43 protein-coding genes and 1 pseudogene are annotated in these 57,671 nt (G+C 69.7%); 21 read left to right on the forward strand and 23 right to left on the reverse strand.

What is annotated here, in order from left to right; translation table 11 throughout:
- Positions 1 to 314 precede the first annotated feature (314 nt).
- The 3 genes from LXN57_RS42275 to LXN57_RS42285 all read right to left on the reverse strand — a co-directional run bounded on the left by LXN57_RS42275 (position 315) and on the right by LXN57_RS42285 (position 4,308).
- Positions 315 to 1,241 (reverse strand): glycoside hydrolase family protein, encoded by a 927-nt coding sequence (locus LXN57_RS42275; protein ID WP_251803939.1) that lies wholly within the window; start codon positions 1,239 to 1,241, stop codon positions 315 to 317.
- A gap of 230 nt (positions 1,242 to 1,471) precedes the next feature.
- Positions 1,472 to 2,365: an Ig-like domain-containing protein gene (locus tag LXN57_RS42280; protein WP_251803940.1), complete on the reverse strand. Its 894-nt coding sequence runs from the start codon at positions 2,363 to 2,365 to the stop codon at positions 1,472 to 1,474.
- Between the two features lie 317 nt (positions 2,366 to 2,682).
- The gene (locus tag LXN57_RS42285) at positions 2,683 to 4,308 is read right to left on the reverse strand and encodes a phosphodiester glycosidase family protein (protein WP_285904738.1); all 1,626 of its coding nucleotides are present in this window, start codon (positions 4,306 to 4,308) and stop codon (positions 2,683 to 2,685) included.
- Positions 4,309 to 4,735: 427 nt separating this feature from the next.
- Between LXN57_RS42285 and LXN57_RS42290 the strand changes: the two genes are divergently transcribed.
- Together LXN57_RS42290 and LXN57_RS42295 are read left to right on the forward strand one after the other, a co-directional pair.
- Positions 4,736 to 5,950 (forward strand): WD40 repeat domain-containing protein, encoded by a 1,215-nt coding sequence (locus LXN57_RS42290; protein ID WP_251803941.1) that lies wholly within the window; start codon positions 4,736 to 4,738, stop codon positions 5,948 to 5,950.
- 229 nt (positions 5,951 to 6,179) lie between these two features.
- Complete coding sequence (locus LXN57_RS42295; protein WP_251803942.1) at positions 6,180 to 7,250, forward strand: glycoside hydrolase family 19 protein; 1,071 nt, start codon at positions 6,180 to 6,182, stop codon at positions 7,248 to 7,250.
- A gap of 87 nt (positions 7,251 to 7,337) precedes the next feature.
- Here LXN57_RS42295 and LXN57_RS42300 read toward each other — a convergent pair whose 3' ends face one another.
- Both LXN57_RS42300 and LXN57_RS42305 read right to left on the reverse strand, forming a co-directional pair.
- The gene (locus LXN57_RS42300) at positions 7,338 to 8,282 is read right to left on the reverse strand and encodes an aldo/keto reductase (RefSeq protein ID WP_251803943.1); all 945 of its coding nucleotides are present in this window, start codon (positions 8,280 to 8,282) and stop codon (positions 7,338 to 7,340) included.
- Positions 8,283 to 8,310: 28 nt separating this feature from the next.
- Positions 8,311 to 9,177 carry a helix-turn-helix transcriptional regulator gene (locus LXN57_RS42305; protein WP_251803944.1) on the reverse strand — a complete coding sequence of 289 codons (867 nt, stop codon included), beginning with the start codon at positions 9,175 to 9,177 and terminating at the stop codon, positions 8,311 to 8,313.
- A gap of 121 nt (positions 9,178 to 9,298) precedes the next feature.
- Between LXN57_RS42305 and LXN57_RS42310 the strand changes: the two genes are divergently transcribed.
- Entirely contained in the window at positions 9,299 to 10,312 is a 1,014-nt protein-coding gene (locus LXN57_RS42310) for an alcohol dehydrogenase catalytic domain-containing protein (RefSeq protein WP_251803945.1), read from the forward strand.
- A gap of 49 nt (positions 10,313 to 10,361) precedes the next feature.
- On the opposite strand, the gene LXN57_RS42315 is transcribed toward LXN57_RS42310, so the two are convergent.
- The 3 genes from LXN57_RS42315 to LXN57_RS42325 form a co-directional block, all read right to left on the reverse strand.
- Positions 10,362 to 11,318 carry an FAD-dependent oxidoreductase gene (locus tag LXN57_RS42315; RefSeq protein ID WP_251803946.1) on the reverse strand — a complete coding sequence of 319 codons (957 nt, stop codon included), beginning with the start codon at positions 11,316 to 11,318 and terminating at the stop codon, positions 10,362 to 10,364.
- A gap of 92 nt (positions 11,319 to 11,410) precedes the next feature.
- Positions 11,411 to 12,229 (reverse strand): SCO2525 family SAM-dependent methyltransferase, encoded by an 819-nt coding sequence (locus tag LXN57_RS42320; protein WP_251803947.1) that lies wholly within the window; start codon positions 12,227 to 12,229, stop codon positions 11,411 to 11,413.
- 222 nt (positions 12,230 to 12,451) lie between these two features.
- Positions 12,452 to 16,804: a HEAT repeat domain-containing protein gene (locus LXN57_RS42325; RefSeq protein WP_251803948.1), complete on the reverse strand. Its 4,353-nt coding sequence runs from the start codon at positions 16,802 to 16,804 to the stop codon at positions 12,452 to 12,454.
- A 190-nt stretch (positions 16,805 to 16,994) separates the two neighbouring features.
- Between LXN57_RS42325 and LXN57_RS42330 the strand changes: the two genes are divergently transcribed.
- A complete protein-coding gene (locus LXN57_RS42330) occupies positions 16,995 to 18,017 on the forward strand; it encodes an SCO2521 family protein (RefSeq protein ID WP_251803949.1) in 1,023 nt (340 codons plus the stop codon).
- Positions 18,018 to 18,019: 2 nt separating this feature from the next.
- Here the strand turns inward: LXN57_RS42330 and LXN57_RS42335 are convergent, their stop codons facing one another.
- Genes LXN57_RS42335 through LXN57_RS42345 form a run of 3 tightly spaced genes read right to left on the reverse strand, consistent with a single transcriptional unit; the run spans position 18,020 to position 21,767 of the window.
- On the reverse strand, positions 18,020 to 18,991 hold the full coding sequence (locus tag LXN57_RS42335; protein WP_251803950.1) for an SCO2522 family protein: 972 nt from the start codon (positions 18,989 to 18,991) through the stop codon (positions 18,020 to 18,022).
- A complete protein-coding gene (locus LXN57_RS42340) occupies positions 18,988 to 19,905 on the reverse strand; it encodes an SCO2523 family variant P-loop protein (protein WP_221380469.1) in 918 nt (305 codons plus the stop codon). The genes LXN57_RS42335 and LXN57_RS42340 overlap by 4 nt, the downstream gene beginning before the upstream one ends.
- Positions 19,905 to 21,767 carry an SCO2524 family protein gene (locus LXN57_RS42345; protein ID WP_251803951.1) on the reverse strand — a complete coding sequence of 621 codons (1,863 nt, stop codon included), beginning with the start codon at positions 21,765 to 21,767 and terminating at the stop codon, positions 19,905 to 19,907. The genes LXN57_RS42340 and LXN57_RS42345 overlap by 1 nt, the downstream gene beginning before the upstream one ends.
- A 538-nt stretch (positions 21,768 to 22,305) precedes the next feature.
- On the opposite strand from LXN57_RS42345, the gene efeU reads away from it, so the two are divergent.
- The 6 genes from efeU (at position 22,306) to LXN57_RS42375 (ending at position 32,769) form a co-directional block, all read left to right on the forward strand.
- Positions 22,306 to 23,163, forward strand: a complete 858-nt coding sequence (efeU, locus tag LXN57_RS42350; RefSeq protein ID WP_251803952.1) for an iron uptake transporter permease EfeU — start codon at positions 22,306 to 22,308, stop codon at positions 23,161 to 23,163.
- Between the two features lie 51 nt (positions 23,164 to 23,214).
- A complete protein-coding gene (gene efeO, locus LXN57_RS42355; protein ID WP_251803953.1) occupies positions 23,215 to 24,348 on the forward strand; it encodes an iron uptake system protein EfeO in 1,134 nt (377 codons plus the stop codon).
- 59 nt (positions 24,349 to 24,407) lie between these two features.
- Positions 24,408 to 25,646 carry an iron uptake transporter deferrochelatase/peroxidase subunit gene (gene efeB / locus LXN57_RS42360; RefSeq protein ID WP_251803954.1) on the forward strand — a complete coding sequence of 413 codons (1,239 nt, stop codon included), beginning with the start codon at positions 24,408 to 24,410 and terminating at the stop codon, positions 25,644 to 25,646.
- Between the two features lie 31 nt (positions 25,647 to 25,677).
- Entirely contained in the window at positions 25,678 to 26,061 is a 384-nt protein-coding gene (locus LXN57_RS42365) for a BlaI/MecI/CopY family transcriptional regulator (RefSeq protein ID WP_285904739.1), read from the forward strand.
- A gap of 146 nt (positions 26,062 to 26,207) precedes the next feature.
- Entirely contained in the window at positions 26,208 to 27,776 is a 1,569-nt protein-coding gene (locus LXN57_RS42370; protein ID WP_251803956.1) for a DHA2 family efflux MFS transporter permease subunit, read from the forward strand.
- 244 nt (positions 27,777 to 28,020) lie between these two features.
- The gene (locus tag LXN57_RS42375; RefSeq protein ID WP_251803957.1) at positions 28,021 to 32,769 is read left to right on the forward strand and encodes an ExeM/NucH family extracellular endonuclease; all 4,749 of its coding nucleotides are present in this window, start codon (positions 28,021 to 28,023) and stop codon (positions 32,767 to 32,769) included.
- Between the two features lie 48 nt (positions 32,770 to 32,817).
- Here LXN57_RS42375 and LXN57_RS42380 read toward each other — a convergent pair whose 3' ends face one another.
- The 5 genes from LXN57_RS42380 to LXN57_RS42400 all read right to left on the reverse strand — a co-directional run bounded on the left by LXN57_RS42380 (position 32,818) and on the right by LXN57_RS42400 (position 41,328).
- The gene (locus tag LXN57_RS42380) at positions 32,818 to 33,984 is read right to left on the reverse strand and encodes an aminotransferase class V-fold PLP-dependent enzyme (protein ID WP_251803958.1); all 1,167 of its coding nucleotides are present in this window, start codon (positions 33,982 to 33,984) and stop codon (positions 32,818 to 32,820) included.
- On the reverse strand, positions 33,984 to 35,291 hold the full coding sequence (locus LXN57_RS42385; RefSeq protein WP_251803959.1) for a pyridoxal-phosphate dependent enzyme: 1,308 nt from the start codon (positions 35,289 to 35,291) through the stop codon (positions 33,984 to 33,986). Before LXN57_RS42385 ends, LXN57_RS42380 begins: the two co-directional genes overlap by 1 nt.
- The gene (locus tag LXN57_RS42390; protein WP_251803960.1) at positions 35,288 to 36,742 is read right to left on the reverse strand and encodes a type III PLP-dependent enzyme domain-containing protein; all 1,455 of its coding nucleotides are present in this window, start codon (positions 36,740 to 36,742) and stop codon (positions 35,288 to 35,290) included. The genes LXN57_RS42385 and LXN57_RS42390 overlap by 4 nt, the downstream gene beginning before the upstream one ends.
- Positions 36,743 to 37,076: 334 nt before the next feature.
- Complete coding sequence (locus LXN57_RS42395) at positions 37,077 to 39,149, reverse strand: PhoX family protein (RefSeq protein ID WP_251803961.1); 2,073 nt, start codon at positions 39,147 to 39,149, stop codon at positions 37,077 to 37,079.
- Between the two features lie 106 nt (positions 39,150 to 39,255).
- Positions 39,256 to 41,328, reverse strand: coding sequence for a PhoX family protein (locus LXN57_RS42400; RefSeq protein WP_251803962.1), 2,073 nt, complete (start codon positions 41,326 to 41,328; stop codon positions 39,256 to 39,258).
- 194 nt (positions 41,329 to 41,522) lie between these two features.
- Here LXN57_RS42400 and LXN57_RS42405 point away from each other — a divergent pair, with 194 nt between their 5' ends.
- Entirely contained in the window at positions 41,523 to 41,888 is a 366-nt protein-coding gene (locus LXN57_RS42405) for an STAS domain-containing protein (protein WP_251803963.1), read from the forward strand.
- On the opposite strand, the gene LXN57_RS42410 is transcribed toward LXN57_RS42405, so the two are convergent.
- The 3 genes from LXN57_RS42410 to LXN57_RS42420 form a co-directional block, all read right to left on the reverse strand.
- The gene (locus LXN57_RS42410) at positions 41,862 to 42,194 is read right to left on the reverse strand and encodes an STAS domain-containing protein (protein ID WP_251803964.1); all 333 of its coding nucleotides are present in this window, start codon (positions 42,192 to 42,194) and stop codon (positions 41,862 to 41,864) included. The two genes, LXN57_RS42405 and LXN57_RS42410, sit on opposite strands and share 27 nt — an antisense overlap.
- A gap of 111 nt (positions 42,195 to 42,305) precedes the next feature.
- Positions 42,306 to 42,968, reverse strand: coding sequence for a response regulator (locus LXN57_RS42415; RefSeq protein WP_251803965.1), 663 nt, complete (start codon positions 42,966 to 42,968; stop codon positions 42,306 to 42,308).
- Positions 42,965 to 44,068, reverse strand: coding sequence for a sensor histidine kinase (locus LXN57_RS42420; RefSeq protein WP_251803966.1), 1,104 nt, complete (start codon positions 44,066 to 44,068; stop codon positions 42,965 to 42,967). Before LXN57_RS42420 ends, LXN57_RS42415 begins: the two co-directional genes overlap by 4 nt.
- Positions 44,069 to 44,226: 158 nt before the next feature.
- On the opposite strand from LXN57_RS42420, the gene LXN57_RS42425 reads away from it, so the two are divergent.
- Positions 44,227 to 45,474: a hypothetical protein gene (locus LXN57_RS42425; RefSeq protein WP_251803967.1), complete on the forward strand. Its 1,248-nt coding sequence runs from the start codon at positions 44,227 to 44,229 to the stop codon at positions 45,472 to 45,474.
- A 43-nt stretch (positions 45,475 to 45,517) separates the two neighbouring features.
- Positions 45,518 to 47,443 carry a hypothetical protein gene (locus LXN57_RS42430; protein ID WP_251803968.1) on the forward strand — a complete coding sequence of 642 codons (1,926 nt, stop codon included), beginning with the start codon at positions 45,518 to 45,520 and terminating at the stop codon, positions 47,441 to 47,443.
- Between the two features lie 116 nt (positions 47,444 to 47,559).
- Here the strand turns inward: LXN57_RS42430 and LXN57_RS42435 are convergent, their stop codons facing one another.
- Complete coding sequence (locus tag LXN57_RS42435; protein ID WP_251803969.1) at positions 47,560 to 48,561, reverse strand: LacI family DNA-binding transcriptional regulator; 1,002 nt, start codon at positions 48,559 to 48,561, stop codon at positions 47,560 to 47,562.
- A 192-nt stretch (positions 48,562 to 48,753) separates the two neighbouring features.
- Between LXN57_RS42435 and LXN57_RS42440 the strand changes: the two genes are divergently transcribed.
- Together LXN57_RS42440 and LXN57_RS42445 are read left to right on the forward strand one after the other, a co-directional pair.
- The gene (locus tag LXN57_RS42440; protein ID WP_251803970.1) at positions 48,754 to 49,968 is read left to right on the forward strand and encodes an acyltransferase family protein; all 1,215 of its coding nucleotides are present in this window, start codon (positions 48,754 to 48,756) and stop codon (positions 49,966 to 49,968) included.
- Positions 49,961 to 50,941 (forward strand): SGNH hydrolase domain-containing protein, encoded by a 981-nt coding sequence (locus LXN57_RS42445; protein ID WP_251803971.1) that lies wholly within the window; start codon positions 49,961 to 49,963, stop codon positions 50,939 to 50,941. Before LXN57_RS42440 ends, LXN57_RS42445 begins: the two co-directional genes overlap by 8 nt.
- 7 nt (positions 50,942 to 50,948) lie before the next feature.
- Here LXN57_RS42445 and LXN57_RS42450 read toward each other — a convergent pair whose 3' ends face one another.
- The 3 genes from LXN57_RS42450 to LXN57_RS42460 are packed head-to-tail and all read right to left on the reverse strand — an operon-like array spanning position 50,949 to position 52,537.
- Entirely contained in the window at positions 50,949 to 51,473 is a 525-nt protein-coding gene (locus LXN57_RS42450; RefSeq protein WP_251803972.1) for a DUF3618 domain-containing protein, read from the reverse strand.
- A complete protein-coding gene (locus LXN57_RS42455) occupies positions 51,470 to 51,883 on the reverse strand; it encodes a phage holin family protein (protein ID WP_251803973.1) in 414 nt (137 codons plus the stop codon). The genes LXN57_RS42450 and LXN57_RS42455 overlap by 4 nt, the downstream gene beginning before the upstream one ends.
- 51 nt (positions 51,884 to 51,934) lie before the next feature.
- Positions 51,935 to 52,537 (reverse strand): DNA mismatch repair protein MutL, encoded by a 603-nt coding sequence (locus LXN57_RS42460; protein ID WP_251803974.1) that lies wholly within the window; start codon positions 52,535 to 52,537, stop codon positions 51,935 to 51,937.
- Positions 52,538 to 52,573: 36 nt separating this feature from the next.
- Here LXN57_RS42460 and LXN57_RS42465 point away from each other — a divergent pair, with 36 nt between their 5' ends.
- From LXN57_RS42465 to LXN57_RS42490, 6 genes and pseudogenes are all read left to right on the forward strand, one after another.
- On the forward strand, positions 52,574 to 53,260 hold the full coding sequence (locus LXN57_RS42465) for a response regulator transcription factor (RefSeq protein ID WP_251803975.1): 687 nt from the start codon (positions 52,574 to 52,576) through the stop codon (positions 53,258 to 53,260).
- Positions 53,257 to 54,558: a sensor histidine kinase gene (locus LXN57_RS42470; protein WP_251803976.1), complete on the forward strand. Its 1,302-nt coding sequence runs from the start codon at positions 53,257 to 53,259 to the stop codon at positions 54,556 to 54,558. The genes LXN57_RS42465 and LXN57_RS42470 overlap by 4 nt, the downstream gene beginning before the upstream one ends.
- Positions 54,559 to 54,647: 89 nt before the next feature.
- A complete protein-coding gene (locus LXN57_RS42475) occupies positions 54,648 to 55,451 on the forward strand; it encodes a lytic polysaccharide monooxygenase (protein ID WP_251803977.1) in 804 nt (267 codons plus the stop codon).
- Entirely contained in the window at positions 55,436 to 56,044 is a 609-nt protein-coding gene (locus tag LXN57_RS42480) for a DUF305 domain-containing protein (protein ID WP_251803978.1), read from the forward strand. Before LXN57_RS42475 ends, LXN57_RS42480 begins: the two co-directional genes overlap by 16 nt.
- Before the next feature lie 257 nt (positions 56,045 to 56,301).
- Entirely contained in the window at positions 56,302 to 57,015 is a 714-nt protein-coding gene (locus LXN57_RS42485) for an MFS transporter (protein ID WP_251803979.1), read from the forward strand.
- Between the two features lie 17 nt (positions 57,016 to 57,032).
- Positions 57,033 to 57,455 (forward strand): annotated as a pseudogene (locus LXN57_RS42490) (MFS transporter); the annotation flags it as partial.
- Between the last annotated feature and the right edge of the window lie 216 nt (positions 57,456 to 57,671).

Consider the following 57,671-nt stretch of genomic DNA (forward strand, 5'->3'; position numbering starts at 1 on the left):
GGTGACACCCTCGTCAGTCGATGTCGGTACGTCGATCCACGCCTACGGCGGAGGTGCGTACGCGGTCATGGACCGCGGGGGGGGGGGGGGGGGCCCCCCCCCCCCCCCCCCCCCCCACCGCACGCCCGCCCAGACATGGCGAGGCAACGTCTGACCGGCCGGTTCGCGGAGCGCCGCAACCGGCCGGACCCGCGCGAGTACCCGGCACGCACCGCTGAACCTGGAAAAGGCGCCGCCGGACGGCGCCTTCTGCGATCACGGCTCCGGAGATTCCGGCGCCGACTGACGGCGTACCCGGTATTGGACGCGATGGCTCAACTCCGGCAAAAGGTGAATCGCCCGGTCGTCAGGAAGTAGGGCGCGGGCGCCGGCGGGCTCCGTCTGGCGCGCAGCCTGCCGAGCGCAGCCCGCCACCACGGGGTCAAGGCGTGAGTGCCTGTGGCGAATACATGCAGCCTGTCGCTTTCGGTCACGACGGCCGGGCCACAGACCCCGGCGGCGTACCAGTCCTCCGCGCCGGCATCGGTGTCGAGCAGCCGTTGCGGCAACGACCACGAGTCGCGCCCGCCCGGACTCGCGGCTTCGGCGAGCCAGAGACCCTGCCCGGGGAATGGTCTAGTGCCGTACAGGTTCGTGCCCCGCGCGAGCACCATTCGCCAGCCCTCAGCGCCGCTGGTGACCGCGTTGTCGAAGAAGCCCTCCTCGGTGGTCGCGAACGTCTCGGGCTTCTCCCAGCGGATGCCATCGTCACTTTCGGTGTAGCGCAGCTGGTAATCGGGTTGCTCTCCACGGCCGGTCTCGCCGATCGCTGATAGGAACCACATCCGCCACCGCCCGTCCGTGTGAAGGACGAAGGGTTCCAGGGCGCTGGGCCGTGCCGCGTCTCCGGTCAGTACCGGACCCGGGAGACGATGCCAGGAACCATCACGATGTTCGAGACAACCGAGGGCATACCTACTGCCGGGCCCAGTGATCTTCCGCGTGCGCCTTCCCGCGTAGTAGATGCGCTCGACGCCGGGCCCTCTGACGTAGCTCGGCGTGTGCATGCCGGCCGCGTCCCAGGCGTGTCGATCGGGTGGGGCACCCAACTCGGCCGCGCGCTTGCTCCGGTCGAGGACCAGCTTCCATGAGTCATCGGTGATCGCAGCGTCACCGGGCAGCCTGGCCTCGACGATCCGTACCGAGAAGCGGGTGGTGAAGGCGCCGAGAAACATCGTCCAGGTCCCGTCGCGCAGATGCACGTCCGGGTCGCTGACCCCGATGAGCCCGTGACCGGGCCGCGGATCGCCAAGCATGCTGAACAGCGGAGAAGCCTCAGCCAGACACCACTCGCTCCTCATGAGGTGAGACTAGTCAGGTTTCGCTGACCTACGGATCAGATGCTTCAGCCTGTCGGCCACAACCCCAGGGTGCAGGGCTCGACGGGCCGACATCCGATGGCGGTGGGCCGGCGCCGTTTCCGGTACGCCAATCAGCGGTGCCAGGTGCGCGCCGCCGTTGTTGTCACGTTGCCCACCTTGTCGTACGCGCGAAGTTGGATTTTGAAGCTCTTCTTCCCATACTTCTTGGTGCTGAGCGTGAAGCTGTACGCCGCTTTGCTGTCGGTGGCGACCACCTTGCCGTTGACGAGCAGTTGCACCTTGGCGATGCCGTAGCGGTCGGTCGCGGAGGCCTTGACGACTACCGAGTCTTTTACCTTGGCGCCGTTCGCCGGTGCGGAGGCGATCTTCAGAGTTGGCGTGCGGTTGTCGGAAGTGACGGTCTGGGTGACGTAGCCGGCGTTGCCCCAGGCGTCGGTGACATACCAGGTCAGGGTCTGTCTGCCCTCGGTGACGAGCGGGAACCGGCCGGTGAACGGCGCGATCGTGTCGGTCGTGTTCGGGCCGCTGAGCAGCAGCGCGCCGTGCAGCACGCTGCGGTCCTTGAGAGCCACCGTGGCGGTCCTCAGATTGCCGCGCAGCAGCGTATTCGGTGCCGGGCTGAAGGCAGTCGCCTTGGGCGCTTGGGCGTCGACGGTGACCGGGAAGGTGGTCACCGAATGGTTGCCGGCCACATCCCAGGCCCAGACCTCGATGGTCGTGGTGCGTTGGATGGCACCGAAGTCATAGTGCAGGTATTGCTCTTGTGAGCGCAGCGCGCCGTCGACGAACCAGGCGTACCGGTCGACGCCGGATGGGTCGGTCGCGTCCGCGGCGATGCTCTGGGAGCCCTTGCCGATGACGTTCGGCACGGTGGTCAACGGCCACAGCAGAGACACCACCGGTCCCCGGTCGTCAGCGTTCTCGTCGGCGAACGCGGGCGCCACCGAGGCGGCCAGAAGTGAAGTGATGAGCGCCGCGGCGGCGGCAACTCGACGAATACGCAATGTGGAACTCCCCGTCGGAGTGAACGCGGCGGAGCTTACCGTCTTCGATCGATCGCTGGGTGCCGCCGGCGTGCGTGCTGACAGAATCTGTTGGCCTTGCCGACGGGCGAGCGGCGGCCGCTGCGATGGCAGTGACCCACCGGTGATCGAATGTCACTCCGGCGCGGTGGTGCTGCAACGAGGTGATCTCTTCACCATGCCGCCTCCAACCCGGCGTGAAGCGCGGCAGCACGGTCCTCGTGGCTGAGAACCAGCGCCTCGGCCGCTCCGGTTCCGTGCAGAGCCCCGGCGGTACGGGAACCGCCGCAGCGGCTGAGTCACTCCCAGGTGTAATCCTCGAAGCCGCCGAAGCTCATCGAGTCCAGGCCGCTGAACGCGTCGTACTCGCTGAAGTCGTAATTGCCGAAGTCCAGCCCACCGGGGAAGTCGTAGCTGTTGTCGAACTGCAGCTCCGGACTGGAGAAGTCCCAGCTCTCCGGCATCGGGAAGCTGTCGGCTGGCGACCCGCCGTAATACGCGAACGAGTCCCCGCCGCCGGGGAAGCCCATGCTGAGGTCGCTCCAGTCGAGGATCTCCGGCGCGTTGAAGATGTCGTCCGGCACGTCGGTCGGCACCGGGGTGAACCAGTCGTCGAGGTAGTCCCCGGGCGGCGCGGCCGGGCTGTCCGGGAACGCCAGCTGGGTCCCGGCGTACATCTCGTTGCCGTTGACGAAGTTGGTCAGCCCGGCCTCACTCAGCGGCAACCGGAGGCCGAGCCCGGCCGTCATCATGTTGTCCCGGAACTTCGACGGCGCGATCTCGACCTTGCCGTCGACCACCAGCGTCGCCGAGGCCGAGCCGTCGAACGCCACCGCGTCTGTGGCGCCCATCTGCTTCAGCGCGTCGCGCAGCTCCGACACCTTCGGCCCGTCCGTGCCGTCCTCCTGCACCATCACGATGACCGTCCCGTCCGGCCCCAGCGCGGTCACCACCTTGCCGACCGCCGTCCCTCGGTCGTCGTAGTCGCCGAACCCGGCACTGCTGCGCTGCAACAGGTACTGGGTGTTGCCGGTTCCCGGGTCACCGGTCTCCGGGAGGCCCGCCGGCGCCCCATCCCGGTAGACGTTGACCTTGCCGAATGGCAGGCCGTCCATGAGCAGCGGGATCCCGCCGCCGATCCCCAGCCCGGAGGTGGCCGCCGGGTCACCCTTGGCCATGTCCCACACGCCGTCGTTGAGCGAGAGGTGGAACGTCTCCGGCGACGACCGGCCGTTCAGCGTCTTCCCGTTCTCGATGATCAGACCTTCCGCCTCCAGCCGCGACAGCGAGACGTTGCCGTCCGGCAGATAGTCGAGGACGGCGATACTCCCGCCGACCAGATTGCCGAGCTTCGTGGAGATGGCATCGACAATGTTGGGGATGTCGGTGAATTGAGCGTCCACGACGACCTCGAAGCCGTTGGGCGTGTCCCGCTGGCCCGCCGCCCCGGTCAGCGTCCCGCCGTCCTCGCGCAGCACCGGGAACCCCTGCGGACTGGGCATGATGATCACCGAAACGTTCTGGTCGGTGAACCGGATCGGCTCGAACGGGTCCTCCGCCAGCCGCGCCCGGATCTCCTCGATGAACCGCTGCCCGTCCTCCGGCGTCGTCGGCAGCTGCAACCCCGTCCCACCCGCCGCCGTGGTCGTGGCCAACGTCGTGGTCGTAGCCGCCGCCAGAGTGATCGGCTGAGCCGCGAACACCGTCATCTCCGCCTGATCCGCTTTCCCCTCCAGCCCCACCCCGAGCTTGACCAGCCGGTCCTGCACATCCCCCAGCGCCGTCGTGGTCGTCCCGTCAGCCACATCCGCCATGCTCATCGCCGCCAGCACGCTGCGCCGCAACTCGTCCGCCTGCCCGGCCGCATCCCGTACCGACCGCGCCAACTCCCGAACCTCCGGCGTGTTGATCTCCACATTGGCCACCGCCACCCCTCCCTCACCAAATAGACCGGCACCCTGCCTTCGCACTCACCAGCCATGGCGGTTCGATTAGCGTGAACCTGTGCGATTCCGGTATCGGGTCATCACGGCCAGATCCTTCGAGGCGATGCCTGGCGGCCATGCGTGTGCAGCGCGTCGGGCTGCTACAGAGCAGGGAGTAGGGAAGGAGCAGCCCTGGCCGCCGAGGCTGCGCTCGACCGCAGCCTCGGACGCCGCCCGCGCGAAGCAGAGAAATACACAGCGAGCGCGTCCCGTAGAAATCAGTGAACGCACTCAACTGCTTGATATGCACGTCGGGGTCGTCGGCGATCTCGGCTCGCACGGCGGCGATGAAGAGTGAGTGCACCCGGCCGGATGAACCCCGGCAACACCCCCGAAATCCGTCCTTGACCCTGGCTACGGTGCCGTAGTGACTACCAAGAGAGATCGTAAAGACACGACCAGTGACTCTACGGTCGGCGGCCACCGGCGGCGTGCCGGCTGGGCCGCCGGCGTGGCCCTGCTCGGGCTCCTCGCACTCGGTGCCATCACCACGCTGGTGACGCCGCAGCCCGCGCTCGCCGTGAATTCGGCCGCGGATGCCGTCGGCGCCCGCTCCCGGAACGTCGTGCCAGGCTCGGCGGGGCTAGTCGTGCTGCGCCCCGACGGGAAGGTGTTCGCCACCGTGAGTCGCGCGGCAGTTCGGCAGTGGAGCACCGTGACCGGCCGCCGATCCGGCCCCGCGCTGGCCGCCCGGTCCGGGCCCATCAACTCCATCGCGTACAGCTCGGACGGCAAGCTGCTGGCGGTGGCGGGCGACAACCAGGTGACGCTGTGGAACCCCACCACGGGGCAGCAGTCGGGTGCGCCGCTGACCGGCCATGTCGGGCCCGTGCGCTCGGTGACCTTCAGCTCCAGCGGCCAGCTGCTGGCCACGGCCGGTGACGACGGCACGGTACGGCTGTGGAATCTGATCACCGGCAATCTGGTACGCACCATCACCGGCCACACCGGTGCCGTACGCATGGTGGTGTTCAGCCCGGACGCCGAGCGCCTCGCGTCCGCCGGCGCCGACAGCGACAACACCGTACGGCTGTGGCAGACCAGCAACGGCGAGCCGATCGGTGAAGCGCTGACCGTGAGCCCCGGCCCGGTGTACGCGCTGAGCTTCAGCCCCAACGGCAGGCTGGTGGCCGCCTCCGGCGCCGGCCGGATCGTACGGCTGTGGAACTCAGCCACCGGCAAACCCGCCGGCAAACCGCTCACCAGCAGCTCGGCCCCCGTGTACGGCCTGACGTTCAGCCGCAGCGGAAGGCTGCTGGCCACCTCGTCCGGCGGCGACAACGCGGTGCAGCTGTGGAACACCGTGACCCGCCAGCCGGCCACCGAGCCCCTGACCGGTCATGCCGGCCCGGTGCGCGCGATGCGCTTCAACCCGGGCGGAAAGCTGCTGGCCACCGGCAGTGACGACGGCACCGTACGCCTGTGGGACACCGCAACCGGTAACCCGAAGGGCTCCCCGCTGACCGGCCACAACGGCCCGGTCTGGGCCGTGCGGATCAGCCCCGACGGCAAACGCCTGATCACCGCCGGCGCCGACAACAAGGTGCGTCTGTGGCGCATCCCCATCAACAACGCCGCCTGACCTGACAACCTGAGCCGCCACCGCGAAACGCGGTGGCGGCTCGTCGCTTGTGGGCTCGTGGCCGGGCCGACAGGTGCCGCCGATCAGCGACCGGCGATGAGTGTCTGTGGCGGCTTGTTTGCCCGAATGACTAAAGTTTCTTTACAGATGTTGACTTGAGTGTCGGACATTTGGTCTTGTCGATGTGTCGCGCGGCTTTTCATCCCCCTCGGTGCACGAAAGGTCCGCCATGAAGAGAAAACGTCTGCTGACGATGCTGGCCGCGCTCGGCCTGGGCATCGTCGGTGCTCTGGTGCCTGTGGTGGCGTCCGAAGCGGCCGCCGCCTGCGTGACCCCGTACAACAACAGTGCGGTTTACACCGGTGGCATGACCGCGTCCCACAACGGCCGGAACTGGACCGCCAAATGGTGGACCCAGTACGAGGCGCCGAGCACCGGCGGCTCGAATGTCTGGCAGGACAACGGCGCCTGCGACGGCAACAGCGGTGGTGGTGGGGGCGGTGGCGGCGGTTCCACCTGCAACTATCCGAGTTGGGTGGCCGGGCAGTACTACGCGGCCGGCGCGATCGTGCGCTACACGAACGGTCAGTACTACCAGGCGTCGCATGAGAATCCGGGTTATGACCCGGTCATCAGCACCTGGTATTGGTCGCCGTATTCGTGCGGCGGCGGGAACACCGGCGGCGGGTTTGTCGTCAGCGAGGCCCAGTTCAATCAGATGTTCCCGGGCCGGAACGGCTTCTACACGTACGCCGGTCTGACCGACGCCATGCGGAAGTTCCCCGCCTTCGCCAACTCCGGCAGTGACACGGTCAAGAGGCAGGAAGCCGCTGCCTTCCTGGCCAACGTCGGCCACGAGACCGGCGGACTGGTCTACATCGACGAGACGAACCAGGCGAACTGGCCGCATTACTGCGACTATTCGCAGCCGTACGGGTGCCCGGCCGGCCAGTCGGCCTATCACGGCCGCGGCCCGATTCAGCTGAGCTGGAACTTCAACTACTACGCGGCCGGCAACGCTCTCGGGGTCGACCTGCTCAACAACCCGAACCTGGTCGCCAACAACTCGTCCGTCTCGTGGCAGACCGGTCTCTGGTACTGGATGACCGGCACCGGCGCCGCCGGCACGACGTCGCACAACGCCATGGTGAACGGGAACGGCTTCGGCACGACGATCAAGGCCATCAACAGTATCGAATGCAACGGGGCCCACCCGGACCAGGTGCAGAGCCGGGTCAACAACTACAACCGCTTCGCCGGAATCCTGGGCGTGCCCACCGGCGGCAATCTGACCTGCTGATCCTTTCTCCGAAGCGGGTGCCGCCGGCAGCTCCCGGCGGCACCTCCCGGTTTCTGCGCCACGGGACCCGCAGAGCACCGTGTCGACCTATCGCCTCCAGAAGGACACCTTGTCGAGCGTGGCTTTCTCGTCGGGGGTCAGCTCGAGGGTGGCCGAGGCGATGAGGGCTGGCAGCTGCTCGACGGTGCGGGCGCTCGCGATCGGTGCGGCCACCCCGGGGCGCGTACGCAACCAGGCCAGAGCCACCGAAGCCGGCTGCACACCGTGGGCGTCGGCGACCTCGGTCAGCACCTTGATCACGGCCAGGCCGTCCTCGGTCAGATAGGCTTTGGCCCCACCGCCGCGCGGGCTGCTCGCCAGGTCGCTGGTCGTCCGGTACTTGCCCGTGAGGAAGCCGGCGGCCAGCGCGTAGTACGGCAGCACGGCCAGGTTCTCCTCGGCGGCGACGGGTGCGATGTTGTGCTCGTACGCCCGGCGCTCGACCAGGTTGTAGTGCGGCTGCACGGCCACCGGCAGCACGAAGTCGTTGCGCCGCGCGACCTCGAACCACTCGCGGATGCGATCGGCCGTGTAGTTGGAGACGCCCACGGCACGGACCTTGCCCGCATTGACCAAGGCGTCGAAGGCGCCAGCGGTCTCTTCGAGCGGGGTGCGGGCGTCGTCGTAGTGCGCGTAGTAGAGGTCGATGTAGTCGGTGCCGAGCCGCGCCAGGGACGCGTCGGCCGCGGCCGCGACGTTGGCGGCGGACAGGCCGCGGAACTGCGGGTGCTGGCTGACCTTGGTTGCGACAACGACGCTGTCCCGGTTCTTCCGGGCCGTCAGCCACGTACCGATGATCGTCTCGGATTCGCCGCCGGAGTTGCCCGGCGCCCAGGCCGAGTAGCCGTCCGCGGTGTCGACGAAGTCGCCGCCGGCCTCGGTGAAGGCGTCCAGAACCTGGTGGGAAGTGGCCTCGTCGCTGGTCCAGCCGAAGACGTTGCCGCCGAGGTTCAGCGGGAACACCTCGATTCCGCTGCTGCCGAGAGTGCTCATGGTGATCGTCTCCTTGTTCGTCTGGCGATCAGATACCCGCCTCCTGGTTTTCCAGTGAGTGAGCTTCCTCGCCCTGACTCAGCCGCAGCAGTCGCAGCGCGTGCTGGTCGGCGCTGCCGGCCGGCGTGGTGTAGACGAACAATGTCTGCTCGGCGTCACCGGGCATGGCCAGGGCCTGGTAGCTGATGGTGAGGTCGCCGACGATCGGATGGCTGAACCGCTTGCTGCCGCTGGTGCGGGCCAGCACCTGGTGGTCGGCCCACCAGCGGCGGAATTCCTCGCTCTTCACCGAGAGCTCGCCGACCAGGGCCGACAGGTCGGGGTCGTCAGGGTGGCGGCCCGCGTCGACCCGCAGCGTGGCCACGGTCTCGGACGCGATGACGGCCCAGTCCGGGTGCAGGTCGCGCGCGTTCTCGTCGAGGAAGATGAACCGCGCGTAGTTGCGCTCGCGGGCCGGCAACGCGTTGAAGTCGCAGATCAGGGCACGGGCGGTGTGGTTGATGGCGAGCACGTCCATCCGCCGTCCGATGATGAAGGCGGGCGCGACGGCCTCGTCGAGCGTTTCCAGCAACTGGTACGTCGCCGGGGCGACCCGCTGCGGGCGGCGCGGCGGCCGTCGCCGTGTCTCGCGGGGCCGGGCCAGCTCGAAGAAGTGCGCCCGCTCCGTGTCGTCGAGGCGCAGCGCACGGGCGATCGCGTCGAGCACCGCCTCGGACGGATTGAGGTTGCGGCCCTGCTCGAGGCGTACGTAGTAGTCGACGCTCACCCCGGCCAGCGCGGCCAGCTCCTCACGCCGCAGCCCGGGCACGCGACGGATGCCGACCGTCCCGCCCTGGGGCTGCAGGCGTGCCCGCCGGGACCGCAGGAACTCCTTGAGGTCAGCGTTGTGAGCCATACGATCCAGTATCGGCGCGGCCGGTCGGCTCTCGTACCCCGAACCTGGTACGGGCGTTCCTAGGGAGAGCCTTGCCTGTTTGGGCAGCCCGGCAGGGGTTTCGGTCGGGTGGTATTGCGGCATGACCACATTTCGTTCCGCTCAGGTCACCGCGCCGGGCGCCCCGTTCCGCATCGTCGAGACCGAGCTGCCGACCCCGGGTCGCGGCCAGGTGCGTGTCACCGTCGAGGCCTGCGGCGTCTGCCGCACCGACGCCGCGTTCGTCAACGCCGCTTTCCCCGTGCCGTTCCCGCTGGTCGCCGGTCACGAGATCGCCGGCCGGGTGGATGCCGTGGGCGACGACGTCGCCGAGTGGGCGCCCGGTGACCGGGTCGCGGTCGGCTGGTTCGGCGGCCACTGCGGCGTCTGTGCGCCCTGCCGGGCCGGTGACTTCATTCATTGCGTACGGCTGGAAGTTCCTGGCTGGGCCTATCCGGGCGGCTATGCCGAGACCGTCGTCGTGCCGGTGACCGCCCTGGCCCGCATTCCCGACGCGATCAGCGCGGTCGAGGCGGCCCCGATGGGATGCGCCGGTGTCGCCACGTTCAACGGTCTGCGCCGCAGCACCGCCCGCGCCGGTGACCTGGTCGCCGTGCTCGGGCTGGGCGGTCTGGGCCACCTGGCGGTGCAGTTCGCCGCCCGGATGGGCTTCGAGACGGTGGCCGTCGCGCGCGGAGCCGCCCGGGCCGAGCTCGCCGCCGAGCTTGGCGCCCATCACTACATCGACAGCGCGGACGGTGACGTGGCAGCACAGCTGCAGGCTCTGGGCGGCCCCCGGGTCGTGCTGGCGACGGCCGGCGACTCGGCCGCGATGAGCGCCACCATCGACGGCCTGGCCCCGGCCGGCGAACTGGTCGTCGTCGGCGCCGACCCCGCTCCGATCGAGGTGAGCCCGTTCCAGATCATCTCGACGTCCCGAACCGTTCACGGTCACCCCTCGGGCACCCCGCACGAGGTCGAGGAGACGCTGCGCTTCGCCGCCCTGACGGGGATCCGCCCGCTGACCGAGACGCGACCGCTGGACGAGGTGCAGGCCGCCTACGACCGCATGCTCAGCGGCGAGGCCCGGTACCGCATGGTGCTGACCCCTCGCTGATCGAGGGCGGTTGACGCTCAGCGAGGAGGGACAACTGAATCGCTGAGCGTCAGCCCAGCAGGCTCAGGACGTAGCGGGCGCAACCCCACGAGATGCTGACGCCGGAGCCGCCGTGGCCGTAGTTGTGCAGGATCACCGCGCCCCGGCCGCCGGGGTTCTCGCGTTCGGCGCGGACCTGGTCGCGCGACGGGCGGATGCCGACGCGGTGGTCGACGACCTCGGCCTCCAGGAGCTTCGGCTCGATCACCGCGCAGCGGGCGATGATGTCCTTCTTGACCCCTTCGTCGGGGACGAGGTCCCAGCGGTGCTTGTCGGCCGTGCCGCCGAGCACGACGACGTCGCGATGAGGCAGCAGATAGGTGAGGTCGCGATCGGCGTCGGAATGCTCGGCCACGAAGCGGGTGATGCCGGGATTCCGGACCACGACCAGCTCGCCGCGGATGGGGTACAGATCGGTGTCGTGCACCAGGTCGCGGGCGCCCATGCCGGTGCAGTTCACCACCACGGACGCGCACGCCGAAGGCTCGTCCAACGTGGAGATGTGGTGTCGCAGGATGTCACCGCCGCTGCGCTTCAGCCGATTCTGCAGATAGCGCAAATAGAGAGGCATGTCCACCAGGGGGACCTCGTAGCTCCACCCACTGTGGAAACCGGCTGGTAGCTCAGCCGGGTGGCATTGTCGAAAGCTGGGCACCGCGCGTGCCCAAGTGGGCGGATCAACCGGTTGGCGGCACACTTCCTGCCCGAATGCCATGGTCACGCCGGTGTCCTTGTCGCCCGCCAGGGATTCCAGCACGGCGAACGTCTGCGTCGCCCACAGGGGAGCCCGCTCGTCCTTCAGCAGAAAGGGCGAGTAGATCGCGCCGGCGGCGTACGAGGTCGTGTCGGCCTCCTGGCCCGCGGCCCAGACCTGCACGGAGTGGCCCGCCTCGGCCAGGCACACGGCCGTGGTCAGGCCGGACACGCCACCACCGACGACAATGGCGTCCCAGGAGCGGCGATTCATCAGCTGAGCGTAACGGCACACTGCAGCATCCGTGAATATCCGGAGCCGCTACGCGTGCACCATGATCAATGCATGAGGGGTGCGCTCACGTCCTAATTGGCGTGTCCCAGCGCTAAAATCATTCCCTCGTAGCCCGGCCGCAGCTGCCAGGTCGGGGCCTTGTCGGGTGCGTTGTCGCCCTGGATGAACTGGCCACGTTCGTTCACCGTCTCGATGGTCTGCACCGCGGCGACCTTGTCGAGGTAGAGCTTGATGTCGTGCTCGTCGATCTGCAGCGCGGGAAACTCCTGGCCGTCGACGCTGTAGCCGTTGGAGTTGCGCATGAACGCGGCAGCGAACGGCGCGCCGGGCTTCAGGCAGCCGAGGAACTTGTCGATCGCCTCGTGGAACTCGTCGGGATCGTTGGTGATGGACTCGGCCACGAAGAACATGGTGCCGACGTGGTAGCGCCGGCTCGGCAGGTCGAAGAGGCTGCCCTGTTCGACCTGCGCGGCCCGGGCCAGCCGGCTGCGGGCGTTGGAGCCGATCTTCGCGTACGCGGGGTGGACGCGCAGCGTCCGCCAGTACGGATCCCAGAGCGTCTGATACTTGCGCGCCGACTGGCGGAGCCAGGCGCAGTTCGCGGCGCCGTACTCGAACAGCGTGACCTTGTCGCAGAGCGGCAGCATCGCCAAGGCGGGGTAGAGATTCGCCCCCGATCCGACGTCGATGCCGAGGCGCTCACCGTCGACCGTGGCCGGTTCCTCGGCGCCGAAGAAGTCGCGGATCAGGTTGAGGAAGCGGCGATCGTCGCCCCGCAGATAGGCGTAATTCTCTTTCCAGTACGGATGAGGCTGGAAGGTGTCCCAGTTCGGCGGCGTGGTCGGGGCCACGGTGGACTGAGCCGTGGCGTCTTTCGTGGCCGCATTCACAGGGCAACTCCTCGTGCTGCGCACGCGGAAGGTGGAGGGCCTCGACGGTCATCCGGCTACGCAGTGCGATAATATGGCTACTCAATCTTACGCTGTGCCCGCTACCCCGAAGGCGCAAACGAAGGTAATAACGACCACAGGGCATGCAGGGTATCGCGGGACTAGGTCGGTCGATCGGACAGGTTGTTCTGGCTCTTTGTACGGAACTTGCCGGTCAGAGGTTCAGCCGGGACGTCGCAGGCTGGGCATACGGTCGGGATCCGCCTGAGGCAGCCAGCTCAGGGTCTGGCCCGCCACGAGACTGAGCTGGGGATCGGCGGTGTTCTCGGCCAACCGGGCCAGTTGCAACCAGGTGCTCCGCTCGGTGCCGAAGAAATCCGCGAGAAGCCGGACGGCCGCCTCGCGGACGGAGAAGTCGGCATCGGCCAGACTCTCGTTCAGGGTCTTGCGTACGTCTTTGCGGTGGGTGAAATAGCGCACCAGCAGGGTCAGCGCCTCCCGGCGGACGAGCTGGTTGTCATCCAGCCGAGCGGCTCGCAGCAGCGTGCTGAACGTTCCGGGCATGAACGCGTAACGCTCGCCCAGCACCCACATCGCGGCTCGCCGCACGCTCGCGTCGTCGCCTTGGGCCCGCTCGACCAGCACCGCGACGTGATCGGCGGCCGCGATCTCGTCGCCCGCGCAGGCGTCGGCCAACGCTGTCGCGGCGGCCTCGACGACGGCCGCGTCGAGGTCGGTGCCGGCCAGACCGACCAGGAACTCGAGAACGCCGGCGTCGTCGGGGTAGAGCCCGCCCAGAAGCCGGGCCGCGGCCGAACGCACATGCGCGTTGCTGTCGTGGCCGGCCCGGCGGATCAGGACCGCCTGGCCGGCGCTGTCGCTGCTCAGCCAGTCGGTGACGGCCTCGGCCGCGCAGGCGAAGACGCTGCCGGACTTCTCGTCGAGCACCCGTCCGATCAGGGTCTCGTGGACGGTCTCGACCACGTCGTCGAGTTCCGCCAGGGCGTGGACGGCGGCCAGGCGTACCTCCCGGTTGCGGTCGTTGCGGCACCGCTCGGCGATGAGGCGCTGCGCCTCGCTGTTACCGCCGTGCCGCTCGGCCAGCACCCGGACCGCCTGCTCGCGCAGGGACGCATCGGTGTCCTCGACGACGACCCGGCTCAGCAGGGCGCGCGCCCCGGCGCCGTCCCAGCGCGCGGCCACCAGACCGTTCAGGGCGGCGCTGCGGACCGTGCGGTCGAGATCGTCGAGGGCGCGGCTCTCCAGGGCCGTGAGGATCGCGGTGTCTTGCGGGGCCCAGCGCACCAGGGCGGTGACTGCCACGAGACGCACTTCCGCGTCGCTGTCCGACGTCACCGTCCGCAGGGCAGCCGCGCGTGTCTCGGCGTCGTCCTGGAACTGCTCGCAGAGGGCCTGCACGGCCACCCGGCGGATGTCTCCGTTGGGATCGTCGGCGAGGCGGGCGATCAGCCTCGTCAGCGCCGTGCTGCGGTGCTGTTCCAGAGCCCGGGCCAGGAAGCAGCGCGCCGCCTCACGGAGCGCCGGCGCGTCCTCCTCGTCGGTCAGGCGGTCGAGCAGCAGGCGGACGACGTCCGGCTCGTCGGCCCAGCGCTCGCCGAGCAGCCGGACGGCAGCCCGGCGGACCGAGCCCTCCTCGTCCTCGACGGCCCGCCGCATGAGCGGACGGCCCACTTCGTCACGGGCGTCGAACTGGTCGGCGAGGGCATTGGCGGCGGCCACGATGACATCGGCGTCCCGGTCGTCCTCGAGCGCGCCGTGCACCAGCTGGTGGACGGACGGATCCGCCGCGAAACTCCGGGCCAGGAGCCGCACCGCCTCGCGGCGCACGGTGGCGGCCGGATCGGCGGTGAGGCGATCGGTCAGCAGGGCCCGCATGTCCGGCGAGGGTTCGTGCCGTTCGCCGAGCGCCCGCACAGCCGCCTGGCGCACGTTGGCCGAGCCGTCGACCGTCGCGCGTTCGATGAGGACGGCGGCCAGCTCGGCGTCGATCCGGAAGCGTTCGCCGAGGGCCTGAACGGCGGCCAGGCGTACGAGATTGTGGTCGTCCTGGCAGACCCGCCGGATGAGCAGGGCGCGGGCGGGTGAATCAGCGGCCTGGGAACCGGCGAGGTCGGCCAGGCCGGCGACCGCGGCGTAGGCGGCCCGGTTGTCGCCGATCTGGGCGAGCTCACCGTCGAACAGATCCTCGAGGTGGTCGGCCGGCGTCGCCAGGATCGCCGCGAGCTGGGCGGCCAGGCTCATGGTGGGGCTCCAGACCAGGTGGACTCCCCGGCGCCGGTACCACTTCAGATACCTCTGCCGGCCCGGCCACCGGGGGCCGATGGTCCGCGCCGCCGGCAGGATCTCTTCGGTCAGCAGCGCCGCCAGATCGGGGTCGTGGCGTCCGACGCTGTGTTCCAGCAGCAGGATGAGCTTCTTCAGCACCGCCTCGGCCGGTGCCGCGAGGTCTTCGTGCAGCGTGCGGGCCTCGCCCAGGCATTGGACGGCGAGGGCCAGGTTCCACGGCAGCACGGTGAACTCGCCGGGTGGCCAGTCGGTGTTGACCTCGTCGACGAGCAGACGGGTCACGTCGGCGTTGTGCCGTTCGTGCAGCGAGCCGGCGACCAGCCGCAGCACCTCGCGCCAGGACGGGTCGGCCCAGTGGTCGCGGTACTGGCGGCGGATCTGCGCCATGCGCCACTGCTGATCGTGCTGGAACTTGGCCACGATGGCCTCGGCGCAGAAGTATTCGAGGAAGGTGCGGTGCACGAATCCATAGATGTCGCTGCCGTAGCGACTGAGGATGAAGTTGCGGGACCGGAACTGGTTGATCATGGCGCCGGCCAGGGACCGCGCCTCGCGAACGGGCGTGCGGTGGCGCCATCGGAGGTAGTCCTCGAAGACCTTCCGCAGATCGGCCTGTTCGATGTAGTTGGCGCTCAGCGCCCGGCCCGACGACTGCATGTGGAAGGCGAGCTGCCTGAGCAGGGCCTTCTTGTCCTCGAGGTCGATGTAGTCGGTCTGCCCGGGCCGGCCCAGCTGCCGGTGCACGTCCCAGTTCTCGACGAGCACGGTTGTCGCGTGGTCGTAGAGGGCCCGGCGGTCGCGGGGCAGGGCCCGATGCCGCCCGATGATGACCAGAACGGTCAGCAGCAGCGGGTTGCCGGCCAGCTCGCGCAGCGCCGGTGACTGGCGCATCGCCTCGACCAGGCGGTTGCGGACCCGATGGACATCGCCCGTTTCGGGACGGTCGGCGGAGCTGCCCGGGTACCACCGCCGGAGGAATTCGTCGATCTGGCCCTGGTCGAGATCCTGCAGGGTGTAATGCTCGAACTTCGCCTCGGTGAAGATCCGGCGCGAGTAGCCGACGACGCGGGAGGTCACGACCACGCGGATCCCCGGGTGCCGGGCACGGAACTCGACGATCCGCCGGATGATCGCGGTGCGGGCGCGCTGGTCGAAGACCTCGTCGAGGCCGTCGAAGATGAACAGCGCCTGGCCGCCCGAGCTCAGGTACCTGTCCAGAGCGCCGCGTTCGAGGCCCAGACCCTCGTGCCGGCTCAGATGATCGAGGTAACCGAGAAAGTCGGAGCACTCTTCCTCGGCGACCAGGGTGGCATAGGCGCGCAGTTCGATGAGGATCGGCACGTGATTGGCGAGATCGGGCGGGAGCCGGCCCACGCGGCCGTCGGCCAGGCTGAGGGCGAGGTAACGGGCCACCGTGGACTTGCCCGACCCCGGGTCGCCCAGCACGACGGTCGCTCGCCGGGTCGGGGACGCGATCACCTCGAACAGCCGTTGGAGCGGCTTGGCCCGGTACGACTGCCGCAGGCTGTCCAGTTCGGCCACGTCGACGAGTTCGGGCACGTCGTCGAGCTCGAGCTCGCCGCGGTTGCGCAGCCGTTCGAGCCATTCGCGGGGGAGTTCGGCGGGCGGCGGGTCGGCCCGCACGTGCGGCTCGACGAAGACCGAGGTGAGCTTGACCTCCAGGTATTCCTCGGTGCGGGGCGGCGTCAACGAGTCGAGGTCGAGTCCGCCGTACTCCCGTACCAGGCGGTCGTAGTAGATCGTCAGATGCGCGTCGCTGAGCGGGCTCACCGGCGGCGCCTCGGACCGCTCGCGGCTCCAGACCGCGATGGCCGGGGCGATCACGTTCTCCAGGTCGACGGGGTTGGTGAAGAAGCTGACCGTGCAGTTTTCCTTCAGGTCGGCCCGCAGAGTCTCGATCCGCCCGGCCTCGGGACCCAGGTCCATCAGGGTCCGGCTCCAGGGTGCGTCGTCGGCGAGCAGGAAGACGAGGCGGGGAATGTTGAGCCGCACAGCCTCGCGGTATTCGGCTTCGGTGATCGACCTGTCCTGGCCGGCGGGAATGTGGCCGTACCGCCACGCGAAAATGCCAATGTAGAGATCACATTTCGCGACGTCGGCCAGACACTTCTCGAGCGGCCGGGAGTCGTCAGCGACGTAGTCCTCCATCGCGAGGACGTCAACGACCTGACGCCCGAGCGCGCGGCGTGCCGCTGTTCGGAATTCTCGCAGGTCAGAGTAGGTAGAGGACAGATACGCCCGAGTCATCACCCGCCCCCAAGCCCAGCGAAGCTGTCTGGTGACTCAACGTACCAGCCGAGCGCTATTGATCGGGATCTACGGACGACAGGCCGAGCGGATGGTTGTGGAAAGGCGGCGCGATGCGATGGAATCGGCACAACAGGTGATCCGAGAGGGGATTGGTGATCTTACGAACGCCGCACCGGCACGCGCCGGCGTGCTGACCTTCGGCGAGATCCACACCGGACTCCTGCAGAACTCGACCCCCCTGTCGAGCGCACGTGTCTCCGCCCTCCTGGACCTCGTCGTAGGCGAGCGGGTACGCCGTTTCGAGCGGCCCATCGCCCACGTCGTCTCGCCCGACCGGCTGGACGGTGTGGACTGCTGCCTGCCCTCGGCGGCCAAAACGCAGGCGATCGGCACGGTGGTCCACCATCTCTCGGTCACCGGCGGGCACATCGTCCAGGGTTCGGCCCATACGGCGATCGACCCGGTTCTGCGCGACGGGCTGCGCCAGCCGTGGTCGTACTATCTGGCCCGGCCCGGCACGCTGGAACCGATCAACAAGGTGAACCTGGCCGACGTCGTGGACGGCTTCCTGGCCGGGGCGCCCCGGCCAGGCGTCCTGGATGTCGGTGCGATCAGCGCCCGCGCGATCGACCGGATCCAGAGCTCCAAGCTGCTGGACCGCAAGCGGCCCTTCCTCAGCAGCCGCGCCATGCTGCGCTGGGCGGCGGTTCCGGCGGCCGGCGGAGAGAACAGCGCCTCGTTCGTCATCGAGTCGCCCACCGCGCGGACCCTTCTGCTGCGGCTCGACCCCGAGTTGGCCGAGACGTTGCCGGTCGACGCCGTGCGGACGTTCTGCGAGACGCTCGCGCTGCACGACTGGCTGCTGACCACGATCCTGTCGCTGCTCGACCGGAGCCTCGAGACGCCGGGCAATCGGCCGCGGCTCGCCGCGAAGCTGCATCCGGCGGTCGAGTTCCTGATGCACCTCTGGATGCCCGAGGCGCGGGTCGATCCTGTCCTGTTGCCGCTGTGGGAAGCGGTGGATCACCGGTCGAGCCTGTCGAAGCAGTGGCGCACCTCGGTCGACCGCATCCGCGACCAGCTCAACCTGAGCACGATGGCGCTGCTCGAAGCATCGGTCGAGGCCGCCGAACGAGCCGTCGTGGTCGCCACGGAGACGACGGCCGCGCTCGAGCGGATCCGGCCGGGTTCACCGCCGGCCGCCGCCTGACGCTACCGGTCGGCCACGAAGAGATACTCGATGCGCTGCCACAGCTCGTCGGGAAGCACCAGGCCTTCCCGGGCGCCGCGGGCCTTCACCTGGTCGGTGACGACCTGTTCGACGTTCACCTGCTGCAGGATCGTACGCACGGCCTGCTCGACGGGCAGGAATCGGTTGCCCAGCACCGAGAACGTCGAGTAGGCGCTGAAGGCGTCGGCGTCGGCGTTGACCTGGACGATGGCCGGGAGGAGGTCCCAGTCGTCGGGCAACTGGTCGGCCAGGACCGGCGCCGCGACGACAGCCCCGTCGTATCTGATCAATCCGAGGCGCAGGAGTTGCCACACGGCAGCGAGGTAGGGGCAGGACCACTTGCGCTTGCCCTCACGGACGTCCCAGAGCTGGACGTCCACGAAGATCGAGTGGCTGTTCATCGCGCCGTTCTCGGTCGGCGGATCCCACTGCCGGGTGGTCGCCGACATGGCCTGGCCACTGGACGTGTCGGGGCTGCGCTGGCCGTTCGACAGCCAGCCGGTCACGGTGACCGGGGGCCGGACCCCGGTGCTGCCCGGAGCCGGATCGGGCACGATCCGATCGAGCACGAGGTCGGCCAGCGGCACCCCGTCGGCGACGGCGCAGCCCGATTCGCGGGCGATGTAGTCGATGGTCAGGCCCTGGGCGTCGGCCGCCTTGACAAGCTGGGGCAACACCTCGGCGGGCGAGCTGAACCGGGTGAAGTAGTCGTCCACCAGGAAACAGGTGCTGATCCGGGGCCGGCCCCTCGGCGTTCGCCGGCGCAGGATGCTCGTGGCCGCCTCGACCCACGGGCTGATCCGTTCGAAATAGCGCTCGAGCCCTTCCGGCCCCTCCTTGAACTCCTTGAGATAGAGGTGGCCGAGCTCGATCGAGAGGTGGGAGAGCGGGGTCGACGCCGCGCGCCGTTCCGCCACCGCCTCCTTGACGTCCACCGACCAGGGGTAACTCACTGCGGCTCCCAGGCTGAGTCGTCCACGATCCGCTTGGCCAAGGTTTCGAAGGCGGCTCTGGTGGACTCGTTCGCGATACCGCGCATGAGCACGTCGCTGTCCGAGATGAGCTGCTCGCGCCATTGCAGCACGGGGTCGAGGGGGATGCTGCCGAGCAGCAGGGATCGCCCGACCCGCAGCTGACCGGCCAGGTCTTTCAGGTAGGCGTCGCAGATGCGCAGCCAGGCCACCTGTTCCGGCTGGAGCCCGGCCAACTCGACCGAGTCGGGGTTCACGACGGCGGTGTGGACGAAGCGAAGGGCGTTCTTCAGCTCTCGCGCGCTGTGACCGAGCTCTTCGCCGGTGGTGAGGATGCCGCGCTCGCCGTACACGAGGCCGGAGGCGGCGATCACGTGCTGCCTGGTCCAACGGTGATAGATCAGCCAGCGGCTGCGCACCGCCTCCATCGACGGGTGGGCCGTGGCGGCGAGGACCAGTTCCAGCGCATGCGACCGGCCCGCGCTCAGGTCGACCAGGCACAGATCGAACTCTTCGTCGAGCCGCAGGAAGAGGTTGCAGCAGCGTTCGACCGTCTCGGCCGTGTGGCTGAACTCGCCGCTGGCGATGTCGCCCGGCATGAGCACCATGCGGCCCGCGCCGGCCGGCCGGCCGCGCAGCTCCCGGCGGTCGGACTCTTCCCAGATGTCCACCCGCTGCGGCGCACCCGTGATGCCCCGCAGATAGGCGTGCAGCCCGCCGACTTTCGTGCCGCGCTCCACCGAGCCCAGATCGAAGATGGCGCCCGACGTCGGCGAACCGAAGTCGAAGTCGAGGTAGCAGACGTCGTTACCCTGCAGAGCACTGCGGTATATGACGTTGCTGCTGGTCACCGAGCGGCCCGTGCCGCCCTTGTCGGAGGCTGCGAAGATCAGCATCAGGCCTCCGAGGAGGAGTCGCCGCGGGCCGCGTCGAGGCGGTCGAGTTCCCGGAGGATGTCGAGCGCCAACGCGGCCGAGGTGCCGGGCCGTTCGGTGCGGATCTCGCGGGCCCGGCGCAGCGTGATGTCGACCCGTTGCAGGATGTTGCGCAACCCGGGACCACCCTCGGCGCTGCCGTTGAGCAGCTCGCGGTCGTAGATCTGCTCGGCCTCGCGCAGCAGGTCGTCCGCGTAGTTCGCCAGGTCTTCGTTGCGGCTCGGCGGCTGGTCGAGCACCTTGGCCACGGTGACCAGCGCCTCGACCACACGCTCGGTGTAGTACCAGGAGGCCTTCTGGCCGGGCCGGGCCAAATCGGTGAACACCCGGGACGCGTCGTCCCAGAGCCCGGCGCCCTCACCCGACTGCAGCCGACGCCGAGCCAGGTGGTCCCAGACCTGGTCGCCCAGGTCGAGCAGGCGTGAGCGTTCCTCGGGGTCGCCGATCAGCGCGGCAACGTTGGCCGCGCGCAGCAGGAGCAGCGCCGCGAACTCCGGCACCGACCAGGCCAGCAGGGGCAGCTTCTCGTCGGTGTCGGCCGGTTCGTCACTGCCACCGAGGGCCAGCCGCACGCCGGGGTAGTGCATGACCAGGTTGGGGTCGTTCTCGACCGCGCGGCTCGTGATCCGGGCGCGTTCGGCCAGCGTGGCCAGCACGCGGCCGACCCGGGCGAGTTCGGTGTCGCTGCTGCGGACCTGTTCGAGGCCCTTCACCGCGAGGGCGGTCACCTGGAGGGTGAAGTAGTCGGACTGCTCGCCGTCGGTCGTCCGCCAGGGGATGTTCTCGAGCGGCCATTTTCCGCTTTCGCCGAAGGTGGCCACCGTCGCCCAGTAGGTGCGGGTCAGGTCGGACCGCAGTTGCAGAGCACGAGCCAGGCGCTGCTGCTCCTCGTTGAGCAGGCCCAGGATGCGAGTACGTTCGGAGAACAGGTTCTCGACCGCGTTGAGCGCGATGACCGTGAAGTAGAGATAGGGCTTGTCCTGGCCGACGCCGGGCGCCTGCTCGCCGATCTTCTCCACGGTGTCGATCTTCGGCGCGCCCCGGACCACGGTCCACGACCAGCCACATTCGAAGAGACGGTCCGGCAGCTCCAGGTCGTTGGTCTGGCCGGATCCGATCAGGACCTCGCGGAAACTGGCGATGGTCTGGCGGAGCCGCAGGTGCAGTTGATGGACCACGGCGCGCCGCGGCATGGCGTTCTGATTGACGGTGGTGCAGAGCCGGTCGCCCTCCGGCGAGTCGACCGCGAAGACGTTGACCGAGAAGCTCCGCAACAGGCCGACCATGGCCGCGCTGAGCCGCCGGCTGGCCGCCGCCTCGAGCTCGCCGATCGCCGCTCGCACGTCCTCCCGGTTTACCGATCGCCGGTAGACCCGGATGAAACCGAGGGTGGCCAGGGAAAGGGTGATCGAGAGGGCGTACGAGTCGACGATCGGGAGCGTCTGCAGCTCCGGCGGCGCCGTCTTGTCGAACTCCTCGCTCTCGTGGAGCTCGTAGTAGCCGCCGCCGGAGAAGACCGGCGTGTCGTTCTCGGTGTACCGGTCGAAATAGTCGTTCAGGATCCGGGTGACGATCCGGGGGATGTCGGTGGCGGTGCCCATCCGGCGCAGCGCGTGGACCATTCGCTCGGCCGTCTGATCGGGCCGGTCCAGATTGAACGCCTCGACCTGGGTGGCGGGAAGCAACAGGCAGAGCAACTGCTCGGCGTCGCTGATGGAGTTTCCGCCGAACTGCCCGCCGGAAATCCACTTACCGTCTTTCCAGGAAGCCCGTGCGGCAGCCTCCCAGATGTCCAACAACTGTTGCCGCGGCTGCACCCTCATAGCCTTGAACCCCGTCCACGACTTGGCTGCCGCAGCCGGGTGAACCCGGCAAACGGCCCGTTGGAGGCCATTGAGCGTAGCGTAGTGGACAGTCGCCCAACCGCCCCATAGCGCAAGCTTCCGGCGTTCCCGTAGTGCGCCGTGCATCCCCCATTCGGTGACCTTGAACGGTCGATTCCGACGGGCCGCCGGGTCGGCGGCCGCCGGTCACCCCGGACGGCAACAGCAGCGCAAATGAAGATTCGAACGAGATTTTTCCGGCGGCGTGGACCGGGTCCGGGTGGCGGCCGGAGCGCGACCAGCCGTGGGTAAATGCCGGGATGGTCCGGGTTCACTGCAGCGCGCATCAAGGTACGAATCGTCCGATGAGGTGACCCGCTCTGCGTGTCGGCCCGGCCGTGCCTCTCGCGACTCCAGCCGGACGTACTTCGCCTTCCCCGAGATCGCCGCGGCGGTCACCGAGGCCGAGTTGACTTCTACAGCCGAATAAAAGAAGGTTAGCCTCAGCTAGTTAGGGTTGGCTTACCTGAGGGGTCCGATGACCGCCATCTACCTGATCGGGCTTCGCGAGGGGCTCGAGATCACGCTGGTGGTCTCCATCCTGGTGGCGTTCCTGGTGAAGTCGGATCGCAGGCCGCTCCTGAAGTGGGTGTGGGCCGGTGTCGCGGTCGCCGCTGTGCTGTCGATCGGCTTCGCGGCGCTGCTCCAGTTCGGGGTCGCCCGGCTGTCGTTCACCCATCAGGAGCTGTTCGAGGCCATCGCGTCGTTCGTGGCCGTCACCTTCGTGACCTGGATGATCTTCTGGATGCGGCGGATGGCCCGGCACCTGGGCCGCGAGCTTCGGGGGCGGCTGGAGGAGGCGATCGGCCTGGGCCGGTGGGCCATCGTCGGCGTCGCGTTCCTGTCGGTGATCCGGGAGGGTCTCGAGACCTCGATCCTCTTCTACGCCGCCGCGCAGGAGACCACCGACAGTGTGCGTCCGCTCGTCGGCGTCTCGCTCGGCCTGCTGACCGCGGTGGTCCTGGGCTGGCTGCTCTATCTCAGCGCTCTGCGAATCAACCTCACCCGCTTCTTCACCTGGACCGGCGCGCTGCTGGTGCTGGTGGCGGCCGGGATTCTCAAGTACGGCGTCCACGACCTGCAGGAGGCCGGCATCCTGCCCGGGCTCAACAACACGGCGTTCGACATCAGCAGTTCCTGGCCGCCCGGGGCGTGGTACGCCGAGCTGCTCCGCGGCATGGTCAATTTCACGCCGGCGCCCACCGTCCTGGAGACCGTCGCGTGGCTCGCCTACGGCATCCCCGTTCTCGTGATCTTCCTCTGGCCGAGCCGGCCGAAACAGCTGGCGCCCTCCGGCCGCCCCGCGGAGCCGGCTCCGGCTCCCGCTGCTTCCTAGACACCACCCCCGGAACGAAGCACACCGGAACGAAGCACATAGGAGAGACCCTTGCGCACCCCCCGCCTGCTCGCTCTCGTCGCGGCCACCGCGGCGACCGTCCCGCTCGCCGCATGCGGTGGCGACGACGCCGGGTCCGAGGCCGCGTCGAGCGGCAAGATCACCGTGGCCGCCTCCGACACCGAGTGCACGGTCGCCTCGTCCCAGTCGGACGCGGGCACCGTCACGTTCGACATCGCCAACAAGGGCGACAAGGTCACCGAGTTCTACGTGTACGCCCCGGGCGACCGGGTGATGGGCGAGGTCGAGAACATCGCGCCCGGCCTGTCCCGCGAGCTCATCGTCGAGCTGGCCGCCGGCACGTACGAGACGGCCTGCAAGCCCGGCATGATCGGCAAGGGCATCCGGAACGCGTTCCAGGTCTCCGGCTCGGCCGCCCCGCTGACCGAGGACGCGAAGCTGGCCCAGGCCACCAAGGACTACCAGCGCTACGTCAAGAGCCAGACCGGCGCGCTGATCGAGCAGACCACCGCCTTCGTGAACGCGGTCAAGGGCGGCGACATCGAGAAGGCCAAGACGCTCTTCCCGATCGCCCGCACGTACTGGGAGCGCATCGAGCCGGTGGCGGAGAGCTTCGGCGACCTCGACCCGAAGATCGACGCGCGTGAGGCCGACCTGGCGCCGGGCGAGAAGTGGACCGGTTTCCACAAGATCGAGAAGGATCTGTGGGTCGCGAAGGACGTCAGCGAGTCCGGCCCGGCTGCCGACCAGCTGCTCGTCGACGTCCGGACGATCGTCGACCGGGCCAACACCGTGACGCTCTCCCCGGTGCAGCTCGCGAACGGCTCCAAGGGCCTGCTGGACGAGGTGGCCACCGGCAAGATCACCGGTGAGGAGGACGCCTTCTCGCACACCGACCTGTGGGACTTCGCGGCCAACGTCGAGGGCTCGCAGGCCGCGATCGCGGCGCTCCGCCCGGCCCTCGAGGAGAAGGACGCCGCCCTGGTCAAGACGCTCGACGGCCGGTTCGCCGCGGTCGAGGCAGCGCTCGAGAAGCACCGCGACGGGGACGGCTGGAAGCTGCACAACACGCTCAGCCAGGCCGATCTCAAGACGCTGAGCGACGAGATCAACGCGCTCTCCGAGCCGATCAGCAAGGTCGCCGCGCTGGTCGCCGGCAAGTGATCCGGGATGCAAGGCCCGGACCGGGCCCGGCATCCGCCGTACGCGGGAAGGGTTGAAAAATGCAGCGGCGCAAGGTGATCGGTTTGGCCGGCGCCGGCGTGGTGGGCGCCGCGACGGCCGGTGCTGTCGCTTGGCGGGCGACCGGCGGAGAAGCCGGGCCCGCGGCGCCGGCGCCGGACAGGATCTCGTTCTACGGCGAGCGGCAGGCGGGCATCATCACCCCCGCCCAGGACAGGCTGCACTTCGTCGCGTTCGACGTCATCACCAAGGACCGGGCCGCGCTCATCGACATGCTGGAGTCGTGGACGGCCGCGGCGGCGCGCATGGCCCAGGGGAAAGAGGCCGGCGCGCTGGGCGCGGTCGGTGGCCTGCCCGAGGCGCCGCCCGAGGACACCGGCGAGGCGCTCGGGCTGCCCGCTGCCGATCTCACCCTCACCATCGGCTTCGGCCCCGGCCTGTTCGACAACCGTTTCGGGCTGCGCGCCAGGAAACCCGCCGCGCTGGCCGACCTGCCGAAGTTCCCGGGCGACGCCCTCGACCCGGCCCTTTCGGGCGGCGACATCTGCGTTCAGGCCTGCGCCAACGACCCGCAGGTGGCGGTGCACGCCATCCGCAATCTCGCGCGCATCGGCATGGGTGTGGTGAGCGTCCGCTGGTCGCAGCTCGGCTTCGGGCGTACGTCGTCGACCTCGACCTCGCAGGCGACACCGCGCAACCTGTTCGGATTCAAGGACGGCACGGCCAATCTCAAGGCGGAGGAGACGGCGCTGCTCGATGATCATCTCTGGGTGCGTGCCGGCGACGGGCCCGACTGGATGACTGGAGGCTCCTACCTGGTCACGCGCAAGATCCGGATGCTGGTCGAGCCGTGGGACCGCACCTCGCTCCTGGAGCAGGAGACCATCTTCGGCCGGGACAAGGGCGAGGGCGCACCGCTGACCGGCAAGGGCGAGTTCGACGAACCCGATTTCGCGGTGCGGGGTGACGACAACGAGCCGGTGATAGCCACCACGGCACACGTTCGGCTGGCCCATCCGACGCAGAACGGCGGCGCCCGGATGCTGCGCCGCGGCTACAACTTCGTCGACGGCTCGGACGGTCTGGGCCGGCTCGACGCCGGACTGTTCTTCATCGCGTATCAACGGGATCCACGCCGTCAGTTCGTGCCGGTGCAGATGAGCCTGGCCCGGCAGGATCAACTGAACGAATACATCCGGCACGTATCGAGCGGCATCTTTGCCTGCCCGCCCGGCCTGCGGGCGGCGGACGACTTCTGGGGCCGCTCGCTGTTCGCATGATCCTCACAGGAAGCATCGATAGGGTTGAGCGGTGACGCCCACGGGGAGTGGCCGGCGGAGGCCCGGGCAGCTCGAGACCGAGATCATGACGGTGCTCGACTCCGCGTTGCGCCCGCTCACCCCGGGTGAGGTCCGTGACGCTCTCGATTCCGGCGGTGGGCTCTCCTACAGCACCGTTGTGACGACTCTCACGCGCCTGTTCGAGAAGGGTGCGGTGGCCCGGCATCGCGACGGAAGGGCCTTCCGGTACGGCGCTTTGAGCGCCCCGGCGGGCCTCGTCGCCGACCGAATGAGCCGTCTGATGGAGGTTGAACCCGACAGGGTGACGGTTTTACGCCGTTTCGTGAGCAATCTCAGCGCCGATGACGAGCGCCTGCTGCGTGAACTTCTGGATGAGGATCCTCCCGAAGGCTGAAACGCGCGGGTGACTCGCTTCCTGCGGGCATGCTGAAAACGGGATGCTGCCGGAAGCGAAGCAGTGGCAGCATGAACGCTTCTGTGCGCGCGTGGGGGTATCTGAGGCGCGCGGCCTGAGAAGGCAGAAACTGGGGGAGTTCTCTCGTGACCGACCAAACCGCCGCGCCACCGGCCAAGCTCGACGCCGCGGTGCTCAAAGTCGCCGGGGTGGTGGTGCTCGGGGCGATCATGTCGATCCTTGACATCACCGTCGTCAGCGTCGCCCTGCCCACGTTCCAGAGCGAGTTCGACGCGACGTACGCCGAGGTCGCCTGGACCATGACCGGGTACACCCTGGCGCTGGCCACGGTGATCCCGCTCAGCGGCTGGGCGGCCGACCGGTTCGGCACCAAACGGCTCTACATGATGGCCCTGCTGCTCTTCACGCTCGGCTCGGTGCTCTGCGCCACCGCCGGCTCCATCGAGCAACTGGTCACGTACCGCGTCATCCAGGGTCTCGGCGGCGGCATGCTCATGCCGATCGGCATGACGATCATGACCCGCGCGGCCGGCCCGGACCGGATCGGCCGGCTGATGGCCGTGCTGGGCGTTCCGATGCTGCTCGGCCCGATCGGCGGCCCGATCCTGGGCGGCTGGCTGATCGAGGTGGCGAGCTGGCACTGGGTGTTCCTGATCAACCTGCCGATCGGCGCGATCGCCCTGGTCTACGCGTACTTCGCGTTGCCCAAGGACGAGCCGCACCCCTCGGAGTCGTTCGACTTCATCGGCATGCTGATGCTGTCGCCGGGTCTGGCCCTGTTCCTGTTCGGCGTGTCGTCGCTGCCCGAGGAGGGCACGATCACCGCGACCAAGGTGTGGGCGACCATGCTGGTCGGCGCGCTGCTGGTGATCGGGTTCGTCCTCTACTCGTTCAAGCCGCAGCACCCGCTGCTCGACCTGCGCCTGCTGAAGAACCGGAACCTCAGCGTCGCGAGCCTCTCGCTGTTCGTTTTCGTGATCGCGTTCATGGGTGCCGGACTGCTGTTCCCCAGCTACTTCCTGCAGGTCCGCGGCGAGGGCACGCTCGAAGCCGGTCTGCTGATGGCCCCGCAGGGTATCGGCGCGGTGCTCACCATGCCGATCGCCGGCATGCTGGCCGACAAGATCCCGGTCGGGCGCACGGTGCCGTTCGCGATGGCCCTGATCGCCGTGGGATTCTTCGGCTTCACCCAGGTCGAGACGGACACGTCGTACCTGTTCCTGTGCGGCTCGCTGTTCGTGATGGGTCTGGGCATGGGCGGCACGATGATGCCGATCATGACTTCGGCGCTGCGGACGCTGCAGCCGGTCGAGGTGGCCCGCGGCTCCACGCTGGTCAACATCCTGCAGCAGATCGGCGGCTCGATCGGCACGGCGATCATGTCGGTGATCCTGACCAGCCGTCTCAACGGCTCGCCCGAGGTGCCCGGCCTGACCAACCCGCAGACGGGTGAGCCGATCACCGAGGCCGGCGCGGCGATCGCCACGCAGCAGGGAGCGCAGATCCCGCTGCCGCCCGAGATTCTGCAGCGCGGCCTCGAGTACGCGGCCGACTCGTTCGCGACCACGTTCTGGGTGGGCTTCGCGCTCGTGCTGGCGACGTTCATCCCGATCGCGTTCCTGCCGCGCAAGCGTCGTCCGGCCGGTACGCCGGGCGGAGAACCCGTCGCCGACGCGCCCATCATGATGCACTGATCTGTCCCGCTTCATTGCGCCCCGTCTCGCTTCCGGCGAGGCGGGGCGTTTGCGTATCGGTGGCCGTGAAAGTCATCCGTGGCCGTACAAAAGCGAACAATGACTATCGGACAAAACGATCGATCAGGGCCGGAACACCGGGCATTCACCTGCTGCAATGCCTTTTCGTTACCGCAACGAGCGGCCTTCGTCATGCGCGATCCATAGCCTCCGGCGAATCACCTTCTTCGGAGGAAAATCTTCCATGCATCGATATCTGCGCGGTGGTCCGCGCGCGGCGGCGCTTCGAGCAATCGGCGCTGCCGCCCTCGCGACCGTCGTCGGCGTGAGCCTGGCCGGACCGGCCGTGGCCGCCGAGCCGGGCGACCCGTTCATCAGCGAGATCCACTACGACAACGCCGGCACCGACAGCGGTGAGGCGATCGAGGTGCAGGCGCCGGCCGGCTTCGACCTGACCGGCTGGCAGATCGTCCTCTACAACGGCAGCGGCGGCGCGGGCTACAACACGGCCACGCTCAGCGGCGCCGTCCCGGCGGCGGGCGTGGTCGTCCGGACCTACCCGGCCAACGGCATCCAGAACGGCTCGCCCGACGGTGTCGCCCTGATCGAGCCGGACGGCTCGGTGGCCGAGTTCCTCAGCTACGAGGGCGTCCTGACCGCCACCGGCGGCCCGGCCAACGGCCTCACCAGCACCGACATCGGCGTCTCGGAGATCGACTCGACGCCGGTCGGGCACTCGCTGCAGAAGATCGACGGCAAGTGGCAGGCCCCCGCGGCCGCCTCCTTCGGTGCGCTGAACGCCGCCGTGCCGCCCGAGGAGCCGGAAGAGCCGGCCGACTGCACCATCGCCCCGACCCACACGATCGCTCAGGTGCAGGGCGCCGGCGCCGACACCCCCGTGGCCAACACCAAGGTCACTGTCGAGGGTGTCGTCACGGCCGACCACCGCACCGGTGGTTACAACGGCGTCTACGTGCAGACCGCGGGCACCGGCGGGGACCGGCCGGTCGCCGCGGGTACCGCCTCGGACGCGATCTTCGTCTTCTTCGGCGCCAATCAGCCGTCGGTGACGGTCGGCGATCGGGTGCGCGTCACCGGCACGGTCACCGAGTTCAACGGCCTCACCGAGATCACCACCACCGCCAAGGCGGACACCGCGGTCTGCGCGACCGGTGTGGCGCTGCCGGCCCCGGTGGCGCTGAGCCTGCCGCTGGACGACGCGGCCCGCGAGTCGGTCGAGTCGATGCTGGTGGCGCCGGTCGGCGCGTACACGGTCTCGGACGTCTACAACACCAACCGGTTCGGCGAGATCATCCTGGCCGCCGGCAACGAGCCCGCGCGGATCCCGACCGACCTGGCCCGCCCCGGCTCGGCCGAAGCCGGCCAGATCAAGGCGGCCAACAAGGCGCGCCGGATCCTGGTCGACGACGGCCGGACCACCAACCTCGCCACCGCGGGTCTGCCCCCGGCCTATCTGACCAAGGACAACCCGATCCGGGTCGGCGACGCCGTCGAGAAGTTCGGGCCGAGCGTGCTGAGCTTCGGCTTCAGCGAGTGGCGCCTGCAGCCCACCGATCCGGCGGCGCTCGGCACGACCTTCAAGGACAGCAACCCGCGCACGCCGGCCCCGGCGAACGTGGGCGGCGACGTGCGCGTCGCGAGTTTCAACGTGCTGAACTACTTCGTCCACTTCGGCGGCGAGGCCCGCGGCGCGGTCGACGCGGCCGCGCTGGCCAAGCAGCAGGCGAAGATCGTCTCGGCGATCAGCGCGCTGGACGCCGATGTGGTCGCGCTGATGGAGATCGAGAACTCGGTCCGCTTCGAGCCGGACGATCCTCAGGTGGCGCTGCGCACCCTGGTCGGCGCGCTTAATGCGGTAGACGGGGCGGGCACGTGGGACTACGTGCGCTCGCCGGCCGAACTGCCGTCGGCCGAGCAGCAGGACTTCATCACCACGGCGATCATCTTCAAGCCGGCTGCGGTGACGCCGAAGGGCGCCTCGCGCTCGGTCAGCGACGAGTCGGTGTGGTCGAACGCCCGCGAGCCGATCGCGCAGACCTTCACGGCCGGTCCGGCCACGTTCACCGTGGTCGCCAACCACCTCAAGTCCAAGAGCGCGTCGATCCCACCGACCGGCGACAACGTGGACACCGGGGACGGGCAGGGTCCGTACAACGGTGACCGCAAGCGGCAGGCGGCCGCGCTGGCCACCTTCGTCAAGTCCCTCGGGACCTCCGATGTGCTCCTCCTGGGCGACTTCAACGCGTACAGCCAGGAAGACCCGATCCAGGTGCTGGCCGACGCCGGCTACACCAACGTGGCCGACGCCGACCAGTCGTCGTACGTCTTCGGCGGCGAGTCCGGCTCACTCGACCACGCGCTGGCCTCGGCCTCGCTCGCCGCGCGGGTGACCGGCGTCGACGTCTGGAACATCAACTCGGTCGAGTCGTTCGCGTACGAGTACGACGGCTACGCGCCGTTCTACTCCGACGGCCCGTACCGGGCCAGCGACCACGACCCGGTCGTGGTCGGGCTCGACACCGGCGCGAATGCGCCGGTCGACCTGCAGCTGCTCAGCATCAACGACTTCCACGGCCGGATCGAGCAGCCGTCGGCCGGCAACGGCGGCGCGGCCCAACTGGTCGGCATGGTCGACGAGCTGCGCAAGGCCAACCCCAACACGGCGTGGATCTCAGCCGGCGACAACATCGGCGCGTCCACGTTCATCTCGGCCATCGACGGCGACAACCCGACGATCGACGCGCTGAACGCCGGCGGCCTGGCCGTCTCGGCGGTCGGCAACCACGAGTTCGACAAGGGCCTGGCCGACCTGCAGGGCCGCGTCTCGGACCGGGCCGAGTTCCCGTTCCTGGCGGCCAACGTCTACAAGGACGGTGAGCGGGTGCTGCCCGGCTACAGCGTGCAGACGCTGGGCGGGGTCAAGGTCGGCTACATCGGCGTGGTCACCGAGCAGACCGCGTCGCTGGTCAGCCCGGACGGCATCGTCGGGGTCCAGTTCCGCGACCCGGTGGCCGAGGCGAACACCCTGGCCGCGCAGCTCTCCGACGGCAACCAGGCCAACGGCGAGGCGGACGTGCTCGTGCTGCTGGCCCACGAGGGCGCGGCGACCGAGAACATCGGCTCGGCGGCGGCGCTGCAGGCCGACCCCGTGTTCGGCGAGTTCACCCGGGTCAGCGCCGAGATCGACGCGATCTTCAGCGGTCACACCCACCAGCCGTACGCGTTCCAGGTTCCGGTGCCCGGCACCGACCGCACCCGCCCGGTGATCCAGGCCGAGGACTACGGCCTGCGCCTGGGCCAAGCGGTGCTCACGTACGACCCGGCCACCAAGTCGGTGACCGGCTCGACCGCCGAACTGCTCGACGTCAAGGGCTATCCGGCGAACGCCGCGGTCGCCGACATCGTGGCCAAGGCCAAGGTGACCGCGGACGAACTGGGCAAGCAGCCGCTCGGCAAGATCACGGCGGACATCAAGCGGGCCTACACGGCCGCCGGCGCCGAGGACCGGGGCGCCGAGTCGGTGCTCGGCAACTTCATCGCCGACGTCCAGCTCGACCAGACCAGCGCGCCCGGTCGCGGCGGCGCGCAGATCGCCTTCATGAACCCGGGCGGTCTGCGGGCCGACCTGCTCTACGGCGCTGACGGCACGGTCACCTACGCCAACGCCTTCTCGGTGCAGCCGTTCGCCAACGACGTCGTCACCCAGACGCTCACCGGCGCGCAGATCAAGCAGGTGCTCGAGGAGCAGTGGCAGCCGGACGGCGCGTCCCGCCCGGTGCTGCACCTCGGCGTGTCCAAGGGGCTGACCTACTCGTACGACGTGAACCAGCCCCGCGGCTCGCGGATCATCGCGTCCACGCTGCGCCTCAACGGCGCCGTGGTGGACCCGGCCGGCAGCTACCGTGTCACGTCGAACTCGTTCCTGGCCGCCGGCGGCGACAACTTCGTCACGCTCGGACAGGGCACCAACCAGGTCACCACCGGCGACAACGACCTGACGATGCTGGTCGACTACTTCGCCGCCAACTCCCCGATCACCGCCGACCCGGCCCCGCGCAGCACGCCGGGCGTCGAGGACAGCACGCCGCCGACCGGCACGTTCAAGCTCGGCGCGGCGACGCTGTGGCCGGGGCAGTCGGTGACGCTGACCCAGGTCGCGGTGGCCGACGACGTGGCCGAGCGGGTCGTCAACTGGGGCGACGGAACGTCGTCGGTGCTGGATGCGACCACAGCGACCCACACGTACGCCGCGACCGGCACCTACACCGTGTCGGTGCAGTTGACGGACAAGGCCGGCAACACCGCCGCGGCCGCCTTCGAGGGCTCGCCGCAGGTGAAGGTGGTGGCGCAGCCCGGCAGATACCTGCTCGAGCCGCGCTCGATCTGGGCCGGCCAGTTCGCGGTGCTGGCAGTGAGCAAGGTGGACGGCGCCAGCAAGATCGTCGTGGACTGGGGTGACGGCGCGTCCGCCACCATGTCGGCGAACGGCGCGCTGGTCGCCCACACCTACACCCGGGCCGGCACGTTCGCGGTCAAGGTCACCCCGCACAACGCCGCGGGCGCGGGCCGGGCCGTCACGGTTGGTTCGGTGAAGGTCACTGCCGACACGGTGGCGCCGGTCGTCCTGCTCGACGTGCCGGGCAACCCGGCGGCGGCGTCCTCGTGGCGCTCGGTGTCGGGCTTCGCGGCCGACAAGGGTCTGGGCGTGGCCAAGGCCCAGGCGTCCCTGATCCAGGAGCGCTCGGGCAAGTGGCACTTCTACGACGGCAGCAAGTGGGTCAAGGCGTCCGCGCAGTCCGAGGCCGCCGCCAAGGCCAAGGTGCTGACCGATACGCCGTCTCTGCTGCTCGGCCACTGGAGCATTCCAGTGAAGGGCGTCGAGAAGGGCACCCTGAAGGTCACCTACTCGGCGACCGACCGGGCGGGTAACACCGCCGAGGCCAAGACCTACACGGTCAAGGTCACCCGGTAGCACCCGTGGGAAGCCCCCGTCTCCGGTTCGGAGGCGGGGGCTTCTCCGTCAGGAATCGAGCGCGGACAGCGTGGCGAGCAGCCGGTCGACCTCCTCGGCCGTGTTGTAGACGTGCAAGCTCACCCGTACGGACGAGGTCTTCTCACCGTCCGTGCCCTGGCAGTGGCCGTCGGCCCGCACGAGCAGGCCCTCCGCGGCCAGGATGAAGCCGAGGTCGTTGGAGCCGATCTCGCGGTGCCGGAACGTGACGATCCCGTGGCGCCGCTGCACCGTCGATTCCGCGGTCAGGCTGTCCTGGCAACCGAGCACCTCGTAGCTCCGCAGAGTGGCGAGCCCCGCCGTCAGCCGGGCGCCCAGCGCGACGATCGACGACGAGATGCGCGACAGGCCCACGGACGAGAGCCAGTCCATGGCTGCGGCGAGGCTCACGATTCCGGCCGTGTTCGGGGTGCCGCTCCAGCCGGCGGGAGCGAACGTGGGGCCGCGCCGGTTGCGGGCCCACACCGCACCGATGCCGGGCAGCGCCATCGCCTTGTGACCCGAGAAGACCACGAAGTCCACATCGAGGTCGCGTACCGAAAGGGGCAGGTGGCCGAAGCTCTGCGCGGCGTCCAGGCAGATCGGGATGTCGGGGCCGGCCGCCGCGCGCAGGCGGTGCACGTTCATGTCGTTGCCGTAGACGTGGTGCACGTGGGTGGCGGCGATCAGCCGGGTGCGTGGGCCGACGGGGAGGCGCGCCACGTCGTAGTCCTGCGCCGAGTCGTACGGCATCGGCCGCACCACGACGTGCGTGCCCTGACGCCGCAGCAGTTCGGCGGCGTCCAACCACGGCACGAGGTTGGCGCTGTGGTCGGCGAACGGCACGATGATCTCGTCGCCGTCGCGCAGCACCGTGGGCAGCCAGTCGAGCGCGACGGTCCGCAGCCCCTCGCTGGTGCCGCTGACGAAGTGCACGCCCGACGTCTCCGGCGACGGGTCGTCGAGGAATCGGCGCAGCTGGTCGCCGGCCTGCCCGATGCGGGTGGTGGTGCGGTTGGCCCAGGGGTAGGTGCCGCGCGCGACGTTGGCGTTCTCGCTGGTCAGATAGGTCATCACCGCGTCCAGTACGGCCTGCGGCTTCTGCGCGGTGGCGGCGCTGTCGAGGTAGGCGACGCCCGGACTGTCCACCAGCTGGGGAAACTGTGAGCGCACGTCGAGGTCGAGGGCGGCAGTCATCAGTCACGCACCAGCCGCGCGCCGGCGTCGCGCCAGGCGATGACGCCGCCGGCCAGCGACCGCACCGAGGGATGACCCATCCTGGTCAGCAGCGCGGCATACCGGGCCGACTTCTCGCCGACCGGGCACACCAGCAGCACCGGCTGCCGGCGGCTGAACGGCAGTCCACCGTGGAGCAGCTCGGCGAACAGCTCGTCGACGATGTTGATCGAGCCGTCGATGTGCAGGGCCTGGAACGCGTACGGACTGCGCAGGTCGACGACCAGGCCGGGCCACCGCTGCGCCTCCTCGACGTCGATCGTCGGGGCCGCCACGACCTCGGCCTCGTCCAGCAGGCGGGTGTCGTTCCTCCGTGGCGGCCGGCCGAACAGGGCGGGCCGCCGTTCCCGCAGGTAGGAGAGGTAGCTCTCGACCCGGTCGCAGACGATGAAGACCGCTGTCCGGCGCTCGGTGAGCGAGTCGTCGAGCGTACGCAGGTGACGGACGGCGCCGTGGAAGGCGCCGCCACCGGTGGGCCCGGCCGGCGTGCCGCAGCGACGCACGAGGGTCAACAGTCCGTCGATGGCGTCGTCGGCCGTGATGGTCTCGATGCTGTCGTAGACGTCCGGCTCGAACAGCCCGACCTCGTGCACCTCGTCGATGGTCCGGATGCCGGGGATGAAGTCGCTCTTGGCCGCGACGAGCCCGATGACCCGCACGTCGGGGTCGTGCTGCCGCAGGGCTCGGGCCACCCCGGTCGACGACCCGGCCGTGCCGACGCAGGCGATGAAGTAGTCGGGCGCCTGACCGTCGAGGTCCTTGATGATCTCGGGCCCGGTGCCGTGCAGGTGGGCCTCGACGTTGCGCTCGTTGAAGTACTGATCGGTGTGCACATATCCGCTGCCGTTGCTGGTCAGCGTGCGGTGCATGCGCGACAGCGGGTCCTCGGTGTCGCTCGGGTCGAGGCATTCGGCCTGGCCCGGCAGCTCGTCGATCTCGGCGCCGAGCAGCAGCAGAAGGTCCTTCACCTCGGGGACCTTCATCCGGTTGGTGACGCTCTTGAAACGCAGCCCGTGCATCCCGGCGATCATGGCGAGGGCCTTGGCCGTGTTGCCGCTCGAGAGCTCGACCACTGTGTCGCCCCGCTCGGCCGCGCCGGCCAGCAGCGGGCGGGCCATCTGCCAGGCCGCGCGGTCCTTGAGGGAGCCGAACGGGTTGAGCAGCTCCATCTTGGCGTACAGGTCGATGTTGCGCAGGCCGTGCACGTCCGGGTCGATGCGGACCAGTGGGGTGTTGCCGATCGCCTCGGTCATGTCGTCGTATCTCATGCTGCCTCCGCGCGCTCGGGGACGGGCCAGTACTGCTCGTCGAGGCACCAGCTCCACCGGCCGCCGGTGCGGAAGAGCGCGACCTTGCGGCCGATCGGCTGATGCAGGGCGCGGGTGGCGCTGAAGTCCATGAAGTAGCCGGCCGTGTTGACGAAGGCGAGCAGGTCGCCGGGCCGGGGCCGCACGGGCAGGACCACCTTGCGCCGCGTGATCAGGTCGGACTCCAGGCACAGGTTGCCGAGCAGGAAGACCTCCGCCGGCCCGGCAAAGCCGGCGGAGTCCTGCGGGATGACGATCGGATCCATCAGAACCCCGTGTTCCTCGAGGCTCACATCCCGCGAGTTCATCTCGAGCCGTACGAGAGTGTCCGGCCCGTCCCGCACCTCGAGCACCCGGGCCAGCACCAGACCGCACTGATCGAGGAGCGCCCGCCCGGGCTCGATGTCGAGGTCGGTCATGCTGTCGAGCAGCAGCGTGCCGAGCGGCCGGCGTTGCTCGGGCGCGGTGGCCGCCAGCAGTTGGCTCAGGTAGCCCGGCCCGGAAACCGGCCTGTGGGCGGGGTAGAGCCCGAGCGACCCGCGCAGCGTGCCGGCCTCGTTGCGCAGCCCGTAGCCGTGCCCGTTCCAGGTCAGCGGGGGCCGCCGCCCGAGCACGGCCTGAGCCAGCTCGGACGTGTATCGCGCCCACTGCTCCCCGTCGTCCAGGTAGTTCACGCCGAAGCCGCCGCCGATGTCGATCGACCAGGCCGGCGCGTCCCGGCGGCGGCACTCGTCGAGCGCGGCCAGGCAGCCCTCCAGCGCGATCGCCTTCTCGGCCACGCCGATGGTGTCCAGGTGGTACGCCACCCCGGACAGCTCCAGCTGGTCGGCGTGCTTGTCGATGCGATCGAGCGTCTCGGGCAGCAGCCCGGCCGGCACCCCGAAGCGGCTGCGGCGACTGACCATGTGCACGCCGCGGGAGGCGAACTCGGCCAGGCGCACCATGACGCGTACGCGGGGTAATCGGCCCGCCGCGACCAGGCCGGCCAGTTCGCTCAGTTCGTCGAGTGAGTCGGCATTCACGGTGATGCCGGTGCGTGCGGCCAGCCAGAGGAACTCGCGGTTCTTCGGCCCGGTGGCCATGATGCGGCCGGGGCCGAACCCGGCGCCGAGCGCGTGCTGCAACTCGCCCAGCGAGGCGACGTCCACCCCGGCCTCGGTGGTGGCCAGGTGGCGGAGCAGGGCCGAGGAGCGGTTCGCCTTGTGCGCGAAATAGATCTGGCCGCGCAGCCGGTGCTGCCGATAGACCGCCCGGAAAGCCGCCACATTGGCGTCCAGCGCCTCGGGCAGAACGATGTTGAGCGGGGAACCGAGACCGTCCGTCAGTTGTCGCAGGAGTGCGGGACCGGCGAGCACCGATTGGATGACCGGGTCAATTTTCGGGGTCAGCAGGAGCGGGTCTGAATCAGGCACAGTACGACTCCCCGGATGGCCGTTTGAGCAGGTCAGTTCGGCAGGGTCGACAAAGCCAAATCTCGTCGCTGAGATGCGTTTCCTCAACGTAACCGATGGCCGGACGGCCCGCCAGGGGGAATCAATTCATTCAACGGTTCGCCGCTATACGTCACTTCAATTGTGCACATGCGCATTCATTCATGAATGCCGGAAGAGATCGTCGGCATCGGTTCAGGTGGATGTTGCCCACCCGCCGCGCGTGCCACCGAGCCCGGCCCACGACCGGCGCGTCGCCGAATGAAACTGGGCGGGTCGCTGACTTCAGCGGCCCGCCCAGCGGCGTTTCCTGAGGTCAGCTGCCGATCGGGCCGCCGTCGAGGCGCCACGAGACCACCACGGCCGGCTTGGCGTAGTCGCCGTCGGGCCAGGTGGAGACGGGCTTGTCGACGGTGGCGCCGGAGATCTCGCCGGGGTGCTGCACCGCGACGAAGACCGAGCGGTCGTCGCCGGTGATGAACGGGCCGCAGGTCTCGGCGCCGCGCGGCACGGTGAGGAACTGCCGCAGGTGGCCGCGCTCGGAGCCCTCGATCGGAGTCGCGAACAGGCCGTCGTTGGTGCCCAGGGCGTTGCCGTCGGTCGAGATCCAGAGGTTCCCGGCGCTGTCGAAGGCGACGTTGTCGGGGCACGAGATCGGCGAGACGGCCGTCTTGTCGTACCCGCCGAAGTAGGTGTCGGCGGCGGCCGGGTCGCCGCACACGATCGGCAGGGTCCAGGTGAAGGACTCGCCGGTGTGGTCGCCCTTGTCCTCGGTGATCTCGAAGATGTGGCCGTGCTTGTTGGCGCTGCGCGGGTTGGCCTCGTCCACGCCCGGGTTCGTGCCGACGGCCCGGTTGGTGTTGTTGGTCATCGCCGCGTAGATCTTGCCGGTGCGAAGGCTGGGCTGGACGTCCTCGGGACGGTCCATCTTGGTCGCCTTGACGGCGTCGCCGGCCAGCCGGGTCCAGGTGAGGATGTCGGCCACGGTCATGCCGGGAACGAACGACTTGTTCCCCGAGACCAGCTTGATCCACTTGCCGGTGCCGTCGAAGGCGCCGTCGGACGGGAGCTTGCCGGTGCCGTCGATCTCGGCCGCCGGGCTGTCGCCGGTCACCTGGGCGACGTACAGCGTGCCCGACTCGAGCAGGGTCAGGTTGTGCCGGCGGTCGCCCGGGCGGTACTTCTTCTCCGACACGAACTTGTAGAGGTAGTCGAAGCGCTCGTCGTCTCCCATGTACGCGACGACGTGCCCGCTCCTGGCGACGATGACGTTGGCGCCCTCGTGCTTGAAGCGGCCCATCGCGGTGTGCTTGCGCGGCGGGGCGTCGGGGTCGAACGGGTCGACCTCGACGATCCAGCCGAAGCGGTTGGCCTCGTGGGGGTGCTTGGCCAGGTCGAACCGCTCCTGGGCGCGGTCCCACTTGCGCGAGCCGCTCGGGTAGCGGGCCGTGGTCGTGATGCCGTAGCGGTTCAGCTTCGGCTTGTCGGCCTCGGGAACGGCGTCGCCGCCGACGAAGTACTGGTTGAAGTTCTCTTCGCCCGACAGCACGGTGCCCCACGGGGTGACGCCACCGGCGCAGTTGTTGAGCGTGCCGATGACCCATTGACCCCGGGGGTCGGCCACGGTCTTCACCGCGGCCGTGCCGGCCGCCGGGCCGGTCAGCTTGAACACCGTCTCGAGCGCGGTGATGCGCTTGTTGTAGGGCAGCCGCTTGGAGCGTACGGGCGTCCACTGCCCAGTCCGGCCGGCGCGTTCGATCTCGACCACCGACAGGCCGTGCGCCGCCATCGCGACCTTGATCTGCTCCACGGTGAGCGCGTCCAGGCTGGTGAAGCCCGGGAACATCAGCTCCTCGTTGGTGTACTCGTGGTTGACCACCAGCAGCGCGCGGTCGCCCGAGTGGCCGAACGGCAGCACCCCGACGAAGTCGTTGTTGTAGCCGAACTGCTGCGACTGGCGCTTGGCAGTCTGCCTGCCCAGGTCGAACTCGGGGGCGCCGGCCACCACCGGGTCGCCCCAGCGGATCACGACGGCCGAGTCGTAGCCGTTGGGCACGACCAGGTTGTCGAGGGTGTTGGGCGGGATCGCCTTGAAGCTGATCTTGCCAGCCTTGCCCGTCGGCTTGGGGGCCGTCGCCGGCACCGGTGCGGCGGCTGCCGGGACCGCCGCAGCGGCGGAAGCGCCACCCACTCCGAGAACCAGGGCACCGGCCGCGCCGGCCCGCATCACGCCGCGCCGGCTCATCGACGCGTTGACGACATCACCGAGGTACGGGTTGTCCGACGTGTTGGGCGCCGGGTGGTCGCAGGCGTTGCCGCAGCGGTAGAGACAGGTCATGGCATCCCGTGAGCCACCACTGTGGCCCAGCAGGGGTAGAAGTCGACGCATCGGCTCTCCTTGATTGTCCAGGCCGCACCCATGGTGGGCTGCCCGAACGCTAGGAGAGTCGTTGCGTGGTGAACTACCGGCTGCCGGTGAACGGAGGGTAAATGCTCTAGCTGCCGATCCGTCCGCCGTCGAGCCGCCAGGTCACCACGACCGCCGGTTTGGCGTAGTCGCCGTCGGGCCAGGTCGAGGCCGGGTTGTCGACGGTGGCCCCGGTCATCTCGCCCGGGTGCTGCACGGCGACCAGCACCGACCGGTCGTCGGCGGTGATGAACGGCCCGCACGTCTCGGCGCCCGGCGGCACGGTCAGGAACTGCTTGAGGTGACCTCGCTCGGGGCCTTCGATCGCGGTCGCGAAGAGGCCGTCGTTGCTGCCCAGCTGGTTGCCGTCGGTCGAGATCCAGAGGTTGCCGGAGCTGTCGAAGGCGACGTTGTCGGGGCACGAGATCGGCGACACCTTGGTCTTGTCGTAGCCCGCGAAGTAGGTGGCCGGGTCGTTCGGGTCGCCGCAGACGATCGGCAGCGACCAGGTGAAGGTCTCGCCGGTGTGGTCGCCCCGATCCTCGACGATCTCGAAGATCTGGCCGTGCTTGTTGGCCACGCGCGGGTTGGCCTCGTCGACACCGGGATAGGTGCCGACGCCCCGGTTGGTGTTGTTGGTCAGCGCCGCATAGATCTTGCCGCTCTGCAGGCTGGGCTCGACGTCCTCGGGCCGGTCCATCTTGGTCGCGCCGACCTTGTCGCCGGCCTCCCGGGTGAAGGTGAGCACCTCGACGGCGGTCATGCCGGGCACGAACGAGGTGGTCCCGGAGACGAGCTTGATCCATCTGCCCGTACCGTCGAAGGCGCCGTCGGACGGCAGCCGGCCGGTGCCGTCGATCTCGGCGGGCGGGCTGTCGCCGCTGAGCTTCGCGACGTAGAGCGTGCCCGACTCGAGCAGGGTCAGGTTGTGCCGGCGATCGCCCGGGCGGTACCGCTTGTCGGAGACGAACTTGTAGAGGTACTCGAACCGCTCGTCGTCGCCCATATACGCCGCGACCTGGCCGTTCCTGGCCACGATGACGTTCGCGCCCTCGTGCTTGAAGCGGCCCATCGCGGTGTGCTTGCGCGGCAGCGCGCCGGGCTCGAGCGGATCGACCTCGACGATCCAGCCGAAGCGGTTGGCCTCGTGGGGGTGCTTGGCGAGGTCGAAGCGTTCCTGCGCCCGCTCCCAGCGCCGCGACCCGCTCGGGTAGCGCGCGGTGGTGAGGATGCCGTAGCGGTTGAGCCGGGCCTTGTCGGCCTCGGGCACGGCGTCGCCACCGACGAAGTACTGGTTGAAGTTCTCCTCACCGGACAACGCCGTACCCCAGGGGGTGAGCCCGCCCGCGCAGTTGTTCAGCGTCCCGATGATGGTTGTGCCTCTGGGGTCGGCCACCGTACGCAGGAAGGCCGATCCGGCGGCGGGGCCGTCCGCCCGGAACGGCGTCGCCAGCATGGTCAGCCGCTTGTTGTAGGGCAACCGCTTGCCCCGCACGGCCTGCCACTGGCCGGTGCGCCCGACCCGCTCGATCTCCACCACCGACATGCCGTGGGCGGCCATCGCGGCCCGCACCTGTTCGACCGGCAGTGCCTCGTGCGTGGTGAACCCGGGGAACATCAGCTCCTCGTTCGTGTACTCGTGGTTGGACACGAGCAGGGCGCGGCGGTCGCTGCCGGGAATCGGCACCACGCACAGGAAGTCGTTGTTGTAGCCGAACTGCTTCGACTGCGTCTCGCCGGTCTGGTGGTCGAGATCGAACGCGGGCGCGCCGGGCACCATCGGATCGCCCCAGCGGATCACCAGCGCGTGGTCGTAGCCGTTGGGGACGAGCACCGCGTCGATCTCGTTGGGCGGGATCGGTTTGAAGGTGAGCGCGGACCCGCCCTTGGGCGGCGCCGGTGCCGGCGCCGCGGACGGCGCGGCGCCTGCCGGGACCGCCGAGCCACCCACTCCCAGCACCAGGGCGCCTGCCCCACCTGCGGCGAACAGCCCGCGCCGGCTCACGGCGGCATTGACGATGTCGCCGAAGTACGCGTTGCCGGACTGGTTGGGCGCCGGGTGGTCGCAGGCGTTGCCGCACCGGTAGAGACAGGTCATCGCGTCGCGTCCGCCGCTGTGGCGGCCGAGCAGCGGTAACAGTCGGCGTTCGGGCTCGGGCATCGTTGACCTCCATCGACATTGATGAACATCAGGTAAACACGAAACGATGATCAACTGTCTCGTATCCGGGTCCTGAAAAACGTGCGTTAAGCCGTCAACAACCCGTATGCGGATCTTCCGGCGAGCGGCGAGGGGCTACCGGTTCGCCCCGTGAAAGTCATCGACCGTCCATCTGTGCTGGATACAGAGGGGTCATGAGCTTCTCCATCGAGAGGGACACCGACCGCACGGGTAAGACGACCTACCTGCTGCTCGGTGGCGCCTTCGACCGCACGGCGCACCGTGACCTGCGGCGGGCACTCCGGGACGCCTTCGCCCGCACCCGCCGGGGCCGGGTCGTCCTCGACGTCGCCGGGGTCGGTGACATCAGCAGCGAGTGCGTCGAGGTGTTGCTGACCGGCTACACCACCGCACTGCGGGGCGGCTACGGCTTCGAGGTGACCAATGCCCGCGGCCCGGTGCAACTGCTGCTCGAGGCGACGCGGCTCAGCCCTCGCCGCGACGACGAGACCCTCTACGCCCCGGTCTGGCTGTCAGGCAGCGCGGCCGACGTCTCGTAGCCGGTGGGTGGCCACGCCGGCGGCGCTGAGACGGTCGGCGATCGACACGGACGTGTGGTCGAGGAACACCGCGACGTGGTGGTCATCGCCGAGATGGCAGGCGGCGGCCAGCGTGCCCAGGTTGATCGGGTCGACGTCGTGCACGTCCTGCAGGTCGAGGACCAGGCGCAGCGGTCGCAGGTGGCGGAGCGCGTAGACCAGCGTACGGCGCAATTCGACCGCGTCGTCGGCCCCGAGCACGCCGTGGGGCTGGATGACGAGCGTGCCGTCGGGGGTGGTTTCAACGTCGACCGTAGACGCGGTCATCGCGTGCACCTTCCGTTACCCGCTGTTCTCCGGGGTGTCAGGTTAGGGCTTCGCCCACGGGACCGTCGACTGCTCCGAAGAAGAATTCACCAGGTCACGACAAGGTCACGTTCATCCCGGCGACTGGCCGGCCCGGACCAGGCCGGACTCGTACGCGAAGACGACCGCCTGCACCCGGTCCCGCAGCCCCAGCTTCATCAGGACGCGGGCGACATGGGTCTTCACGGTGGCCTCGCCCACGACCAGCGCGGCCGCGATCTCGGCGTTCGAGAGGCCGCGGGCCACCAGGCGCAGCACCTCGGCCTCGCGCGGGGTGAGGCCGGCCAGCACAGCCGGCGGCTGCGGATCGGGCTGGCCGGCGAAGGCGCAGATCACCCGCGTGGTGACGGCCGGGTCGAGCAGCGCCTCGCCCGCCGCGACGACCCGGATCGCGGTGATCAGGTGCTCCGGCGACGACACCTTGAGCAGGAACCCGCTCGCGCCCGCGCGCAGCGCCCGGTAGAGGTTCTCGTCGGTGTCGAACGTCGTAAGCATGATCACCCGGGGCGGGTGCGGGCCGTCGAGCAGCGTGCCCGTCGCGGCCAGCCCGTCCTGTCGCGGCATGGCTATGTCCATCAGCACGACGTCCGGCCGCAGGCGCCGGGCCACCGTCACCGCCTCGGCGCCGTCACCGGCCTCACCCACGACGAGCATGTCGGGCTCGGTCTCGATCACCATGCGCAGGCCGGCCCGGATCATCCGCTGGTCGTCGGCGATCACCACGGAGATCGTCATCGGAGCACCGCCACCGGCAGGGGCAGCCGGGCCCGTACGGCGAAACCGCCCTTGTCCCGCGGCCCGGCGGTGAGCTCGCCGCCGAAAAGGGTGGCCCGTTCCCGCATCCCGATCAGCCCCTGACCGCCGGCGCCCACGATCACCGGCCGGCCGTCGTTGACCACCTCGAGGTGCAGGCCGTCGCTCTCGACGCCGACCGTCACCTCGACCCGCGCCGGGCCGGCGTGCCGCAGCACGTTCGTGAGAGCCTCCTGCACGATCCGGTACGCGGAGAGGTCGATCGCCGGCGGCACCGGATGTTTCTGCTGGCGCAGGGTCACGGTCAAGCCGGCCTCCCGCACCTGCGCGATCAACTCGTCGAGGCGGTCGAGGCCGACCGGGGACTGCGTGGCGTCCGCCCCTTGGCCGCGCAGCAAGCCGAGCGTACGGCGTAGTTCGCCCACCGCGTCCCGGCCCGACGACTCGATGCCGCGCAGCAGTTCGCTGTCGACCGGCAGACCCGCGTCCAGCCGGCGTCGTACGGCGCCGGCCTGCACCACCATCACGGTCACGCTGTGCGCCACCATGTCGTGGAGCTCGCGCGCGATGCGGACCCGCTCCTCCAGGATGGCCTCGCGGGCCTGCTGCGCACGGAAGGCGGCGGTGCGCCGGGCCTGCACGGAGAGCGTCACACCCAGCACGTACGGGGCCAGCGGGAAGAACAACGCGGCCATGGGATCACCGGGGTCGTTGGCCAGGTAGACGACGAACGTGGCCACGACCAGACCCGCGCCGATCAACCCGCGCCGCTCGACGCCGTGCGGAGGCACGTGCCGGCCCACCGTGTAGATCACGATCATCGTGCCGACCAGCTGCCACAGCCGGAAGTTGACGGTCTGCTCGCCGGCGATGACAGCCGGGCTGTAGAAGACGGACGCCGGTTCCACCACGTGCGGAGCCATGGCCAGCAGCGGCACGAACCGGCGGAAAAGCACGGTGGCCGCCGACAGGGCCAGCACCAGCGGCCACCAGCGGCCCGGCATGGCGATCAGGTATTCCTCGGTCAGCGCGAAGAGCACGAAGCCGCCGGTCAGCGCCAGGTCGGTGGGTCGCAGCCGCATGCGCCGACGGTACGGCCCGCCGGCCCGGCGCCGAACCCGTCCTGAGGATGACGGGCCCTCCGCCGCGCGGCGGATTCGAGATCACTCCGCGTACGGGTTACCGCCGGGTTCCGGCTCCCTAGCGTCGTCGGCGTTGTCAATCGAGCAGGGAGATGATCATGTGGCGGAAGGTGGCTGCGGCCAGCCTGGTGCTGGCGCCGGTGGCGCTGGCGGTGTCGACCGGAATCGATCCGGCGCTGGGTGACGATCAGGGGTACGGGGTCTATCGCCGGCACCCGGAGGCGACGCAATGGCACTCGCTGCTTCTGCACTGGGCCTGGGTGCTGTGCGTGCCCGGGTTCCTGGGGCTGCTTGCCCTGGTGCGGCGCCGCGGGGCGGTGCTGGCGGGTGTCGCCTGGGTGGCGACGGTGTTGGGGCTGGTCACGTTCTCGGCGTTGATGGCGGCCGACTTCGGGCTGCTCAGCCTGGAACAGCAGGCCGGGCTGACCGATGCGCAGCTGGCGTCGTACGACGACCGGGTCGGGGCGATGGGATGGGCGGTGGCGGGGTGGCAGATCCCCGGGATCCTGGGCTGGGCGGTGGCGCTCGTCGTGACGCCGTTGGCCGCGGCGCGGGCGCGGGTGATCAACTGGTGGACCGCCGGGCTGGCTGTGCTGGGGGCCGCGCTGTACCTGTTGTTCGCGATCTCGCCGGTGCCCCTGTGCCTCACCGGGCCGGTGGTGCTGATCGTGGCGTACGGGATGGCGGCGCGGCAGCTCATGCGGTTCTCCCCGCCGGATGAACGGGACGTCTTCGGCGTCCTCCGGCGGCGGGTGGGGCTCGCCTGCCTGATCGCGGCGCCGCTGTCGTTCGCCGTCGGGATGGCCACCGTGCCGCCGGGGGATGACTTCGTCGGATACCCGGCGCTGAGCCAGGCCAGCGCGTTCTTCCTGCACCTGGCGTGGGTGCTGTTCATTCCGGCGGTGCTGACGGTGGCCGCTCGGGGTGGTCGCTTCACCCGGGTGGTGGCGGGACTCGCGGTGCTCGGCCTGATCAACTTCAGCGCCCTGATGTTCGGCGACTACCTCGACCTGGCCGCCCGGCAGGCACTGGGCGACGCGGTGGCCGACCGGGCGGCCGAGCTGACCGGCGGGTACGCGACCTTCGCACTGGGCTGGGTGCTGCCGGGCATGGTGCTGACGTTCCTGGGACTGATCCTGGTCGCGGTCGGCGCGGCGGTCGACAAGCTGGTCCGGTGGTGGGTGCCGGTGATCGTGGTGGCCGGGTTCGCCGGCTTCTTCCTGCTGGGCCTGGGCCCGATCGGGGTGGTCGGTCCCCTCGTGCTGGTGGCCGGCTTCGGCTTGATGGCCGTCGCCCTCGCCGCGCCCGCCACCTCTCGTGGTGAGCCCGTGGCAGTGTCCTCCTAGTACCTTCAGGGGAACACCACCACGGCCCCCGGAGTCCCCCGCGATGACGAGTCCCGTTCCCGCACCGAGACCGCTCGAGCAGCTGGCCACCGAGGGCGAGCGGCTCGGATGGATCTTCAACGACCGGAACCTCTACCGGCGGAAGTTCATGGAACCGCCGCCGCAACCCGCGCCGGTTCCGCCCGAGCTGCAAGAGCGGCTCGACCGGGTCCAGCGCGGCGTGGTCAAGCGGGTCCTGATCTCGCTCGGTGTGGGCTTCGGGCTGACGGTCCTCATCGGGTGCTGCGGCGGGGTGCTGACCCGGGACGCCGAGGGCGCGCGGACCCTGGTGCTCTTCCTGGCCGGGCTCTCCGCCCTCGGCGGTGTGGCCGGGGCGATCCTGGCCGGCATCGCGCCGTCACTCGCCCGGAAGTCGGTGGCCGAGGCGCAGAACCAGGCCCAGGCGGCGTACGCCACGGAGCACGCCTCCTGGGACAGCCGCCGCCAGTGGCACGATCAGCAGCAACAGCACGCGGTCGACGCCCGGCCGGAATGGTCGGCGGCCAGCCCGTCGCCGGGCACGCGCCGGGTCGACATCGTCGGCGGCACGTCGTACGGGTGGGAGGCCGTGCTGACCGTCTTCGGCGGCTCGCTGCTGGCGACGCGCGGGCGGATGGTCCTGGCCGATTTCACCGGTGAGGCGCTGTCGGGGGAGTTGATGCAGCTGGCCCTGGGCACCGGACGATCCGTACGGGAAGTGGAGTTGCCCGCCGACCTGGCGTCGTTCGACCTGGTGGCCGGGCTCGCACCGGAGGAACTGGTGGACGGGCTCGTCGAGGCCATGCACGGCGACGCCGGCAGCGGGGGAAACCGGGCCGAACGGTCGCAGGACGCTCTGCTGCTCAACCAGATCGCCGGCATTCTGGCGCCGTCGCTGACCATGGGCCGGCTGATGGCCGCGCTGCGGGCTCTGTCCGGACAGGACGCCCAACTGTCCGACGGCGAACGTGAGCAACTCGGTCGCCTGCGTCCCGAGGAGTCGCGCCTGCGCCGGATCGAGGCGTTCCTGCACCCGCTGGAGGCCATGGGCAGCGACCCCGCGACGACACCCCCGGCCGACCTGACCTGCCTGGTCGCCGAGGGTGGCGGCGGGCGCGCGCAACACGAACTGCTCAAAGACCTGCTCGTGCAGTGGCTGGGCCACCAGGTGCGCCGCGAGACCACGCCGATCGGCTCGCTCGTGCTGCTCGGCGCCGACGAGATCGACCACCGCGCGATCGAACGGCTCAGCACCCTCTGCGAGCGCCGCGGCATCCGGCTCGTTCTCTTCTTCTCGCACCTGCGCGCCGAGTCGCTGCGGACCATCGGCGGTGGCGAGGTGGCGCTGATGCGCCTGGGCAACCATCAGGAGGCGGCGCAGGCGGCCGAGTTCGTCGGCCGCGGCCACAAGTTCGTGCTGAGCCAGCTGACCCGCACGCTGGGCGGCGAAGAGACCCACACGCTGGCCGACACGGTGGGCGAGTCCGAGACGAAGGGCGGCTCGAAGGGCGAGCGGGCCTCCCGCCACGGCCTGCGCCGCTACACCAGCACGAACTGGAACAAGACCCGCGACTGGAGCCAGACCGAATCGACGGCCAAGGGCACCAACTGGAGCGAGGCGGCGTCGGCCCAGCGGGTCTACGAATACGTTCTCGAGCCGCGCGTGCTTCAAGACCTTCCCGAGTACGCGATGATCCTGGTGAAGAGCGAGGGCCGAGGCTCAGTGGTCCAGGCCGTCGAGGTCGACCCGGCCATCGTCACCCTGCCCCGCGTCTCGATGTCCCCGGTTGCCCACGAGCCGCTGCCCGACCCGGCCGAGGCCGTGATCCCCGCGACCCGCCACCCCAGCCAGGTCACCGTCTCCCAGCCCCAGCCCCTGGCCGCCCCCGAATCGGCGCCACCCGGCTGGGGCTCCATAACCGACCCACCCCGCCAACAGCAACGCCCCTGAGTGGCCTGTGGATAAGGCCGGCACCCTGTGGACAACGCGTTCGTCGGGCTCGCTCACCGATAAGCTGGACCAGGGCTCGGCCCCCAAGGGGCGGGCGGGGTATGGCTGGTTGCGAGCTAACGTGGCGCCGGGCCGGTTGAGCTGCGCACTATCAGCTCGGTGGCCAGCTCGACGTGCAGGGCGTCCAGCCGATGCCGGTCCAGGATGCGTACCAGCAGGCCGACGGCGATCCGCCCCATCTCGCCCAGCGGCTGCCGCACCGTCGTCAGCGCCGGGCGGGTCGCCTGGGCCAGGTCGATGTCGTCGAAGCCGCCGATCGAGACGTCCTGCGGCACCCGCATCCCCAGCTGCACGGCAGCCGTCAGCGCGCCCGACGCCACCTTGTCGTTGAAGCACACCAACGCCGTCGGCCGGTCCCGCATCCCCAGCAGTCTTTGCGCCGCCTGGAATCCGAATCGGACGGTCGGTTCGCCCGGGATCGCCAGCTGAGATTCGAGCAGCACCCCGGCGTCGGCCAGCGCCGAGACGTGGCCGGCCCGCCGGGCCGTGCTGGCCAGCCAGTTGTCCGGGCCGGCGAGCAGACCGATCCGGCGGTGACCCAGCGATGTCAGGTGCGCCGTGAGACTGCGGGCGCCCGCGAAGTGGGCTGCCGACACCGCGGCGATGTCGCGCGGCACATCCTCGCGCGGGTCGACAACGACCAGCGGAAAGCCGTTGGCCTGCAGCGCGACCAGGTCGGCAGCGGGCTCCGGAGGCAGCACGACAATCGCGCCGGCGATGCCGGTGCGGGTAGGCAGCGTGGACAGCACCGGGGTCTTCTGGGCGGCCTCGCCGGCGTTCAGCACGAGTTGCAGGCCGTGCAGGTCGAGCGTCTCGGCAATCGACGAGACGATCAGTCCGAAGTAGTCGGTGAGCAGGTAGGGACACCGCACGAAGACCGCCCCGGCGCGGCTGGGGCGGCGACGGGGCGCGCGGCCGCCGAGTTCGTCGATGGCCTGCTGCACCAGCTCGCGAGTGCCGGGAGCGACGTGTTCCTGCTCGTTCAGCACCCGCGACACGGTGGCGATGGAGACTCCGGCCTGGGCCGCGATGTCCCGGACGGTGGGCCCCTGTCTCATTACGCCAGCTTAGACATTGACACCCATCGACTTGAACCGCCGCTTCCGCCACCCACGTCAGGGGCAAGGGCTGAGGGGCCTTTAGCACGGTACTGATACGCCCGCTGGTGAACTGTCGAATATTTCCCGGAACGTGCTGTTTCGGCGGGGAACCGCTGTTTGCCAGTTTTCGTGCGCTCTAGCGTGTGCGCGATGACAGAGACGACAACCGGCGTACGTCGACCGGCGGCCCCCGCGGCCGCCGGTTCGACGATCCGCTTCCGTCCCGACATCGAGGGCCTGCGCGCGGTCGCGGTCGTGCTGGTCGTCCTCTTCCACGCGGGCGTTCCCGGCCTGGCCGGCGGCTACATCGGCGTGGACGTCTTCTTCGTCGTCTCCGGCTTCCTGATCACGTCGCTGATGCTGCGGGAGATCCGCGAGACCGGCGGCCTGTCGCTGATCGGCTTCTACGCCCGGCGGGCCCGGCGGATCCTGCCGGCGGCCGCCCTGGTGCTGGTGGCCACGCTGCTGGCGAGCTATCACTGGCTTGGCTACCTGCGGGGCGACGAGATCGCCGGCGACGTGGTCTGGTCGGCGCTGTTCGCCGGGAACTTCCACTTCGCCGCCGGGGGCATGGACTACCTGGCCTCTCAGGGCGCGCCCTCGCCGGTGCAGCATTTCTGGTCGCTCGCCGTCGAGGAGCAGTTCTATCTCGTCTGGCCGGCCGCGATCGTGGTGCTGCTCTGGCTGGGCTTCCGCTGGGCGATCGGCTGGTGGCTGGCCGCCGCGGTGGCCGCGTCCTTCGCGTACTCGATCTGGCAGACCGGCACGTGGGCCTATTTCTCGCCCGTGACCCGCGGCTGGGAGCTCGGCGCCGGCTGCCTGCTCGCGCTGGCCGCGACCCGGCTCGACCGGATCCCGTACCGGATCGCCACCGCGATGGCCGGCACCGGGCTGGCCCTGATCGTGGTGGCCGCGCTGACCTTCGACGACGCCACACCCTTCCCCGGGTACGCCGCCGCGCTGCCCGTCCTGGCCACGGTGCTGGTGCTGGCCGGTCGCGGCGATTCCGTGCTCGGCCGGTGGCCGCTGGTCCGGCTCGGCCGCGTGTCGTACCCGTTCTATCTGTGGCACTGGCCGGTGCTGGTCGTCGCGGAGCAGGCGTACGGCGGGCCGCTGCCCGCCACCAGCCGGGCGCTGCTGGTCGTGGCCTCGCTCGGGCTCGCCGTGATCACGTACGTCTGCCTCGAGGACCCGATCCGGCGCAGCGCCCACCTGCGCCGCTCGTACGTGCTGAGCCTGTCCCTGGCCGCCTGGCTCATCGTGGCGCCGCTCGCGGTCGCCCGGTGGCAGACGTCCACCTCGCCCGCGGCCGACCCCGGAAACGGCGCCCAATACACCCCCCGTCTAGGAGCCCCGCGTGACTAGCCGTCAGTCCGCCCGCAGTCTCCGTGTCTCGTCGCTGGTCGTGGTGCTGGCCGTCATCGCCGGCTGCGCCGCCGCGGTGCCGCCGCCTCCGCACGTGCTCGCCCCGCCGGCCCCGCGGATCAGCCTCGAAGACGTGCTCGACGCGGTCGGAAAGGCCCCGGTGCTGCGTACGCTGCCCGCCGACCTGACGCCGTCGCTGGCCACCACCGCCGAGGACGTCGGCTTCGACCACGAGCAGTGCGAGGCCGGGCCCCGGGCCGACCGGATCGAGCCGTGCGTCTTCGGCGACCGGGCGAGCGCGATCGACGTGGTGCTCTACGGCGACTCGCACGCCGGGATGTGGGTGCCGGCGATGAGCGTGATCGCCGAGCGGCGGGACTGGCGGTTGCAGGTCTTCGGCAAGCCCGCGTGCCCGGCCCTGAACATCACCTTCTGGAACCAGCAGGAGCAGCGTCCGTTCGCCGAGTGCGACCGGTTCCGGGCCTTTGTGGCGGCCCGGATCGCGGCGATCCGGCCGGAACTGCTGATCGTGACGAACGAGAGCTTCTCGCAGAAGAGCGGCCGGGGCGAGCTGATCACGCCGGGTGACTGGCAGGCCGGTCTCACGCACACTCTTCGTACGCTCAAGGATTTCGCCCGGCAGGCGCTGGTGCTCGGCGACACCCCGGTGCTCGACCAGAGCGCGCCGGAGTGTCTCGCCGCCCACCGCGACAACATCGCGGCCTGCTCCACCACCCGCACCGCGGCCACCGCACGCACGTGGAACGCCGCCGACGCGGCAGCGGCCAAGGCGACGGGCGCGGCCTACGTGTCGGTGCTGCCGTGGCTGTGCACGGCCCTGTGCACGCCGGTGATCGGCAACGTCACCGTCTATCGCAACCGGTTCCACCTGACGGGCACCTATGCCCGCATGCTGAACGGCGCCCTGGAGGAAGCGCTGCTCGAGCACTTCCCGCCGGACGCCGTTCCCTGAGTTCCGACTAACGCCGGCGCCGTCGCACCAGGGCTGTCACCACCGCGGCGCCGGCCACGGCGATCGCCCCGGCCACGACCAGCGGCATCGGACGCCGGTCGCGCACGACCCCGTCGGCGTCGGTGCGGCCGACGAACTGGTCGGTAGCGCCGGCCGCGGTCTCCGCGAGGCGAGCCGTGTGCTGCGCGGTCGACTGCTTGACGTGCGCCAGCCCGTCCACGGTCGCGTGCTTGACCTGTTCGGTCTTCTCGGCGGCGGCCTGCTTGACCTGTTCGGTCTTCTCGGCGGCGACCTGCTTGACCTGTTCGGTCTTCTCGGCCGCGACCTGCTTGACCTGCTCGGCCTTCTCCGTGACGGTCTGCTTCACCTGTCCGGTCTTGCCCGCGGCGGCCTCCTTCTTCTCGGCCACCGCGTTTTTGACCTGCGCCTTCACGTCCGCCTTGGCGGCCAGGGCGGACGCGGTGTCGGCGAGTTCGGCGCGGGTCTCGGCGATCTCGGCGCGGATCTCTTGGTGCGATCTGGTGTCACTCATGCCTGCCGTCCGTCCCGGATCGCCGTCTTCACGGCCTCCACGTCGCGCTTGCCGCTCGCCATGGCCTCCTCGGGCTCCGGCGGCACGGCCTGCTTCACCTGCTTCTTGCCGATCAGCGCGGCCACTCCGGCCACGGCGAACAGCAGAACCGTCACGATCAGGGCAGCCGCCCAGACCGGCAGGACCAGCGCCAGCAGCGCTCCGATCGTCACGAACAGGGCGCCCAGCCCGTACAGGGCGATCACGCCGGCCCCGCCGAGCAGCCCGGCCCCGGCGCCGGCGCGCTTGCCCTTCTCGACCATCTCCATCCGGGCGAGCGTCAGCTCGTCCCGCACCAGCGTCGAAACCTGTTCGCTCAGCTGGCTGACCAGTTGACCAACCGGCTGCTGCTGCTCGGTGTGCGTCGTCATCAGTGAGCTCCCTTCCTCAGGAGTCCACTTACCCGCCGATTTGTCAGGTAATCAGGATCCGACCTCGCTCACCTGGACGAACGGGCGATCGTTGTGCCAGGTGGCGTGGATGATGAAGCTGTGCTGGCTCTCGTTGAAGTAGACCGCCATGTTGTCCGGCGAGTCCTGCACCTTCTGCACCGAGTAGCCGTCGGCCGGGGTCGCGGTCACGAGTGAGACCACCCCGTCCGAGGTCATCTTGATGACGGCCTGGCCGCCTTCGACCCGGAACGACCGTACGTAGGTGCGGGTGCCGTCCCCGGCGGTGGTGACCGTCCAGCCGTCCTCGGTCGTGGTGGGCGGGGTCGTGGTGGCCGCGGGCGGCTTCGGCGTCGTGCTGGTGGGCGGCGTGGAGCGCGGCGGCGTGGTGGTGGCCTTCGTGGTGGCGGGCGGCGGGCGCCGGGTCGTCGGGGTGACGCTCGGTGTCGCCGATGCGCTCACCTTCGGCAACGGCGCCGGGAAGCTGGTGGAGTCGGCCGCGGGCAGCTGCGCCAGCGCGGCGTCCTCGGGCGATGACGTACGAAGCACCGGCAGCAGGGCTACCGAGGCCAGCACAATGCTCGTCGCGGTGGCGGCACACCACCCCGCGATCGGCGCCCACCGAGAAGATCGCACGAGGACATCGTCTCATCTGCCCCTATGGTGTACGCCATGGCGATGATCCTGCTCGTCGAGGACGACCGCATCATCACAGCGGCGTTGTCCCGTGCGCTGACCGATGCGGGCCATGTCGTGCGCCCGGTGGGCCGGGCCGCCGAGGCACTCAAGATTGTCACCGACGAGCGTCCCGACCTGGTCATTCTCGATCTGGGGCTGCCCGACATCGACGGCACCGACGCGCTGCGGATGATGCGCTCGGTGTCGGACGTGCCGGTCATCGTGGCCACCGCCCGGCGGTCCGAGGCCGACATCATCAGCCTGCTCAGCGCGGGCGCCGACGACTACGTGACCAAGCCGTTCTCGGGCGGGCACATCCTGGCCCGCATCGCCGCCGTGCTGCGCCGCTCCCGCGCCACGACCAACGAGGCGCCCACCGCGATCACCGTCGGCGACCTGGTGATCAGCCCGCGTCAGCGCCGCGCCGAACTGCGCGGTGAGGCGCTGCAACTGACCCGCCGCGAGTTCGACGTGCTGGCCTACCTGGCCGAGCGGGTGGGTCAGGTGATCAGCCGGCGCGAGCTGATGAACGAGGTGTGGAACCAGGCCCGGATCGGCGAGGAACAGACCATCGACGTGCACATCTCGTGGCTGCGCCGCAAGCTCGGGGAGACGGCCGCTCAACCGCGCTTCCTGCACACCGTACGGGGGGTCGGGGTCATGATGGTCGATCCCCGATGAGATGGACCCTCAACCGGCTCGCCCTCGCCATCACCTCGATGGTGGCGCTCGCGTTCCTCGTGCCGCTGGCCGTGGCGACCCGCCAGATCGCGTACGACCGAGCTGTCAGCGATGCCCGCCAGCAGGCCACCTCGCTCGTCACCGTCCTCGGCGTCGACGCCGACCCGACGCTGCTGACCAACGCGGTGGCCAGCACGACCGCGGGCAGTGAGAGCCGGCTCGCCGTGCACCTGCCCGACGTCGCCGCGATCGGCGTCTCGCACACCTCCGGCGGGCAGATCGCGGTGGCCGCCGACGCCCGCCGCTCGGCGCTGGCCCCGGTCACCGGCGGAATGGTGTATCTGCAGCCGACGGTGCTGACGGACGGCCGTACGGTCGTGGTGGAAGTCTTCGTGCCCGACGACGAGCTGACCCGGGGGGTGTGGGCGGCCTGGTTCGTGCTCGGCGGCCTGGCCATCGTGCTGGTCGCGGGCTCGACGCTGCTGGCCGACCGGCTCGGCAGCCGCCTGGTGCGGGCCACCCGCGAACTCTCCGGCTCGGCCCGGCGGCTCGGCGGCGGCGAACTGGGCACCCGTGTCACCCCCGACGGCCCACGCGAGCTGCGCGACGCCGCGAACGCCTTCAACACCATGGCCGACGACCTCAACGGCCTGCTCGACCGCGAGCGGGAACTGGCCGCCGATCTGTCCCACCGATTGCGTACGCCGCTGACCGCGCTCCGCCTGGACGCCGAGGCGATGCCGCCGGGGCCGATCGGCGAGCGCATGCGACAGGCCTGTGACCTGCTCGACGAGGAACTCGAGGCGATCATCAAGGGCGCCCGGCTCGGCGTACAGGCCCGCGGCCGGGAAGAGACCGACCTGGTCGAGGTGCTGGCCGACCGGCTCGCGTTCTGGTCGGTGCTGGCCGAGGACCAGGAAAGGCCGTGGGGGGTCATCGGCGGCGACGAACCGGTGATGGTGGCTGTGCCGCGCAGCGAGCTGATCGGCGTGGTCGACGCGATGCTCGGCAACGTCTTCTCGCACACCCCCGAACGCGTCGCCTTCCGGGTCACCGTCTCGCCGGCGGGGCTGCTGGTCGACGACGCCGGCCCCGGCATCGCCGACCCGGCGAAATCCGTCCAACGTGGAGTGAGCGGGGCCGGCTCGACCGGCCTGGGCCTCGACATCGTGCGCCGCGCGGCCGAGCTGGTCGGCGGCCAGATGGTGATCGACCGCAGCCCCCTCGGCGGCGCCCGGGTCGGCATCTACCTGCACGCGCCGGCCCAGCCGCGACGGGCCCGGCGCACGGTTTCATGATTGTTTTCGGGGCCTTTAAGGCTCCGTTATGGAAACTCTCCGTAGCTTCTCCGCCGTAACTGCCGCGACGAGACAGTACGGAGAACCACATGCGCAGGAAGATCGCCTATCCCCTGATGGCCCTCGGCATGACCGCGGGCACGACACTGGCGGTCGCCTCACCGGCCCTGGCCCACGGCTACGTGTCGTCGCCGCCGAGCCGTCAGGCCCTGTGCGCGTCCGGCGCCGTCGCCAACTGCGGCCAGATCCAGTTCGAGCCGCAGAGCGTCGAGGGCCCCAAGGGACTCAAGTCGTGCGACGGCGGCCTGACCGGGTTCTCCGTGCTGGCCGACGAGTCGCGCGACTGGCCGGCCAAGTCGGTCGCCTCGACGGTCGACTTCAGCTGGGTGCTGACCGCCCGCCACAAGACCTCGACCTGGGAATACTTCATCGGCAACACGAAGGTCGCCGCATTCGACGACGGCGGCGCCCAGCCGGCCGCGGTCGTCAACCACAAGATCAACCTGAGCAAGTTCCCCGGCCGCCAGAAAGTGCTGGCCGTCTGGAACATCGCGGACACCCCGATGGCCTTCTACAACTGCGTAGACGTGAACGTGGGCGGCGGCTCCACCGGCGGCGGCGCGACTCAGCCGCCGGCGACCACGGCGCCTCCGGCCACCAAGCCGCCGACCAAGGCTCCCACTACTCCGCCGACCGATCCTCCCGCCGCGACCAAGCCGCCCACCGCACCCCCGCCGGCCGCCGGCGGCGGTTCCTGGGCCGCGGGCGCGACCTACAAGACCGGCGATGTGGTGACCTTCAACGGCAAGAAGTTCCAGTGCCGCCAGGGCCACACGGCGATCAACAGCTGGGAGCCTTCGATCTACACCCTCGCCCTGTGGCTGCCGCTGTGAAGCGCGCTCTGATCGCCGCCGCCCTGACCGCGCCGTTCCTGCTGGGCGCCTGCGGCACAGCGAAGGAGCCTGTCCCACCGGCCCCGCCCGCCGCCGCCCAGGCGGTAGCCGAGATCAAGGCCGGCGACGAACACAACGACACGGACGTCATGTTCCTGCAGATGCTGGCCTACCACCAGAAGCAGGGCCTCCAGATGACCGCGACGGCCACCAAGCGGGCCAAGAACCCCGAGCTGAAGAATCTGGCCCAGGCCATCCAGCTCACCGAGAAGGACGAACTCGCAATGATCGAGTCCTGGCTGTCCGGCTGGGGCGCCGACACCAAGGTCGACCAGGCCCCCAGCCTCCACGCCGACCACGGCGGCCTACCCGGCACCGGCGACGCCGAGATCAAGGCTCTGACCACCGTCAAAGCAGCCGCCTTCGACACGGCGTTCCTCAACCTCTTCCTGGCCCACCAGCACCAGGCCATGGAGATGTCGAAGGTCGCCCTGACCGGCGGCAAGAACGACGAGACCAAGAAGTTCGCCGAGCGCGTCCAGCAGTCCCGTCAGGGCGAGATCCAGCAGATGCTCAAACTGATGAACGGCTGAAATCCAGACCCCGAAAGGGCGGCCTGGCGGGGCCGCCCTTTTCGGCGTCCGGTTCTCTTTGCTCTTCGCAACCAACCCGGTTGCGGCTCGGTAGTGCGGTTCTCGTCGAGCGAAGGCATCCACCAACGCTTCCCGAACAGGCAAGGGACGCCGACAGCCGGCGTCCCTTGTTTCTGTGGGGGTGCCGAACTTGGCTCCGATGTTCGCCGCTGCGTGTGCGCAATTACCGGCTCTGGGCCGTAGCCGACCTGGTGTCCGTGGGCGGCACTTGGATGCAGGTGCTCGGGCTGAACTGGCTGGTCCTCTCCGTGACCGGCTCGGCCGCCACCATGGGCGTGGTCGTCATGCTGCAGTCCCTGCCGGTGCTGCTGCTCGGCAGCTGGGGCGGCGCACTCGCCGACCGCCTCCCCGCAAAGCCCATGCTGATTGCTTTCCAGGTGCTGCGCGCGCTCCTGGCCGTAGTGCTGCTGGCCGGCGACAGCACGTGGCTGATCTACGCCGTGGCGCTTCTCTCCGGCGTGGTCGGCTCCTTCGAGGGCCCCGTCCTGGGCCGTTTCGGCTCAGCCCTCGTCCCCAAGGAGTCGCTCGGCTCGGCCCTGGCCCTGGGCTCGGTGCTGTCGTCGGCCGGCCGCATCGGCGGCATGGCGCTGGGCGGCATTCTGGTGGGCATCACCGGCCCCAGTGCGCTCTTCGCCATCAACGCCGTCTCGTACCTGGCGGTGATCGGTGCGCTGTCTCTCATGCGTACGGCGGAAATGCGGTACCTGCCCACCGCAGCCCCCGCCGACCGCGGCGTCGCCGCTGGCCTGCGCTACGTCCGCTCCCAGCCCGTGGTGCTCATCGTGCTGGCGTTGAGCTTCGTGCTCGGTTCCCTGGGCCGCAACTACCAGGTCTCCATGGCCGCGATGGTCTCCGGCCCCCTGCCGGCAGCTCCACGTCGTACGGCTTCCTCTCCACGGTCTTCGCCGTAGGCGCGGTCGCCGGCGGCCTCCTACTGGCCGGCACGGGCCGCTCCACGCTGCGAGTCCTGCTGGCCACCGGCTTCATCATCAGCGTCCTGCAGTTCTGTTTGGCCCTGGCCCCCAACGTCCTGGGCTTCGCGGCCGTACTGCTCCCCATTGCCGCCGGCGCAGTAATCTTCGACACGGTGGTAGCCACCCGAATCCAACTGGACACCCGAGAAGACATGCGAGGCCGGGTCCTCTCCGCCCTGGCCCTGGTCTCCTCCCTCTCCGGCATCGTCGGCGCACCCCTGGTCGGCTGGCTCTGCGACACCCTGGGACCCCGAGAAGCCCTCCTCCTAGCCGGCGCCGTGACCACAGCAGCCGCCCTGGCCGGAACTCTCGCCCTGGCCCGTGCGAAGGGCCTGTCCGTCCCTATCTTCCGCCGCGCAGTCGCACAGCCCGCGTAAGCAAAAGTGCCGCCCTCTCCAAGAGAGGGCGGCACTTCTGTCTGATGTGCCTCTGGTGACCCAGGAAGCCGTATCTCAGCGCGACGCCCGGGACTGTTGCCGATCCTGGGCGAGCCCGTCATGGAGTCCAGTGCTTGTCAATGACTGTTCCACCGATGGCTGTCGAGCAGTGCCGCCAGGAACCTGCTTCGGCGGCCTGGTCATCGGGTCAGGCGG

This window comes from Paractinoplanes hotanensis, assembly GCF_023717965.1.
Classification (GTDB): domain Bacteria; phylum Actinomycetota; class Actinomycetes; order Mycobacteriales; family Micromonosporaceae; genus Actinoplanes; species Actinoplanes polyasparticus.

Excerpts from the sequence above, each read along its gene's own strand:
- LXN57_RS42395 (WP_251803961.1), bottom strand. The coding sequence starts at position 39,149 with ATGCGTCGACTTCTACCCCTGCTGGGCCACAGTGGTGGCTCACGGGAT.
- LXN57_RS42405 (WP_251803963.1), top strand. The coding sequence starts at position 41,523 with ATGAGCTTCTCCATCGAGAGGGACACCGACCGCACGGGTAAGACGACC.
- LXN57_RS42345 (WP_251803951.1), bottom strand. The coding sequence starts at position 21,767 with ATGAGGGTGCAGCCGCGGCAACAGTTGTTGGACATCTGGGAGGCTGCC.
- LXN57_RS42295 (WP_251803942.1), top strand. The coding sequence starts at position 6,180 with ATGAAGAGAAAACGTCTGCTGACGATGCTGGCCGCGCTCGGCCTGGGC.
- LXN57_RS42425 (WP_251803967.1), top strand. The coding sequence starts at position 44,227 with ATGTGGCGGAAGGTGGCTGCGGCCAGCCTGGTGCTGGCGCCGGTGGCG.
- LXN57_RS42325 (WP_251803948.1), bottom strand. The coding sequence starts at position 16,804 with ATGACTCGGGCGTATCTGTCCTCTACCTACTCTGACCTGCGAGAATTC.
- LXN57_RS42475 (WP_251803977.1), top strand. The coding sequence starts at position 54,648 with ATGCGCAGGAAGATCGCCTATCCCCTGATGGCCCTCGGCATGACCGCG.
- LXN57_RS42305 (WP_251803944.1), bottom strand. The coding sequence starts at position 9,177 with ATGGCTCACAACGCTGACCTCAAGGAGTTCCTGCGGTCCCGGCGGGCA.
- LXN57_RS42435 (WP_251803969.1), bottom strand. The coding sequence starts at position 48,561 with ATGAGACAGGGGCCCACCGTCCGGGACATCGCGGCCCAGGCCGGAGTC.
- LXN57_RS42440 (WP_251803970.1), top strand. The coding sequence starts at position 48,754 with ATGACAGAGACGACAACCGGCGTACGTCGACCGGCGGCCCCCGCGGCC.
- LXN57_RS42410 (WP_251803964.1), bottom strand. The coding sequence starts at position 42,194 with ATGACCGCGTCTACGGTCGACGTTGAAACCACCCCCGACGGCACGCTC.
- LXN57_RS42455 (WP_251803973.1), bottom strand. The coding sequence starts at position 51,883 with ATGACGACGCACACCGAGCAGCAGCAGCCGGTTGGTCAACTGGTCAGC.
- LXN57_RS42300 (WP_251803943.1), bottom strand. The coding sequence starts at position 8,282 with ATGAGCACTCTCGGCAGCAGCGGAATCGAGGTGTTCCCGCTGAACCTC.
- LXN57_RS42380 (WP_251803958.1), bottom strand. The coding sequence starts at position 33,984 with ATGACTGCCGCCCTCGACCTCGACGTGCGCTCACAGTTTCCCCAGCTG.
- LXN57_RS42340 (WP_221380469.1), bottom strand. The coding sequence starts at position 19,905 with ATGCTGATCTTCGCAGCCTCCGACAAGGGCGGCACGGGCCGCTCGGTG.
- LXN57_RS42385 (WP_251803959.1), bottom strand. The coding sequence starts at position 35,291 with ATGAGATACGACGACATGACCGAGGCGATCGGCAACACCCCACTGGTC.
- LXN57_RS42465 (WP_251803975.1), top strand. The coding sequence starts at position 52,574 with ATGGCGATGATCCTGCTCGTCGAGGACGACCGCATCATCACAGCGGCG.
- efeU (WP_251803952.1), top strand. The coding sequence starts at position 22,306 with ATGACCGCCATCTACCTGATCGGGCTTCGCGAGGGGCTCGAGATCACG.
- LXN57_RS42315 (WP_251803946.1), bottom strand. The coding sequence starts at position 11,318 with ATGAATCGCCGCTCCTGGGACGCCATTGTCGTCGGTGGTGGCGTGTCC.
- LXN57_RS42420 (WP_251803966.1), bottom strand. The coding sequence starts at position 44,068 with ATGCGGCTGCGACCCACCGACCTGGCGCTGACCGGCGGCTTCGTGCTC.
- LXN57_RS42450 (WP_251803972.1), bottom strand. The coding sequence starts at position 51,473 with ATGAGTGACACCAGATCGCACCAAGAGATCCGCGCCGAGATCGCCGAG.
- LXN57_RS42430 (WP_251803968.1), top strand. The coding sequence starts at position 45,518 with ATGACGAGTCCCGTTCCCGCACCGAGACCGCTCGAGCAGCTGGCCACC.
- LXN57_RS42400 (WP_251803962.1), bottom strand. The coding sequence starts at position 41,328 with ATGCCCGAGCCCGAACGCCGACTGTTACCGCTGCTCGGCCGCCACAGC.
- LXN57_RS42310 (WP_251803945.1), top strand. The coding sequence starts at position 9,299 with ATGACCACATTTCGTTCCGCTCAGGTCACCGCGCCGGGCGCCCCGTTC.
- LXN57_RS42470 (WP_251803976.1), top strand. The coding sequence starts at position 53,257 with ATGAGATGGACCCTCAACCGGCTCGCCCTCGCCATCACCTCGATGGTG.
- LXN57_RS42375 (WP_251803957.1), top strand. The coding sequence starts at position 28,021 with ATGCATCGATATCTGCGCGGTGGTCCGCGCGCGGCGGCGCTTCGAGCA.
- LXN57_RS42415 (WP_251803965.1), bottom strand. The coding sequence starts at position 42,968 with ATGACGATCTCCGTGGTGATCGCCGACGACCAGCGGATGATCCGGGCC.
- efeB (WP_251803954.1), top strand. The coding sequence starts at position 24,408 with ATGCAGCGGCGCAAGGTGATCGGTTTGGCCGGCGCCGGCGTGGTGGGC.